Origin of the sequence: Sphingobium sp. TKS, from assembly GCF_001563265.1 — a bacterium.
Classification (GTDB): domain Bacteria; phylum Pseudomonadota; class Alphaproteobacteria; order Sphingomonadales; family Sphingomonadaceae; genus Sphingobium.
Window position 1 is genome coordinate 292,058 of sequence record NZ_CP005083.1, and the last position, 54,959, is coordinate 347,016.

Consider the following 54,959-nt stretch of genomic DNA (forward strand, 5'->3'; position numbering starts at 1 on the left):
ACGGCGTTCCTGAGGCACGCCGAGCACGAGCGCGGTGGTACGATCGGTACCCGCAACTGCCGGCTTGCTGCAATCCGCAGCTTCTTCAACTTCGTGGCTACCAGGGATCCCGCATCGATCGCGCAATGCGTCGAAATCCTCAACATCCCGATCAAGCGGGCGCCGGTATCGGAACCCTGCTATCTGGATCCGCCGGAAGTGGCGGCGATCCTTGCCCAGCCAGACCAATCGACCCTAAAAGGCATGCGCGACCATGCGTTGCTCTCGTTCCTCTACAACAGCGGCGCGCGAATACAGGAAGCGCTCGATGTGTGCCCCGAAGCGATCCGGTTCGATAGTCCCAGTTGCGTCCGACTTATGGGCAAGGGCCGAAAAGAGCGCATCTGCCCGCTTTGGCCGGAAACCGTACTGTTGCTGGAAAGGCTGCTTGACCGGCAGCCGCGAGCACCAGACCAGCGGCTGTTCGTTAACCGCTACGGCGAGCCGCTCAGCGCTTCGGGCGTCCGGTTCAAGCTTGCCGCCTATGTGAAGGCGGCGGCTGAAACCATGCCGTCGCTTCAAACAAAGCACGTAACGCCTCACAGCTTCCGCCACGCGACCGCCGTCCACCTTGTATCGGCGGGCGTGGACATCACGGTCATCCGCAGTTGGCTTGGACATGTGAGTCTCGACACCACCAATCACTATGCCAAGGCCAATCTGGAAACGAAGCGGAAGGCGCTGGAGCAGGTCGCCGTGCCGTCGGCGACGGGGCGTTCACCATCCTGGAAACGCGATACGAGCCTGCTCGCCTGGCTTGATACGCTGTAAAATAATGCGAAGGAGTGTTGGGCAGAAACGCCGATAATCGGCCGATCTGTCCACGTTCCTTCGCATTTTGAGAACCTGATGATTAGTGAAGTAATGCTCACCTATCCATTACTTGACGAATGGCTTGACGAAACGCGGATGGATCAGGCGAACGGCATAACTCAGCGCCTCGAAGACGCGGCCCCAGTGGTGTGAACTGGCGCAGGCTTCCATCGCGACCGACTGCGGTTGCAATCTGGTCACCGCATCGACCAGCTTTGCCCTGCTAACCTTCCGCGAGATTACCTCACCTTCGCAAGTGATCCCGTAGATGTGAAAAGACTGCTTGCCCAAATCGATCGCTAGCATTTGCATGTGATGAACTCCTCTTCCCGGTCGCTGTGGCAACATGCTCGGCCCGCTTGCGGGAGGCGTCCATCCCATAAGATGAAAATCCGAAAGGTGACTATTGGCGTCACGCTGTTGATGCATGACAGCGATGAGGATCGCCTCTCGACCATGAGCCTCGCCCGTATCGGCGAGGAAATGGACTTCGGTGACATGGTTGGCGCCTTCGCCATCACATCCGCCGACGATGTCCCACCCCATGCCCTGCAGGCTGAACTCACCGCGCTCGGCAACGACGGCACCTTCTTTGACGACAGGATGGAGCACGCAGATGACTGACGGATCGTCCATGACGAAAGCATGCACAGTCGCCGCAGTGCTGTGCGAGTTGCTCGAGACCCACATGCAGGCATGCGACGTGGGAGGGCGGCCGTCAGGGGATCACCACCATCATATCGTCTCGGCTGTGCATGGAACCCGTGCTGACGTGGAAATCCTCTCCAGCTGTGAAAATGAAGACGGTGTCGAGATCGGGTTGACGCTCAATGATGGCGCCACCTTCCGGATACAGGTTGAGAGCCTGTCCGCATCTCCTGGTCAGGAATAGCCCCATGACCGAGGACGAATTCGATCAACTCGTTGATGATGCGACGCATGCAGTCAACAATCTAATCCCGGATCTCTATCTCGACGGCATGGGCGACACTGCCCATAGCGGTGTGCTTTACGCGATCAATGATGCCCTCAGCACTATATTGCGGGACGTCATCGAACCCCGCTGATGACTTCGGCCTCGATCGGGGCTGACGATGTCGGCCGTGCGCCAAGGCATCTGGGCCTGTCACCCGCGATCATTCCAATGCCTCAAAGGGAGATCAGCATGTCTGCGCCAACCCATTTCGTTCACGTCTATGCCACCGTGCGCGTCAAACTGGGCGTGACCGCACATGACCAGTTTGCAGCAATGAAGGAGGCAGATCGCCTTCTCTTTGCCAACGGTTTCGGTGTTCGTCTGATTCCGAGTGCTACAGGAGTGCTTGAAGCGGACTACGCCGAAGAAGTGTCCGGCTATCTTGTCGACGAAGCGGGCGACCACGAATACGACCGGAGCCGGACCTATGCTGCCGATGGTGCACCCATTTCGTGAAATATGTCACGCTGCGAGGCCTGACACTATCGAATTTGGGTAATGCTCGTCAGGCTTTCGTCAGACTTGTCGGCGATGTTCGCATGCGCCGAGCAAGGGGTTCTGCCTTCTTGTCCGAAATCAATCCCACAGCTGGGCCGATCGCTACAGGGCGAAGGGAACAATTGACGCAAGGGCCGGACAAGGATCGAAATGCGCAACCTGCGACTGACATTCTGGGGCCTGGCCGCCTTGGTCACCATGTTGTGGCTTCTTGCGGACCTGTCCATATTCCGGTCGTCCGGCTTTTTCGCGATCCGCAGCGCGGCGGTGCAGTATAGCGGCGCGCTGGCGATCGCCTGCATGAGCGTCGCGATGATGCTCGCCATCCGCCCCCGCTGGCCCGAACATGGGCTGGGCGGACTGGACAAGATGTATCGTCTCCACAAATGGCTCGGCATCGCGGCACTGGTCACGGCCATCGCGCACTGGCTGTGGGCGAAGGGTCCGAAATGGGCCGTGGGGTGGGGCTGGCTCGAACGACCGTCGCGTGGCCCGCAACCGCCCGCAAGCAATCCTGTCGAGGCCCTGTTCGCCAGTCTCCGCCACACGGCGGAGGGTCTGGGCGAGTGGGCCTTTTATGCCGTGGTTGCGCTGATCGCCGTCGCGCTCATCCAGCGCATTCCCTACCGCTTCTTCTATCGAACGCATCGGCTTCTGGCGCTGGCCTATCTCGTGCTGGTCTTTCATGCCGTGATCCTGACGACGTTCAGCTACTGGCTGTCTCCGTACGGCCTCACGCTGGCGGCGCTGCTTGCTTGCGGCACCGGGGCGGCGATCCTCATTCTGTCGCGCCGCGCAGGCCGGGACCGGCAGGTGCCGGGCAGGATTGCCGCCATCCACCATTATCCGGGCGTGCGGGCGCTCGAGACCATCGTCGACATGGGGGAGGGGTGGCCCGGCCACCGACCCGGCCAGTTCGCCTTTGCCGTGTCGGACCCGGCCGAAGGGCCGCATCCCTATACCATCGCGTCCGCCTGGCGCGAGGATGAGCGGCGGATCACCTTCATCACCAAGGGACTGGGGGATCATACGCGGCGCCTGCCCGAAAAACTCCATGTCGGCCAGGAGATCAGGATCGAGGGGCCTTATGGATGCTTCACATTCGACGATGATAGCGCCCGTCAGATCTGGATCGGTGGCGGGATCGGTATCACGCCGTTCATCGCCCGCATGAAGTATCTGGCCCAGAGTCCCGAAGGCGCGCGCGCGGAGATTGATCTCTTCCACTGCACGGCCGAAGTCGACGAGGAGGCTCTGGGCAAGCTGCAAGCGGATGCGGCGGCTGCCCATATTCGCCTGCATGTTCTGGTCGATGCACGCGATGGCCGCCTCGATGGCGAGCGAATACGCGCCGCCGTGCCGGAATGGCGGGAGGCGAGCCTCTGGTTTTGCGGCCCCCTTGGATTTGGTGAAACGCTGCGCCGGGACTTTGCCGCGCTGGGCTTTCCGGTAGCGAAACGTTTCCATCAGGAGCTGTTCGCGATGCGCTAAGTCAAGGCGATGTATGCGAAAAAATCCGACTTGTCACCTCGACATCAGCAGGACCGATTTCTAAAGACCGCTCCCGTGACCATGATCCGCTCCTTCCTTGCCCGGCATCGCTGGCTGGCCATCTGGCTGGCCGGGGCCGCGCTCATGCTGAAGGTGCTGGTGCCGGCCGGGTTCATGCCGACCGTCTCTTCGGGTACGATATTGGTCCAGCTCTGCTCGGGCCAGGGTCCGCAAACGGTCATGATGGAGCTTCCGGGCAGGTCCGGCGATCATGATCCCGCGGATCACAAGCAGGCCGACATGCCTTGCGCTTTCTCGGGTCTGTCGTCGCCGGCGCTCGCCGCCGCCGACCCGATCCTGCTGGCGCTCGCCATTGCCTTCATCCTGGCGATGGGCTTTCTTGGCCTATCTTTCGCCCTGCCCGGTGCCTCGCCATTTCTGCGGCCTCCGCCAATAGGACCGCCAACAGCCGCCTGATCCCTTTCGCCGTTCGTTTTCAACGGCGCGCGGACCGCCGCGCGCCCGGATCAGGATCCATCCATGTCTGTCATTTCCAAAGCCGCGAGCGCGGCTGCAATATTCTATGGCCTGTCGGCCGCGAGTGCCTTTGCGCAGGATACACAGGTTCTTCCGTCCATCGGGATCGATTCCGAGGATCGCCCTGCCGGTCCCGTGTCGTCCGAGATCCTTTTGCGTGACAAGGTCGCACCCCTGCAATCGGGAACAAGCGATACGGCGGCGCTGATCGGCCGCCTGCCGGGGGGCAGCAGCTTCGGCGCCGGTGGCTTTTCCAGCCTGCCGGTGATCCGGGGCCTCGAAAGCCAGCGGCTGACCATATTGGTCGACGGCGTGCCGATCGACATCGCCTGCACGAATGCGATGAACCCGCCTTTGTCCTACACCGATCCGCAGACGATCGACGCGATCAGCGTCATCACGGGCGTGACGCCGGTCAGCATGGGCGGTGACAGCATCGGCGGCGCGATTTCGGTGGAAACCCTGACACCGCGCTTCGCCAAGGCGGGCAAACGATTGCTGACGGGCGAACTGTCCACCTTCTACCGCAGTAACGGCGACGGCTTCGGCGGCGCACTTTCGATCACGGCGGCAAGCGACCGGCTCAGCCTCAGCTATGCCGGTTCCTTCACCCAGTCCGACAATTACAAGGGCGGCGGCCGTGACGGCACCGTCCGTTCGACTGAATACAAGAAGACGGACCATGCGCTGAGCCTGGCCGCGCAGACCGATATCGGGCTGTTCGAACTGAAGGGCGGCTACCATTTCTCGCCGTACGAGGGCTTTCCCAACCAGTATATGGACATGACATCCAACAAGAGTTGGTATCTGAACGGTCACTGGAAGGGCGCCTTCGACTGGGGCGATCTGGACCTGCGCGCCTTCTATCGCGACACCGATCATCGGATGAACTTCCTGGCGGACAAGGGCGGCACCGCGACCGGCGGCATGCCCATGAACACCGAGGTTCATAGCGCCGGCTATACGCTCAAGGGCGACATTATGCTGTCCAATCGCGACACGCTGCGTCTCGGGAGCGAATTCCACCACCAATGGCTCAATGATTACTGGCCGGCGGTCGCGGGCCACATGATGATGGGGCCCAACACCTATATCAATGTGAACGGCGCGAAGCGCGACCGGCTTGGCACCTTTGCCGAATGGGAGGCGAAGTGGACGCCGCAGCTCACCACGCTGGTCGGCGTGCGCAACGATCAGGTCTGGATGAACACCGGCGAGGTCCAGCCCTATTCCACCTCGATGATGAATATGGCCGACGCGATGGCGGCCACCGCGTTCAACGCCGCGGATCGCAAACGGCATGACAGCAACTGGAGCGCCACGGCCCTTGTCCGCTATGCGCCGAGCGATCAGGCGACGCTCGAATTGGGCTATGCGCGCAAGAGCCGTTCACCGGGCGTCTATGAGCGCTACAGCTGGGGACGCGGTTCGATGTCGAGCCGGATGATCGGCTGGTTCGGTGATGGCAACGGCTATGTCGGCGATCCCACCCTGAAGCCCGAAAGGGCTGATACGATAAGTGCCGCGGTCAGTCTGAAAGGCGCCGGCGCCAATGGCTGGACGCTCAGGATCGCACCCTATTACACGCGCGTCCATGATTATATCGATGTCGTGAAGCTGGCCGATTTCACCAATATGATGGGCACGCCGACGGGGTTCGTGCAGCTTCGGTTCGCCAACCGCGAAGCCGAGCTATATGGCGTCGATGTCTCGGGTTCGCTTGCGCTGTGGCAGTCGTCATCGGCCGGCACGGCGAAACTGACCGCAACGGCAAGCTGGTTGCGCGGGCGCAATCTGGACGACGGCGGGTCGCTCTACCATCAGATGCCGTTCAACGCGACGTTTGCGCTGGAGCATCGGCTCGGGGGCTGGGAGAGCGCGGTCGAACTGACGGTCGTGGCGGACAAGAACCGGGTCGACGCCACGCGCAACGAACCCCGAACGGACGACTATGCGCTCGTCAATCTTCGGACCGGCTATGCCTGGGGCAATTACCGGCTGGGCCTGGATGTCCAGAACCTGTTCGACAAGGGCTATGATCTGCCGCTGGGCGGCATGTCGCTCGGCGATTACAAGGCGACCGGCGACTTGCGGCCGGTGCCTGGTCGTGGCCGCTCCTTCAACATCGGCCTGACTGCGAAATTCTGAGGCATGGCCGCCAGTCCAGCATACCGGCTGGCCCAGGCGAGCGATACGAGGGCTTTCGGGTTCCTCGTGTCGCTTGCCCTGCATGCGGGTGTTCTTGCGGCCTATGGCCTGTGGAGCCACAGTCCGCGTCTAATCCCCGAAAGGCGGGAGGAACCCCGCACGGTCACGATCATGACGCTGCCTTCGCTCGAAACCGAACAGCCGTCTGCCCGCCGGCCGAAAGCCGCCCCCAGACCGGCAAATCAGCTGACGCCCCCCAGTACAACGCCAGCGACACGCGCGCGGCAAGGGCCGCAGGCGTCGCCCGACCGGCCTGCCTCCGATCAGGCTGCCTTGACGCTACCTGTCGCACCGTCGCCCTTGCCTGCCCGCATGAACGTCGACATGCCGCATCCCCAACCTGCTTCGCCGCAGGCTGCGTCATCAACGCTCAGCACTGCGCGTGCGGCCTATCTTCGGCGGTTGTGGGAATGGATTGCCGCCAGACGCCCGGCGGGCCTTCATCTTGAGGGTGAGGCGCTGATTAATTTTTCCATCGGTGCTGACGGCGCCTTGCGCGAGATCTCGCTCGCGCAATCCAGCGGCAATGCGCAGCTTGACCGGCTCGCCCTTCGCACGGTTCGCCTGGCGGCGCCCTTTCCGCGCCCGCCTGAAAGTCTCGGCGTGGGAACGCTCGATTGCGTCCTGCCTTTCCATTTCAATTAGCGCCGGAAATCACATTGCGTCAGGAGCTGGTCAGCAAATGCGGTCATGGTCTTGTGCCGACCCTTGGCTGGAGGACCCATGACCCGCTTGCACGCTCACCCCGAACGACATGCGGTATCACGTATCGGCTGGCTCCGCGCGGCGGTCCTTGGCGCCAATGACGGTATCGTTTCCACAGGAAGCCTCATTGTCGGCGTCGCCGCTTCGGGAACGGACCGATCAGGCATCCTCGTTGCCGGCATCGCGGCGCTTGTCGCCGGCGCCATGTCGATGGCCGCCGGCGAATATGTCTCGGTCAGCTCGCAGGCCGATACCGAGAAGGCGGACCTCGCCCGCGAAACGGCGGAACTGACAACGCAGCCCGGGCTCGAGCGGCAGGAACTGGCGGACATCTATATGGCGCGCGGCCTGGACCCCGATCTTGCGCTCAAGGTTGCCGACCAGCTCATGGCGGACGATGCGCTTGGGGCGCATGCCCGCGATGAGCTGGGAATTTCCGACATATCCACGGCGCGGCCGTTGCAGGCGGCATTCACATCCGCCGCGACGTTCAGCGCCGGGGCGATCATGCCGCTGGCGGTGGTTGCCGCCGCGCCGGGACAGCAATTGATACCGCTCGTCGTCGCCGTTTCGCTTCTGTGCCTCGTGCTGCTCGGGGCGCTTGGCGCGAAGGCGGGCGGGGCCCCTGTCATGCGGTCGATCGTCCGCGTCACGTTCTGGGGCGCCCTGGCGATGGCGTTGACGGCAGGCGTGGGCAGCCTGTTCGGAGCGGCTGTCTGACGTGATCGCTGCCCCGCGTTCGTCAGCGCGCCGTCAGCAATCTCTCTTATGGCCAAAGGCCAAGGAGACAAATGATGCTCATGGCAAAAACGAGCTACAGTGATAGTTTCAGGGTTTGGGATGCCCCGCTCAGGCTTTTCCACTGGCTGCTGGTCGCGGCGATCACGATTGCCTTTTTGTCCTCGGAAGGAGACAGCGGAATCGCGGACTGGCACATGGCGGCAGGCTGGACCGCCGCTGTCCTGCTTGTCTTTCGTCTTGTCTGGGGGTTTATCGGCGGCGAGCATGCGCGTTTTGCCAATTTCGTGCGACCGTCACGCCTTCTGTCCCACGTCCGGGAACTTGTGACGGGTCATCCACAACGCACGATCGGGCACAATCCGCTGGGGGCGCTCGCTGTTCTGGCCATGCTCATTGCAACCGGCGCGGTGCTGTGGACCGGCATCCAGGTCGACGCGGGGCAGGCCGACGAGGATCTTCATGAGGCGATTGCCTATGGCCTGCTGGCGCTCATCGGCGTTCATGTCGCAGCGGTGGTCCTGATGTCCGTCTTCACCCGCGAAAATCTCGCGCGCGCCATGGTTACTGGCCGCAAGAGCGTCGCTCTGCACCCTGGCGCCCACGATGCCCGTCGGCCGGCCGTCGTCGCGGTGCTGCTGGCCGTCCTGGTGATCGGGATGACGGTGTTTGGCATCCTGCGCTACGATTCCGCGGCGTTCAGTGCGCAGTCGCACGGCGAGGCAAAGCAAGGGCATGAAATCGAAGGTGGAACAGCCGTTCAAGGCGAGGATAATGACCGGGATTGAGACGGCCTCTTTCGATCCCCGCGCGGGACTGGTCAGATTGCAGGGCGGGAATTGAGGCGGGATCGTGCTAGGAAAGCCGGCATAGATGCGCGTTCTTGTCATAGAGGATAATGACCGGCTGGCGAAGCTGGTTGCGGACGGCCTTCAGCGCCGGGGCTTTTCGTGCGACATCGCCACGACCCTGTCCGATGCGGACAGCGCACTGGGTGGCGCGGTCTATGACGCGATCATACTCGATCTCGGCCTGCCGGACGGCGATGGCGTCGCCTGGCTGGCGAACCGTCGCCAGTATCGGCAAATGCCGCCCGCGATCATCCAGACCGCGCGCGGCGCGCTGGAGGACCGGGTCACGGGGCTTGACGCCGGCGCCGACGATTATGTCGTCAAGCCTGTCGAGATCGATGAACTGGCCGCGCGCATTCGCGCGTTGCTCCGCCGCCCCGGCCCGCGCGCGCAACCTGTGCTGGAAGCGGGCTGCCTGCGGTTCGACACGGCGGCGCGCACGGCGCACTGCGGGGACTACGCCATCGATCTGTCCCGCAGGGAGGCCGACCTCCTGGAATTGCTGCTACGGCGGGCGGGAACCGTCGTCCGCCGCGAGACGATCGAGGATGCGCTCTACAATTTCAACGAGCCGGTGACGCCCAATGCCGTGGAAGCGGCGGTCTCCCGCTTGCGCCGGAAGCTGGACGAGGCTGGTGCCACTGGCGCGCTCCACACCATCCGCGGCGTCGGCTATATGCTGAAGGATGTCGCGGCGTGACCTATCGGCGCTCCGTGTCGCGCAAACTTGCGCGAGGGCTTGCTCTCGTCGGCCTTGTCGGCACCATCTTGTTGCTTGCAGCGGTCGTCTTTTTCTACAGCCTGACATTCGACGATCTGACGGCGCAGGACGCGCTGATCAAGGCCGTGCGCGAGATGCTGGAGCATGTCGCGCTTCCACTGGTCGTGCTGATGGTGCCCGTCGCCTTCGTCGTGCGGCGCGTGATCCGACAGGCTTTTGGCTCCCTTGAGGAAGCCGCAACCGCGATCGAGGCCGCGCGTGGGCACGAACGCGGCTTTCGCATAGACACGTCCCATCTGCCGGCCGAAGCCCTGCCGTTCACGGATGCCGTCAATGATCTGCTCGGCCGGCTTGACGACGCCGCCATGCGCCAGGAAGCCTTTGCCGCCGATGTCGCGCATGAACTGCGCACGCCGCTCGCGGTGCTGTCGCTCGAATTTGACCGGCTCGACCATGACGACTCCGCGCGCCTGAAGCATGACGTCGCCGCGATGCGTCGCCTGATCGACCAGCTCATGCTGCTGGCCCAAATTGACGCCGCATCCGCCGCGCAATTCCCGCTGGAATCCGTGTCCCTTGTCGAGATCGCCCGCGATGTCGTCAGCCTTCTGGCGCCAGGCATCATCGCGGAAGGGAAAGCCATCACGCTCGATGCAGGTAGCGGGCATCCCGTGGCGCGGGGCCGGCGCGAAGCGATCGCCGCCGCCTTGCGGAACCTCATCGAGAATGCTGTCCGGGTGACGCCAACCGGGAGCACGGTGACCATAAGGGTTGGCCCAGATCCGGTGATCGCGGTGGGTGACGGCGGAGAGGGCCTGTCGACCGATCGGCTTCGCGAACTTGTGCGGCGGCATAGCCGGGCGGACCATGCCAGCACCAACGGCGCCGGGCTTGGTCTGGCGATCGTTGACCGGATCATGGCGGCGCACGGTGGAGAGCTGACCACCGATCCTGTCGCGCGGGAATTGTCATTGCACTTCCCCGGCGCCTGATCGCATTTTGGCCTCGTCAGGGTCTCGTCAGTTTCGCGCACTAGGCGAAGCCCATGTCGAAGCGGAACTATCTCCTTGCCGGCGTTGCCGTCATTGTGCTGGTGCTTGGTGTCTGGTGGTTTGCCGGATCCGGCACGGCCCCTGAGCCCAGCCTCCAACCCGCTGAAGCCGGGAAAGCGGCGCCGGGCATATTGCCGGTTGATCGCAAACAGGCCGCGCAGCTCGGTATCCGCCTTGTGCCCGCCATCGCCGCGATTGAAGCGCCCATCGCCGTCATTCCGGCGGTGATCCAGCCGCCCGCCAACGCGCGCGTGGCGGTGGCCGCAACGTTTCCCGGCGTGGTCATGCGGACGCTGGTGGTCGAAGGTGATACGGTCCGGCAGGGCCAGCCGCTTGCGATCATTTCCAGCCGCGATGTGTTGACCATGGGGGCCGACCTCACCCGCGCCAATGCGCGGGCGGGCGTGGCGCGGTCGAACGCGGCCCGGCTCTCGCAGCTTGCCCGCGAAGGCATCATCGCTGGCGCGCGCGCCGATGAAGCCAATGCGCTGGCGGCCGAAGCGGGCGCGGATGTCGCCGAAAAGGCGCGCATCCTCAAAATGGTCAATGGCGTGGGCGCGAGCGGCACTTATACGCTGACCGCGCCGATCGCGGGGCGCGTCACGACCGCCAGCGTCCAGACGGGCAATCCGGTGGACGGAACCACCGCGCCTTACGTGATCGACGCCGCCAACCGCTATGAGGTTGTCGGCCAGTTGCCCGAACGGCTCGTCGGCACGGCCCGCCCGGGCATGACCGTATTGATCGAGCCCGACATCGCCGGCCGGGTCACGGCCGTGGGGTCGACGATAGACCCTGCCACCCGCTCGGTCGTTCTCAAGGCCGAGATTCCTGCCGGGCCGGGCATCATCGCCGGCCGCGCGACCAGCATGTCGCTGTCCGGCCCAGCCCCGGCCGGTGCCGTCAGCGTGCCTTCTGGTGCGATCGCCATGATCGGGGACAAGACTATCGTCTTCGTCGCCACTGGCGGCGGATATGCGATCCGCGACGTAACGCTGGGTGGATCTGGGGGCGGTTCCGTCGAGGGACAAACCGTGCTGCTTTCAGGCGTCAGGCCGGGCGAGCAGGTGGTCATTTCCGGCACGAGCGCACTCAAGGCGCTCGCCTTGTCGCGATAGGTCCGGGCCATGTTGCGTTCGCTAGTCGCCGCCTCGCTGTCCTGGCGTCTGCTCGTTCTCGCGCTCGCCCTCGCGGTTGCAGGGCTTGGCGCCTGGGCCTTCGTGACGCTGCCGGTCGATGCCTATCCGAACATCGCCCAGACGCAGGTGAAAGTCATCCTGAAGGCGCCGGGCATGACCCCCGAGGAGGTGGAGAGCCGCGTCATCACGCCGATCGAGATGGAAATGCTCGGTATTCCCGATCAGGCCATCCTGCGATCCACCGCCAAATATGCCATTGCCGACATCACCATAGATTTTGTCGACGGCACCGACATCTATTGGGCGCGTCAGCAGGTTGCCGAACGCCTGTCGAGCGTGTTGCCCGATCTGCCCGCGTCGGTCAGCGGCGGCCTTGCCCCGATTTCCACACCGCTTTCGGACATTTACATGTTCACAATCGAGGGACCGCTCTCGCTTCAGCAAAAGCGTGAACTGCTCGACTGGACCATCCGCCCCGCGCTTCGCACCGTGCCGGGCGTCGCCGATGTGAACGCGCTGGGCGGCTTTGTGCGAACCTTCGAAGTCCGCCCCGATCCCGTTGCGCTTGCGGCGGCAGGCCTCTCGATCGCGGACATCCAGACGGCGATTGAAAGCGGCAACCGTAACGATGGCGCGGGACGGCTGAAAAGCGGCGAGGAATCGCTGATCGTGCGCGCGGTCGGCGCAATCCGGTCGGTCGAGGATCTACAGCAACTGGTGGTTCAAAGCCGCAACGACCGCATCGTTCGGCTGGGCGATCTGGCGACGGTCGGAACCGGCAGCCTGACGCGCTATGGCGCGGTCAGCAAAAACGGTCAGGCCGAAGCGGTTCAGGGGCTGGTGATCGCCCTGCGCGGCGCCGATGCGCGGCAGGTGGTGGATGGTGTCCGCACCCGCCTTGCGGAAATCGAAAGCACATTGCCCACAGGCACCCATGTCGATGTTTTTTACGACCGCTCCGACCTGATCGCGCGCGCCGTCGGCACGGTCGAGAAAGCCTTGCTCGAAGCGGCCGTCCTTGTCGTCGTGCTGCTCATCCTGTTCCTTGGCGACTGGCGTGCGGCGGCGATTGTCGCCGCCACTCTGCCGCTGGCGGCGCTCATCACCTTCCTCTTCATGCAGGGCATGGGCCTTTCGGCCAATCTCATGAGCCTTGGCGGTCTTGCCATCGCCATCGGCCTGCTGGTCGACGGGTCGATCGTGGTGGTGGAAAATATCGTCGAACGGCTCGGCCGGGCACACGAGGAGGGAACCCCGCGCCTCAACCTCGTCTATCAGGCGGCAAGTGAAGTCATCGTGCCGGTCTCGGCCGGTATCGCCATCATCGCACTGGTGTTCCTGCCGCTGCTGTCGCTGCAGGGCCTTGAAGGCAAATTGTTCGCGCCGGTTGCGCTCACCATCGTCTTTGCGCTGGCCGGCTCGCTCCTGCTCGCGCTCACGCTCGTTCCGGTGCTTGCATCCTTCGGCCTGAAAAGCGGCCATCATGGTGAGCCGTGGCTGATGCGCCAGCTTGGTCCCCGCTACCGGGGTCTCCTCGATGGCGCCTTCGCGCGCAAGCGGCTGGTTTATGGACTATCGGCGGCAGGGCTGGTCATCGCCGGCATCGCCTATGGCGCGGTCGGCAAGACCTTCATGCCGACGATGGATGAAGGCTCTATCATCGTCCAGCTCACCAAGCTGCCCTCCATCGATCTTGACCAGTCGGTTCAGGGCGACATGGCCGCGCAGCGCGCATTGATGCGCGTGCCGGAAGTGCAGGACGTGATCGCGCGCGTCGGATCGGACGAAATCGGACTTGATCCGATGAGCCCCAATGAGACCGACAGCTTCGTCCGCCTGAAGCCGCGCTCCGAATGGCGCGGCGACAAGGATCTCATCGTCGAGGATATGCGCAAGGCGATGGCAGGCCTGCCCGGCATCGAGCCGAGTTTCACCCAGCCGATCGAGATGCGGGTTTCCGAAATGCTGACCGGTGCGCGCGGCGATCTTGCCGTCAAGATTTTCGGGCCGGATCTGGCGACGCTGGGCGATCTCGCGGGTCAGGTGCAGGAGATTCTGTCAAACGTCGATGGCGCATCCGAAGTGCTGACCGTCGCCAATGACAGCGTAGACTATCTCCAGCTCGACATCGACCGCGCCGCCGCCGGGCGCTTCGGCATGCCGGTCGACCAGATACAGGATGCGTTGCGCGCGCAGATCGAAGGCGTCCATGTCGGCGTCGTCGCCGATGGCCAGAAGCGCGTGCCGATCGTCATTCGCGGCGATGAGACGCTGCGCGCCGATCCCGCCCGCTTTACCGATCTGCAATTGCACACGCCCGCCGGAATTGTCGCCCGGGTCAGCGACATGGCGCGGATCGAGCGGACAGAGGGGCCGGTCAAGCTTGACCATGAGAACGGGTCGCGCTTCGCGCTGGTGCAGGCGTTCGTCTCCGGGCGCGATCTGGTCGGCTATGTCGATGAAGCGAAGGCCGAGGTCGGCGCGAAGGTCAAACTGCCCGCCGGCTACAGCATCGTCTGGGGCGGGCAGTTCGAAAACCAGCAGCGCGCCTCGGCCCGGCTGGCGGTCGTGATCCCGATCGCGCTGCTCCTGATCTTCTTCGTTCTGCTGGCGACGCTGCGCTCGATGCGCGCCTCGGTGCTCATCCTTGTCAACATCCCCTTCGCCATGGTCGGCGGGATCGTCTCGCTCTGGGCTTCGGGAGAATATCTGTCGGTTCCCGCCTCGGTGGGCTTTATCGCCCTGCTCGGCATCGCGGTGCTCAACGGACTGGTCATGGTCACCTATTTCCGCCAGCTCCGCGCCGATGGGCGGAGCATGACCGAGACGGTGCGCCTCGGCGCCGAACGGCGCCTGCGTCCCGTCCTGATGACCGCCAGCATCACGGCCTTCGGCCTTGTGCCGCTGCTGTTCGCGACCGGCCCGGGATCGGAGATCCAGCGCCCCCTCGCCATCGTCGTGATCGGCGGCCTCATCACCTCCACCCTGCTGACGCTCATTCTGCTGCCGATCCTGTTCGAGCGTTTCGGCGAAAGCGCGGGAGAAACCGACAATGGCTGACATCCTGCTGACCTTCCATTGCGCCTCGCATGACGCCGATAGCGTGACTGACGCACTCCGCGCCGCCTGCGACGCGCCGATCCATATCGCCGAGCAGGCGGTGCGCGGCTGGGACTTCGGCGACGCCAGCACGGCGGAACGGGTGTCGGGCCTTCTGCGCCGCAACGCGCTGGAACTGATTGTCGATGAGGACGCTCTGGGGACACTGGTTGACGCGGTCACCCAATCGAAGCGGTCGCTGCCAGTGCGCTGGCACGTAGTCCCGGTGTCAGCCCGGGGGAGGATCGCATGAGATCGCCGATCATCCTCGGGGCGCTTGTCGCATTGCTCACACCCGCTGGGGCGCTTGCCCAGCGCGCCGATTTGCCGCCGAGCGAAAAGGTTGCCGAAGCGCTGGACAATCATCCGGCCGTGGCGGCCGCGCGGGCACGGGTGGACGCCGCCCGTGCCGACCGCGACATGCTGGCGAAGGGGACCCATGAGATTGCCGTTACCGGCAGCTATGTTCGCCGCAGCGTGGACAGGGAAGGCGGCTATGACGAGTTCGACGCCACGATCGCCCGACCGTTCCGCCTGCCGGGCAAGGCGGCGCTCGATCGCGAGGCGGGCGCCCTGGGCATAGAGGTCGCGGAAAACCGGATGGAGGATGCCCGGCATCAGACGGCTTTGCTGCTCTCCGGCTATTGGAACGACTGGCTGGTCGCCGGCGCGCTGTATCGCAACGACCTCGATACGGTGCGCTGGCTGGAAAAGGAGCTGTCCGCGCTGCGCCGGCGCGTGGCGCTGCGCGATGCGGCGGCGCTCGATGTTGATCAGGCCATGGCGGCAATGGCTCAGGCCCAGGCCCAGGCCGCGAACTCGCTCGCGGCGCGCGAACAGGCGCGTGTGGCGCTTGCCGCGAATTTTCCAGAAATACCGCTGCCCATCGAGCCGCCGGAAACGTCCGTCGCGATGGTTCCGGCCCAGAGACTTGCGGCGATGCGGGATCTGGTGATCGAACGCAGCCATGAAATCCGCGCCGCCGAGCGCGAGGCGCAGCGGCTGGCGGTCGTTGCGCAGCGTGTTCGCGCGGACCGGATTGCCGATCCGTCCTTCGGCGTCCGGCTGTTCAGTGAGCGGAGCGGCATGGAGCAGGGCGCGGGGGTGGTCATGTCGATGCCGCTGGGCGGCGGTCACAGACGCGCGGCGGCGGACCGGGCTTCCGCGGAAGGCAATGCCGCGCAGCTTGAGCATATGTCCGTCCAGCGGACCGTGAGGGCCATCGCGGATGCCGATCTGTCCAGCGCCACATTGCGGCTGGAGGCGTGGAAAAACACGGATCTGTCAGCGCAAAGCGCCGCTAGTGCGCTGGCCCGAACCGAACGTGGCTACCAGCTCGGCCAGATCGACCTTGCCGACCTGCTCTATGCCCGCCGTCAGGCGGGTGAAGCGCGCCGGTCCGAGATCATGGCGCGATCGGAAGCGGCCCGCGCCCTGCTCAAGCTGGAAATCGATTCGCATAGCCTGTGGGTGGTTCACGATGAGGATGGCGGTTGACGCCAGGTCACGCGCGGGCGCTCACCAGCCAGGCTTTCGCGCCCATGCGAACACCTTCATTATCGCAATTGCGCTCGAACAGTTCGACCAGGCTGCGGTGAACGGCTGCGCGTGTGTCGTCCCCGCTCGCCCGGACGAGATCGCCGACCTGCATGCCGTCGAGCACGAAGCGGGTGGCGCTCTCGGGATCGCTGCCGGGTCCGCCGACGCGCTGCTCGCCCGTCCAGGCGTCGAACGATATGTCACAGAAGCCGGCGCTTTGCAGAAGATCGGTGACATAATCCTGCTCGCCCAGCGCGAAGGGGCCGGGCTCGCGCGGCTGCGGCGTGGGCAGGTCGATATGCCGGCGGATCGCGGCCATGACATTGCGCTGCCACGGATTGTCGGCGATCGGCGCCCACACCGCGATGTCGAGCCGTCCACCGGCACGCAGCATCCGGCGCAGATTGGCGAATGCGGCATAGGGTTCGGGAAAGAACATCGTGCCGAAGCGGGAATGCAGCCGGTCGAAGGGGGCTTCTTCGGGCATGGCCGTCGCGGCGTCGCCTTGTTCGAAGCGGATGTTGGCAAGACCGGCGCGCTGCGCCCGATCCGTTGCCGCCGCCACCAGTTCGGGCGATATGTCGAGGCCGAGCGCCAATCCCGTGTTGCCCGTCCTTTCGGCGATCCGCCTCGTCGTCCAGCCGCCGCCGCAGCCGATATCGACCACCTTCTCCCCGGCAACATAGGCTGCTCGCGCGAGCAGCGCTGCGCCGATCGGTTCGATCATGCTCTCGAAACGGTCGAGCTGGGCGAGCCAGCGTGTGCCCGCTTCCCCCGCCCAGTCGTGCGCGGCCGGTTCCTTGCTGTTCCCGTCAGCGTCATTCATTGCCCTTCTCCCACTGTGGCACCAATTGAAACGTGTTTGGAAGTCGGCGCATCGGGCAAGTCCCAGCCCCCACCGATCGCCTTGTACAACGCCACCAGTTGCACCGCCGTTGTGGCATGCGCGCGGGCACAGGCGGTTTCAGCTTCGTGCAGGAGGCGCTCGGCCGCAAGCAGTTCAATCCCCGCGATATCGCCGGCGGCAAAACGGGCCTCGGCGTGGCCGACACTTCGACGCGCAGCGTCCAGCGCCGTTTGACGCCGCGCGAGCGCATCGCGTCCGGCGTCATAGTCGCTCAAGGCGCGCTCCGCGTCGCCCAATGCGGCCAGGACGGCCTGTTCATAGCCCAGCGCGGCCTGCCGCTGAACGGCCTCCCGCGCGCGTATCTCCGCGCGCACGCGGCCGCCGTCGAACAAGCGCCAGGAAATGAGCGGCAGGATGGAGTAGCGGGTGCTGGAGGTGTCGAACCAGTCGCCCGTGCTAAGCGCCTGAAATCCGCCGCCCGCTGCGATAGAGAGCTTGGGAAACAGTTCGGTGGTCGCCACGCCGATATCGGCGGTGCTGGCGGCGAGGCGCCGTTCGGCAGCCAGAACATCGGGGCGACGCCGCAATATATCGGCCCGTTCCCCCACGGGCAGCGCCGGCAGTATGAGAGACGATGCAGTTGCATCGAGCAGCTTGAGTTCACGTTCCGGCGGTGAGCCGAGCAGGACACCAAGGCCGAGCACTGCCGCACGCTGCCGCGCCTCTATGCCCGGCAGCAGGGCGTTGGCGGCGGCCCAGCGTTCATGGGTTGCGTCCACGTCGGCACCGGCAACATCGCCGAGCGCCGCGCGACCGCGCATGAGTTCCAGCGTCTGGTGCAGCGTCGCCACCGTCGCCCGCTGCGCGCGTAATTCTTCTCTGGCGCCGGTCGCCTCGAACCATGCGCGTGCGACTTCGGCCGCGATCCGCATACGCACGCCCTGCGCCTCCGCTTCACTTGCCTGCAAGCGGGCGTTCGCGCCTTCCAGCGCCCGCCGGTTCGCGCCGAACAGGTCGAGTTCCCAGGCCGCGTCGAAGCCGGCATCGTAGATCGTCTGAGACGCATCGAGGCCGGGAATGGACCCAACGGGCAGCGGGCCGTTCTCGCTTTGCCGACGCTGGTTCACACTGGCGCCAGCAGAAACCGTGGGCAGTTGCCGGCCAGCGGCGCGGTCTCGCAGCGCGCGCGCCTCGTCGATCCGTGCGGTGGCTTGACGGATATCGAGATTTTGCGCCAGTGCGGTATCGACCAGCCTCTCCAGTTCGGGATCGCCCAGGGCCCTCCACCAGCGGTCCAGGTCCGTTGGCGCCGACGCTTCCCCAACCGGCCGGCTCCAGCCACTACCCGTGTCAACGGCAGGTGGCGCCCGGTAGTTGGGGCCGACCATACAGGCCGTCAACGAACTGCAGCCAGCTATCAATATTGCGTAGCGCGACCATCGCGGGGAACGTCCGCCCGTATCAGACAATGACGGCGCATGACTGTGGCGGGGCGATCTCATTGCAGGCGTCCTCGAACGAAGATGGTGGCCATGGTGAGCGACACCAGGGCGATCATCGCCAATGGCCAGAGGCTGGCAAATATGTCGCCCGGCGCCATGGCTTTGAGAAAGCTGCCCTCGACGATGACCAGGAAATGGGTGAGTGGAATCGCCTGCGCCAGCCATTGCAGCAGCATGGGCATGTTCTCGACCGGCGTGGCAAATCCCGACATCAGGACGGATGGCACGCCGATGGCGAAGGCGCCCAGGATGGCCTGTTGCTGGGTCGCGCTGATCGCCGAAATCATCAGACCGATGCCCACCACCGACAGGATGAACAGGACCAGGCTGACAAACAGCAGCGCGAACGACCCGTTGAACGGAATCCGGAACGGTCCCGCGGCCGCGGCCATCATCAGAAGTCCGAGCATGGTGCCGATGACCAGCGCCGGCAAGGATTTGGACAGGATGATTTCCGGCGTGGAGGTTGGTGAGACCAGCAACTGGTCGAAGGTTCCCAGTTCGCGTTCACGGGCGATCGACAGCGAGGTTATGAGCAGTGCGCTGAAGAACGCCAGGATGCCGGAGAGGCCCGGGACGATGAACCAGCGATACGTCAGATTGGGATTGAACCAGTTGCGTACCGCCACTGGCGTCGCAGGACCTGTGCCGGGGTTGGCCTCCGCGCCGACTTCGGCGGCGATGGCGGAGAGATAACTGGCGGTGATCTGTCCCGAATTGCTGCGCCGGCCGTCGATCAACAGCTGGATACGGCCGCTGTCTCCGGCAGCGATTGCGCGCGAAAAGTCCGGCTGGATGTCGAGCGCCGCGATCACCTTGCCCTGGTCGATCAGGCGTCCCAGTTCCTGACCGTCGGTCACGCGATAGACCTGGGTAATGAAGTCGGCCCGATCGAGCCGCGCGATCAGTTCATGCGACCAGCGGCCCGCATCCTGATTATGCACGGCAATATCGACGTTGCGCACTTCGAGCGTCGCGGCGAAGGCGAACACCAGCAGTTGCAGCAGCGGCGGCATGAACACCACCATGCGGCTGCGCGGATCGCGCAGGATGCTCAGCACTTCCTTGACGAACTGGGCTCGCAGCCGGGTGAAAGAGAGATAGCCATTGTGCCGCGTCATGGCTCGTCACTCCAGATTCTTGCGCGTGGCGCGCTTGGCCAGGAGGAAAAACAGGACGCCGATGGCGCCCATCGCCAGCAGGTTCGGCACGAAGACGGCCCAGATGTCGCCGGCCAGAAAGACGGTTTTTAGCGAAGAGACGAAATAGCGCGCCGGTATCGCCCAGGTGATGGCCCGGATCGGCGCGGGCATCGCGTCGATCTCATAGAGAAAGCCCGACAGCATGAAGGCCGGCAGAAAACCGGAGAACAAGGCGATCTGCGCGGCCAGGAACTGGTTGCGGGTGACAGACGAAATCAGCAGCCCTTGGCCCAGCGCCGGCACCATGAAGGTGGCCGAAAGCAGCAGGAGCGCCGCCAGCGATCCGCGCAGCGGCACGCCGAACACGAAGACCGCCAGCGCGGTCGCACCGAGCGTGGCCAGCATGCCGAGCGCAAAATAGGGCAGGAGCTTGCCGATCAGGATCTCCGCGACCGATGCGGGCGTGGAGAGCACCGCTTCCATCGTGCCGCGCTCCCATTCGCGCGCCACCACCAGCGCGGTCAGCATGGTGCCGATGATGGTCATGACGATGGCGATCGCGCCGGGCACCAGCGCGCGGCGGCTTTCCAGTTCGGCGTTGAACCAGTAGCGCGGCTCCATCGTGACGGCTGCGCGTGGCGTCTCGCCATCAAGCCCGCCCCGCCAGGTCTGCACCACGCCCTGCGCATAGTTGGTGACATAGTTGGCGGTATTGGGCTGCGAACCGTCGGCGATGATCTGCACCAGAGGCCGCGTGCCGCGATCGGCCAGGCGCTGCTCGAAATCCTGCGGGATCACCACAAATCCGCGCAAATCGCCCGAGACGACCTGGTCGGCGACTTCGCGCCGGTCATGGGCGAAGGTGACGTCCAGATAACGGGTGCCGGCGAAGGCGGCGGCCAGCGATTGCGCCGAAGCAGATTCGGATTCCTGCACGACGCCGATGCGCACCGCGCGCACATCGAGTGATACCGCATAGGAAAACAGCAGCAGCAGCACGACCGGAAGGGCGAAGGCGATCAGCAGCGTGGACGGGTCGCGCATCGCCTGCAGGCTTTCCTTGAACACCAGCGCCCAAAGGCGCTTCGGATCGAAGCGGCGCATGGCTTGAAGGTCCGTTCGCGATCCGCCCGCGCCGTTCATGCGGCAACTCCGCTGCGGGCTTCGTCAGCGCGGTCCTCGGCTTCGACCAGATGAATGAAGGCGTCTTCCATGGTCGGGTCCGGACGGAGATCGCTTACCGCGCTGCGTTTGAGGGCGTCCGGCGTGTCGAGCGCGATCAGCCGGGCGCGATAGAGCATCGCCACCCGGTCGCAATATTCCGCCTCGTCCATGAAATGGGTGGTGACCATCACCGTCACCCCCTTGCGGGCAAGGCCGTTGATATGGGTCCAGAATTCGCGGCGCGTGATGGGATCGACGCCCGAAGTCGGTTCATCCAGGAACAGCACGGGCGGGCGGTGCATCACCGCGCAGGCCAGCGCCAGACGTTGCCTGACCCCGAGCGGCAGGGACTCCGGCGCCGCCGACAGCCAGGGTTGCAGCCCGAAGATGTCGATCATCTCGTCGATCCGCGCCTGCCGCGCGGCGCCTTTCAGGCCATAGACGCCCGCGGAGAACTCCAGGTTCTGCCGCACGGACAGCAAACCATAGAGCGAGAATTTCTGCGCCATATAGCCAAGCTGGCCTTTGGCAGCACCGGTCGCCCGGCGCAGGTCCAGCCCCACCACCTGCGCTTCGCCGCTGGTGGGTTTGAGCAGGCCGCACAGCATCTTGAAGGTGGTCGATTTGCCGGCGCCGTTCGGCCCGAGCAGACCGAATATCTCGCCCTTGCGGACCTCGAAGCTCACCATGTCGGTGGCGGTGAAATCGCCGAAACGCTTGGTCAGATCGCGGCAGGAGACGGCAACGTCTGAAGCCAGTTCGACCGGCGGCATCCCTTCGGCAAGCGCCGATGTGCCGCCCGGACCGCCGCCCAGAAGATCAATGAAAGCATCCTCGAAGCGGGCAGGCACCGCTTTCAGTTGTGCGCCGACCCGATCGGCGAGCGCGCTAATTTGCTCGGTTCCCGCATCGGCGCGCAGCACCACGCGGACGCCGGCGCCCTGGATCACCCCGTCGCCGACACTGTCCAGGCTGAGCACTTCGGCTAGCACGGCCCGCCGCCGCTCGCCGACCTGTTCCAGCCGAAAGCTCCGGCTTGTAAGGCGCGCGGTCAGCTCTCCGGGCGGTCCGTCATAGGCGAGCCGCCCTTCGTTGAGCAGCAGCACGCTGTCGCAGCGTTCGGCTTCGTCGAGATAGGCGGTCGACCAGACTACGGCCATCCCTTCGTCGGTCAGCGCCTGCACCATGCGCCACAGATCCTGACGGCTGACCGGATCGACACCGACACCCGGTTCATCGAGCAGCAGGACAGCAGGCCGGGCCATCAATGCGCAGGCGAGACCCAGCTTCTGCTTCATGCCGCCGGAGAGCTTGCCCGCCAGGCGTCCGGTAAAGGGGGCAAGACGTGTGAAGTCGAGCAGTTGGGCGAACAGGTCGGCGTGTCCATCGGCGGCCATACCGCGCAACTGCGCATAGAGCCGCATATTCTCCATGACCGACAGGTCTTCGTAGAGGCCAAAGCGTTGCGGCATGTAGCCGGTCGCGACATGGATGGCGTCATTGTCGTCCACCACATCGAAGCCCGCTACCCTGGCGTGGCCGCTGTTCGGCACCAGCAGTCCTGTCAGGATACGCATCAAGGTGGTCTTGCCCGCGCCGTCCGGCCCGACCAGCCCGGTCAGTCGGCCATAGCTTATCTGCGCGCTGAGATCCTGTAACGCAGGCGCACTGCCGAAATGCTTGCTCAACCTGTCGATGACGACCGCGACATCGCCATTTTGCTCCTGTGGCGCGGTGGCGGGCGGCACGTCAGCGGCCTTTGGCGCGCGCGCCGGAGGTTTGTCCGACTACGACCTCGATCGTTACCGGCATGCCCTGACGCAGCGCGGCATCGGCATTGGTGACCACGATCCGCAGACGATAGACCAGATCCGTGCGCAGATCGGTCGTTTCTACCGTTTTGGGCGTGAACTCGGCGCGAGGCGAAATGAACCCGATCTGGCCTTGATAGAGTTTGTCGGAGGAATCGCTGCGAACGCGCACCCGCATTCCGGGCGCGATACGCCCCAGATCCGGTTCGCCGACATAAGCCCGCACATAAACCGGAGCATCAAGGCTGAGGCTATAGACCGGGCTTTGGCTGACAGCCATGCTGCCGGGTTCGCGCACCCGTGCGATGATCGTGCCGGTGCCGGGTGCAAGCAGAACCGTGTCGGCGAGCGCGGTGGCGGCTTGAGCCCGTGCTGCCTGTGCGGCGGCGAGGCGCGCTTGCCCCGCCGCGATGTCTTCCTTGCGGAAGCCTTCGGCGGCTTGCGAATGCGCGGCCCGGGCCGCCTTGACACTGGCGGCGGCCTGATCGCGCGCAGTGCGCGCGGCATCGACCGTCTTTTGACTGGCGGCTCCCGACGCGAGCAACTGGCTCTGCCGATCAAAATTACGCTCCGTGTCCCTGGCGACGGCCAGGGCCTGATTGAGGGCCTCCTGCGCCTGCGCAATCTCCTGCGGCCGCAGCCCGCGGCGCAGTTTGTCGAGGTCTGCCTGTGCGGCCGCTACGGCGGCGTCGGCGGCCGCGAGCGCTTCCTCGAACGGCTGCGCGTCGAGAGTCGCCATATGTGCGCCCGGCTCGACATGATCGCCTTCATCGAACAGCATCTGCGCGACGCGGCCGGACTGGCGGAAGGCCAATTGCACCTCCCGGATGTCGACATTGCCGTACAGATTGAGGGCGTCGCCGTCGCGGCTGCCCCGCTGCATCCACAGCCATCCAGCACCGATGATCACGATGACGGCCGCAATGATCAGGATCCGCTTTGTCGTGCCGGACAGGCGAATGTTCTTCATGATGATGCTCCGACGCCGCGCAGATAGATGGCGAACACGCCGGGCGCATCGCTGCGGATGCGGGTCACATCGTCCGCCAGCATGGATTGCATGACCAGGCCCTGGACCGTGCCGATGAACAGGGTGGCCGCGGCTTCCGGATCGAGGTCCGCATGCAGTTCGCCCCGTGCCTTTCCGGCGTCGAGCAGGGTATGCAGCCGTTCGCCATAATGGCGGATCAGGGTCTGGGCCATGCGCTTGGGAAGCGTCTCGCCCGGTCGCTGCAACTCCCCGAACAGCATTCGCGGTACACCCGGGTGATCAGACACGAAATCGATATGCGTCATGAAAACCGCTTCAAGCGCGGCAGCCGGAGAGGCGGCTTCCTCGACCGCCTTGTCCACGCGGCCGAGCAAGCGCTCGGTCACCCAGGACATCACCGCCTGCAGGATGGCGTCCTTGGTCGGGAAGTGGCGGAAGAGCGCGCCCTGGGTCAGACCCATCCGCTGGGCGATGGCCGTCGTGGTGATGTCGCTCGGGTTCTGTTCCGCGGCCAGGCCGACCACCGCCTCCACGGTCGCCGCCCGTCGCTCGTCAGCGGGAAGATGTCTGGACCGCCCGTTCATAGCTTGCGCCTTCAAAAGATAGTAATCTATTACTATCTATCTGTCATGAGCGTCTGGCGCAAGATGGTTCCGCCTGGATCGAGGCTGTCGGCCCATCCGCATGAGTGCATCATGGTCACTCAGACCATCGGCCATCTCCATAGTGGTATATGATTCTATACTTCTCGAAATGTAGATTGACCGCGCAGGCGCCTACTATTATTCGATGAGTTTGGAAGGATGGAATCGACCATGAAGGAGTTCAATCCGCAGGACTCGGCCGTCGAGGCGCTTGGCGCGCTGGCGCATGACACGCGCCTGTCTGTCTTTCGTATGTTGGTGAAGGCAGGGCCCGATGGACTGATCGCCGGCGCCATCGCGCAGGCCGCCAATGTGCCTCCGTCCACCATGTCGCATCATCTGGGTATTCTTGAACGGGCGGGACTCGTGGAGTCCGAGCGGGAAAGCCGGCTCATCCACTATCGCGCCGATTATGAGGGGATGCGCCGGCTGCTGGCCTTCCTGATGGAGGACTGCTGCCAGGGCGTCCCTGAAATGTGCGCCGATCTGTTCGGCGAGCTCGACTGCAAGGCCTGAGGTTACTCCCATGTCCGACACGATCGGCCCCGGCAAGACCTACAACGTGCTCTTCCTGTGCACCGGTAACAGCGCCCGCTCGATCTTGGGCGAAGCCATCATGAACAAGCTGGGGGAAGGGCGTTTCCGCGCCTGGAGCGCCGGCAGCCAGCCCAGGGGCGAAGTCCATCCGATGGCGCTCTCGGTTTTGAACGGGCTTGGGTTCGACACAGCGGGCATGCGTTCGAAAAGCTGGGACGAGTTCGCCGTGCCGGACGCGCCGCAATTCGATTTCATCTTCACCGTCTGCGATAACGCCGCAGGCGAAACATGTCCCGTGTGGATCGGCCATCCGATGACGGCGCACTGGGGCATCGAGGATCCGGCCGCCGTCGAAGGCGATGATCAGCGCGAGGCCTTCATGCAGGCCCTGCGCTACTTGCAGAACCGTATTTCGCTGTTCCTCGCGCTCCCGCTCGCCAGCCTCGACGAGATGGCGATGCGGCGCAAACTCAGGGAAATCGGCCAGAGCGAGGGCGCCAGCGTCAGGGCAGGAGCATGCGAATGACCCACCCGGAGACGCCTGTCGACATCGTCATCTACCACAATCCTGAATGCGGAACCTCGCGCAATGCGCTGGCCATGATCCGCAATGCCGGCATCGAACCGCATGTCATCGAGTACCTCAAGACTCCGCCTTCGCGTGCCTTGCTGGCAAGCCTCATCGTCCGCGCCAGCGTCACCCCGCGCGCCCTGCTGCGCGAGAAGGGCACGCCCTTTGCCGAACTGGGACTCGACAATCCGGATCTCACTGATGCGCAGTTGATCGATGCGATGATGGAACATCCGATCCTCATCAATCGGCCGCTGGTCGTCTCGCCGCTGGGCGTGAAGCTTTGCCGTCCGTCCGAGGAGGTCCTCGACCTCCTACCGGCTGACCAGCGCAGCGCCTTCGCCAAGGAAGACGGCGAACAGGTGATCGATGCCGCCGGCAGGCGTGTCACCGGTTGAACGAGGGATCAAGATGACCGCACAGCCCAGGCGTGAACGCCTGTCGTTTCTCGATCGGTATCTCACCTTGTGGATTTTCCTCGCCATGGCGCTCGGCGTGGGTCTGGGATCGACCTTCGAAGGATTGCCAAGGGCGATCGACAGCCTGTCCTGGGGGACCACCAACCTGCCCATCGCCATCGGCCTGATCCTGATGATGTATCCGCCGCTCGCGCGGGTGCGCTATGAGGAACTGCCGCGCGTGTTCGAAGACAAGCGGGTGCTGGCGATCTCGTTGATCCAGAACTGGATCATCGGCCCGGTGCTGATGTTTGCGCTCGCCGTCATCTTCCTCAGCGACAAGCCGGAATATATGACAGGCCTGATCCTTATCGGCCTCGCCCGTTGCATTGCCATGGTCATCGTCTGGAACCATCTCGCCAAGGGCGACAACCAGTATGTGGCTGCGCTGGTCGCGTTCAATTCAATCTTCCAGATCCTGTTCTTCAGCGTTTACGCCTGGTTCTTCCTCGCCTTTTTGCCGCCGCTGCTCGGGCTGGAGGGCAGCGTTATCAATGTCAGCTTCTGGACCATCGCCGAGGCGGTGCTGATCTATCTCGGCATTCCCTTTCTGGCTGGATTTCTCTCCCGCAAATGGCTGGTCAAGGCTAGGGGGAATGAATGGTATGAAACCTGCTTTCTGCCCAGGATCGGCCCGATCACGCTCGTCGCGCTGCTGTTCACCATCGTCGCCATGTTCAGCCTCAAGGGCAATGAGATCGTGACACTGCCGGGTGACATACTGCGGATCGCCATCCCGCTCACCATCTACTTCGTGGTTCAATTCAGCATCAGCTTCTTCATGGGCAAGCTGATCGAGAGCGACTATCCGCGCACGACGGCGGTGGCGTTCACGGCCGCGGGCAACAATTTCGAACTGGCGATTGCGGTCGCCATCGCCGCCTTTGGACTGGCTTCCCCGGTCGCCTTCGCTGCGGTGATCGGGCCGCTGGTCGAGGTTCCGGTGCTGATCCTGCTGGTCAACGCCGCCTTCTGGTTCGGGCGGCGCTGGTTCCCCGACAGCGTGCCGGCGGAGGTCCGGGCATGAACGAGACGAACCACAGCCGATTGCGGACGCTTGCCGATCCCGACCGTCTTCCAGCGCTCAAGCCTGACTATGTTCATCGGCGTCCAGCCCTGGGCCTGGGGGATCTCAATCCGCCGCCGCGCATCCTGCTGCTCTACGGATCCTTGCGCGAACGGTCCTATTCGCGGCTTGTGGTGGAAGAGGCGGCGCGTCTGCTCCAGTTCTTCGGCTGCGAAACGCGGATTTTCGATCCCTCCGATTTGCCGATGCCCGATCAGGTCCAGGATGACGATCATCCGGCGGTTCACGAACTGCGGGCGCATGCGCTCTGGTCCGAGGGCCAGGTCTGGTGCAGCCCGGAACGGCACGGCCAGATCACCGGGATCATGAAATCGCAGATCGATCACCTGCCGCTGGCTTTGAAGGGCATGCGCCCGACGCAGGGTCGCGCCCTTGCCGTCATGCAGGTCTCCGCAGGTTCACAATCGTTCAACAGCGTGAACAGCTTGCGCGTCCTCGGCCGCTGGATGCGGATGTTCACCATCCCCAACCAGTCGAGCGTCGCCAAAGCCTTCACCGAGTTCGACGAGGCCGGGCGGATGAAGCCGTCGAGCTATTACGACCGGATCGTCGACGTGATGGAGGAACTGGTGCGTTTCACTGTCCTGCTCCGCCCGCATGTCGATCAACTGGTCGATCGCTATTCGGAGCGGGTCGAAACGGATCGACCGGTCATTGCTCCGGCGGAAATCCTCGCCTCGATCGATGGGACTCTGGTTCCGCCACGACAGAAGGCATGATGCCCAATGGCCCCGCGCGTCTCGGTATCCAGAACGAACTGGCAGACATTTATGGCCGTTTGAGTGCCTTCGACTGACCGGGTCTGGACGAGGGCGTGACGGCTTGCTGCTATGCCGAGTCCGAAAGGAGCTGGATCGCCGGTGCCCAGGATGGGGCGTGGGCGGCTTTCTACATCAGCGGCGATGCGACGGATTATGGGAATGGTTCGAGGCTGAGCGCACTTTTCCGCAAAACGCCGCCGATGACGCCTGTTGTGCGCCGGCGGTGCCAATAGCGAAATCAGGCTGCCGCGGCCAACGGCGCGCAACAATATCTCATGGACGTGGATCGATGCCGGAGCCGTCCAGATGAGAGGGGAGTGGGAAGGAGTGATCGAGCCAAAGCTCTGCTCAAGCCCATTTGGATATCCCCATGTGCGATCTCACCTCAATCCCGGCCGAGGCCGGCTCCGCTCCCGCGCGCCTGCTCGATTATATTCGCGTCGATGCGCCGCAGCCCGTCGTCCTGGCCTATGGCATCGGTGTCGACAGCACCGCGCTTCTTCTCGAACTTGAAAGCCGGGGCACGCCGCCTGACCTCGTGATCACCGGGGATCCTGGCGTCGAGAAGCCGGAAACTTATGCCTATCAGAAGATGATCGCCGCCTGGATGGCGGCGCGAGGAATTCCCTATGTGACGGTGCGCTACACACCGCGCCGTTTCAAGCATTGGCCGCCCTATTTCGATCTGCTGTCCAACGTTCTGACGAACGCCACCTTGCCGAGCATTTCGCTGGGGCGCCATTCGTGCTCGTTAGGTCCGGCTTCGGCGACTGTCTCTTTTGCTCGCGATGAGTGACGGGCCGACCGCCGCGCTAACCCAAAGAGCTGGCGGTGGTCGGCCCGTCACTCGCGTCGCGCAGCGACGCCTGATTGCCGGATGAACCCGCTGGGCCTCAACTACCGTACTCCATCCTCGAGCAGATCGCTTCAGAATCGATTTCTCTGGCGAAACGAAGGCTGGGCTTGTAGAAGGCCGGAGAACAAAAGGGGGCCTTATGGCGCGGCGCGTTTTCTTCAGTTTCCACTTCGCGAACGATTTTTGGCGCACCCAGCAAGTGCGCAACATCGGTGCTCTTGAAGGGCAGTCTCTTTGCACCGCGAATGCGTGGGAAGAGGTCAAGCGGAAGGGCAAGGCCTCGATCGAAAAATGGATCGATGACAACATGTACGGCAAGAGCTGTGTGGTGGTGCTTGTCGGCTCTGAAACAGCGAACCGGCCTTGGGTAATCCGCGAGATCGTTAAAGGCTGGGATGCCGGCAAAGGAGTGGTCGGTATTCGGATAAACAAACTTCTCGGCCACGACGGGAATTCGTGCACGGCTGGTAGCAATCCGTTTGACGAAGTGGGCTATGGAAATACCGGGAAAAAGCTATCATCTATAGCGAAGCTGGTCACCCCTTCCGGCTCAGATAGCAAGGCAGTCTATGATTCGATCAAGAACGGAATCGAGAGTTGGATTGAGGACGCGATAGCGATCCGCTCAAATAACTGAGGTAGCTCCGTGAGTTCGGTCTATATCCGATAATAGAGTTTCGATTATGATCGAATACATTACAAAATCCGAGCTTCGGAATTTCGCTGATAAGTTAAATGTTAGCGAACAGGCAAGCCTCAGAAAGTCTGCTGCTTCCCGTAGCCTCTCAGGCACCACATTTCTTTCACACTCGAGCAAAGATGATGATCTGGTCGTTGGCGCTATTCGTGTGTTGGAAGGGCACGGAGCTAGGGTCTATGTCGATGAAATCGACCCGGAAATGCCCCCATACACGACGGAGGAAACGGCGGGGCTGCTAAAGAGCCGTATTCGCCAGACCAAGCGCTTTGTCCTTCTTGCAAGCAAGAATAGCAAGGACAGCCGTTGGGTGCCCTGGGAGTTGGGCGTGGCCGATGGTTATAAAGGGTTGACGAAGATCGCGCTGTTCCCGGCATCCGACAGCGCGCATGAGCAGGCATGGGCGTCGTGGGAGTATCTGGGATTATACCGCCGCATCGTCTGGGGGGATCTACAGGGTCATCAAAAGCGCGTCTGGATGGTCCTTGACGAGAAAAGGAACACAGCTACGGAGCTTAGCGAATGGCTTGCTGGCGACTGATGAGTTCCCACCCCGTTTAAGCAGTGGCAGGGGGCTGCCAAAATCGCTCCTCAACGACAGCTGGTTGGAGGGCCGGGCTTTCGAAGCGCTCCTCTCGGACGGAAACGTCAAGGTGGCGGTGAAATAACGCAACATAGTCCCGGTCTTCCGTTAGGTCGGGCGCTAAAGACTCAACTTGCGCTCCTACGTCAAGCGTCGCGCCGCCCGTGGAGATTACCGGTATCACTGCAGCCTCGGGTTGCAGGCGTCGAAACATCTCATATTCTTGTATAATTCCTCCCATGCCTCCAATAAAAACTGCTGCTTTGAACTTGTGTTCGGAAAACATGCGTTCACGCATGTTCAGCAAGCTCTTCTCCCGATCCCTTTCGATCTCTTCCGTATAAACCACGTTGTTGAACCGCTCATTATCCTCGGGATACTCATCCTTGAAATGGCGAGACTGGTAGAGCCGGACCCAGTGTCCGTAATTTATTCCGATGTCTTGCGAGACCACCCAGATCATCGGTGTGATTGCGGGTTGACCACCCCAGACAAGCAGCCTGCGCCCTAGTGTAACGTGCACCAAAGCGGAGACTGCGGCTGTAATCGCGACGGTGTCAGCAGTCGCTGCATATTGTGGGCCTCGCTTTGGATCTGGCACGCCCGCCGAAAGAAAAATGGCCTCAGTCATGGTCAATTCTCCCATGCCGCAAGAGCCCATCCGGCTTCGGAAACTTTAATCGTACGGACCGCGCGAATATGATCCCCAAGCCATCGGAGATGAGCATTCCATGCATCACGGATGCCGATATGATCGTAGACCAGTACCGGTATCTCCTGCTGTTCCGCTCGTCGCGCCTTATCGGCCACGTCGTTCAAAATTTCAGCCGTGGGGATTCCGACGATCGGATATGCCCAGATCTTTTCGCCGTCCAGCAACCGCACGGCGACGGCCCGATGTGCACCGACGCCTTCCACTGACGCACCAATTTTTTCGACGTCAGCGCGAAGCTTGCCGGTAATCGACATATATCGAGATGCGATGCTGCGGCTTCTTAGCCGCTCGACCTCCAGGACGATTGTATCTGCCGTTTGGGCTACTATTGGGCCATCCGGCCCTTCGAGTTCCTTTGGGTCAAGATATATAGTCTCTGCAAGATCGGTCAGCTTGTTTGGCGTATGCTCAGGCCAAATTACACGAAGGACCTGGATCTCTTTCGCGCGTGCTCTTCCTATTTCCTGTCGCGTCCAGCGGCTATCGAAATAGGTAGGCGTGTCGAGCATAACCATAACATCAGAATCAACGAGCCTATGCCAAAGCACATCTTGGAACGGATCGCCGGGCCTAATGTCGTGCGTGTCCAAGAATACGTCGAATCCGCGGGACGCAAGGAGATCGTGAAGTTGCAACGCAGCTGCTCGGGATTCCACCCGCCGATAGCTCACAAAAACCCGTCGCTGTCGACGAAGTAAACCCACACATTCCAGCATTGTCGACGCGAGTTCAGTCATATTTGGATCGTCAGCGCGCCGCGTTAGCCCATTGATGGGCTGGAGACACTGGGGGATCTGAGCATTGAAGTCTGCGCCAGCGGCAATCGTGGGAATGATGGGCGCGCTCGCTCGGATCAGGTCCTGGGCCGCTTCGAGATCTTGTTGGGCATTTCCTCCAAAATATGCACCTGCGAATGCTGCTGGCTTGTGCCGCCCACCCAGCGTTTCCGCATTATGCACAACTATATCGTCCCCCAACGTCAATCCAAAGTCGGAAACGATATCGGTGAGCGTCGCTGTCAGTGTCGCGCGCTCCTCTGGCGTTGCGGCGCCAAGTATGGCGAGTTCATAAATACTCATTGATGTCAGCGACCGGCCGCTTTTGCTGCAGTTTCGATCCAAGCCGGCATGTTGGCATAGCCGTTATCCCGAACCCAATCATACGTCCCGTATAGGTTTGACAGCGGAATATCTCGACCATTCTGCTTTATTGTAAAATAGCTGAGAGGGTTGGTCCCCTGTCGATCAGTCCCGAGTTGCGGATCTTTTACGCTATGGATGTCGATGGCCAATAGGCCTTTCCCAAGCTCGTAGCTTCTCTTGATCTCGTGCCGGACCCATTCGCGGTCATACGTCTCCGCGCCAAAAAGCACCACCGTCACGGACGTGCCTTTGAGCTGCTCCTCGATCCATTTTTCTATGCCGCCCGCGCGTCTTTTTGCCTCTTCGAACTCTGCCTTGTCATAGAAAGGCTGCGCTTCGCCACCTGGACGAACCACCCAGGAATTGCGGACTTGCACGACCCGTCGAACGTCACGGTCATAGTGAAAGCTAAAGAATACCCGACGCGCCACCGCTTCCCCCCCTTGATCCTCGTTCACTCATATCAAGGCGGGCGCCAGGTGTCAGCAGGCACGGTGAGTGCTTGGGGTAGCTGGTCGCAGCGACACCCTTCGGCATGGCGAGGAAAGCGCCCATTCCATCGAAATGCTTCGGCCAAATCGAGCATGTTGCTCTACTTTCGAAATTGCACCTGTGCGGGCGAGGGAGATGGCCCGTGGTATCAGTGATTCGGGCTGCCTCTGGCGTGCCCAATGTCCCCGCCGGCTTCCCGATTCTGTTCGACGCCGACATGGCGATCATCGAGCCGGCCTTCGTCTGGCTCATGGAGCATGCAGAGCTAAGCGGCCGCGCCCACGCTACGGAAACTGTGCGGACCTACGGCGAGCATCTCCACGATTGGTTCGACTCGCTCGAACAATCGGGGATCGAATGGCGCGAAGCCGACGAACGCGTCATCGCTGCCTATCGCAACCGGATGCTGGAGAACCCCAGCGCACACACCGGGAAGCCCTATGCCCGGACCACGATCAACGCGCGCGTCTCGACCGTCTGCCGGTTCTATGGCTGGGCGCTCGATAAGGGCCTGATCGACCACTGCCCGTTCCGGTTGACCGAAAAGATGACGCTGATGCTCGACGGCGCTTATCGCCCAGGCTTGCAGCGGCGCCAGGTCAACGAGCTGATCGTCTCACGCCCGGAAAAACTGCCGCGACCTCTGCGCGCCGACGAACTGGCACGGCTGTTCGCGCATCTGAGGCCTACCGCCCGACTTGCCGCGCAATGGGCGCTTGGGGCGGGACTGCGCCGCAAGGAGCTTTGCGCGCTCGCCATCGACCAAATCCCGGATAGCTGGCCACTCGACCTCGACAGCGATCCACTTGTCGGCGTGCCGATCCATATCACCAAGGGAGACCGGCCAAGGACAGTCTATCCGCCGATTCGGCTGCTCGATCATACGGACTGGTATGTGGGAGAGGATCGCGCCCGGATCGTCCGCCGTGTCCGCCGTTCCGACCGGGGCTATCGCGCGCCGCCCAATCTCCTGCTGAACGAGCATGGCCGGGCTATGACGCGAAAACTCCTGACGGCGCAGCTCGCGGAAGCTTTCGCGGCTGCGAGACTTCTGGGTACATTGCACTGCCTGCGGCACACCTTCGCGATGGCGATGCTGGCCCGCCTTCAGATCCAGGCCCGCACCAATCCCGATCTCAACCCGCTCAAGGTCGTGCAGGTGCTGCTGGGCCATGCTTCGATCACGACCACCGCGATTTATCTGCGCTGCGTCGAACTGCACGAGCGCGATCTGAGCGAAAGCCTCGCCTATCTTTATGGCGAGCTGATCCCCGCCGATGGCTAGGGGCCGCCTCGATCGGACGCTGAGACTCGATCCGGCACCGGCGAACCATCCGGCGCAGGTCGCCGAAATCCAGTTCCGCGACGAATGGGGCAAGATCGTCCAAAGCTTCAGCCCGGCGCTGTTCGGAATGCCGGACGATATCAGCGCCGCCATCGCCCGGGCTTTCCGCGATCATGATGTAGCATCCAGCGCCGCGACCCGCACCGCGCACTGGTTCGCGCTGCGCGTGTTCGGGAGGTTCCTGCGCGAAGACGCGCGTGTCAGGCGCGCGGCAGACCTCGACACGGCAACGATCCGCCGGTTCATCACCTGGCTGGCGATGCCCACCAACGGGCGCAGGCGCGGCGTCCGCTCACAATCCGGTCAGCTCGGTATGATCCGGCCGGTCCTCAAGCGCGCGATCGCGGACAATCCAGGCTTGTTCGCACCGGGCTTCGCCGTTCCCAACAATGCGATCCCGCTGGCCGGCGTCCAGCGGCTACCGCAAGACCGGCTGACACCTGCCGCAATGCGCGCCCTGCTGGCAGTCTGCTATGCCGAGATCGACACTGCGTGGGACAAGTTCCAGCACGGGCAAGCCATCGTTGGTCTTCCGAATGTGCCGCTCCATGGTGGGCGGACCGTCGAACGGGATCGCTGGATCTGGAAGCTCCATCGCCGCGGCCACGGCATCATGCCGACCGACCGAGGCTTGGACCTTAATAAGCCCGATCGGCAGAGGATCGCCGAGGTAGGCGGGTTCCGCGAGCTCGAGGGTTATCTCCACCTCACGACCGACACGCTGGTTGCGTTCTATATCGTGCTGCTGATCCAGACGGCGGCCAACGCCGGTCCGCTGCGCCAGATCAAGCGGGACTGCCTCGTGCCGCATCCGCTCGAGCGGCATCGCGTCATGGTCGAGTGGGTGAAACCCCGCGCCGGCGGTAAGGTGAAACGCATGCAACGGCGCTCGTTCGACAATCGCCGACCCTATGCGGCGCCGCGCCTGATCGAAAAACTGCTTGCGATGACGGCACCCCTATTGCCGCATGTGGAGCCGTCCAAACGCGACCGACTGTTCCTCCACCGCTTCCTCATGACGACAGGACGCCTCGAGCGTGAGCATCGCGCCGGTCATATCGTGCAGGCCACGTTGCGATCGGCAATGTTGCGCTTCTACGAGCGGCACAATGGCGCGATCGCTTCCTGGAACGAAGCGCATCCCGGCAAGTCCCGTTCCCTGCTTCCCGACTTCTCGCCCAAGCTGTTCCGCAGCAGCATGGCAAGCGCCCATTACACAGCGTCGCAGGGCGATATCATGGCGGCCAAAGCGGTCCTCAATCATGCGAATGTCGCCACCACCGACATCTATGTCGATGGCGAGGCCGTCCGCCGCCTCGAACGCGATACGATCGCTCGGCTCCAGTCGCTGATGATCACATGGGTCACCGGCGAGACGCCCGCCCATGACTCGCAACATCAAGGGCCAGATACCAGCGCGCGGGTGACGGCGCTGTTCGGCCACGACTGCCTTCGACCGGTCGACGGCGGGCAGGCACAGCCTGGCCGCGTGTGCCCGAAACTGGGAGGCTGCCTTGCCTGTCCAGGCCTGATCGTCCCGATCGACCCGGATCATCTGGCGCGCATTGTCCAGGCCACCATGCATCTTGAAGCGGCGCGGGAACGCATCGACCCGATCCGGTTCAGCCTCTTCTATGCCCCCAGCCTTCGGGTGCTGACACAAGACCTGCTGCCGGCGTTCCCGCCCGAAATGATGCCGGACGCGGAACGGCACATACCCGCCTTGCCGCCGCTGCCGGACCTGGAATAGCCTCATGGCCTCCGTCCCGACATCCACGCCTACCCAACTTCCGGCGCCATTGCTCGGAAACGAAGGCATCCCCGCCGCCACGACGTTCAACTGGGGCTTCGAAATGCCGGACGGGAGCCGGTTCCGGGACGATCGGTGGACGCCGCTCCGGCACGCCGCCGAACTGTTCCTGCTCTCGCTGCGGGCCGATCCGCCCGAAGGGCGGAGGCCACTTCGCAAGGAAGCGATCGATGGTCACTTCAGCCACATCCGCTTCCTCGTTCGATGGATGGCAGCCGAGAACGTCCGATGCTTCAAGGATCTCGATCAAGACGCCGTCGACCGGTTCGTGGCCATGTTGCGCGCTCGTCCCGGCAGGAACGCTTCACGGCTCTCCCTCAGCACCGCCGAAGGCTATCTCGGCACGATCCGCACGTTCCACATGCAGCGCGACAAGCTGGACGACGCGCCGCTGATGGCGCCGCCTCGCGCCGGTTCGGTTGGGAAGCGGCACTGGAAACCTTATGGCGGCCATCCCTATACGCCCGACGAGATCGCCGTGCCTCTCATCAGCGGCGCTATGGAACTGCTCGGTGACCCAGCGGACCAGATACTCGCGCTGCGCGACCGTCTCGAAGATCTGTATGAGCAGTTCCGACCACAGCATCAGGGGCGAAGGCTCCACTGGCATATCAGACGCGCCATGTTGGCTGAGCCATGCCCCTACGCGGATCTGTATCCGAATCCGGAATGGCCGCTGCGCCGCCTGACGTTCATGCTGGATCGGCTTGGCGACGCCTGCTTCGTCGTCATCGCCTATCTCGTTGGCGCGAGAGCCTCCGAAATACTCAGGCTTGAGGAGGGTTGCCTCGAACGGCGCGCGGCCGATGGAGACGGTGAGGAACACGTCTATCTGGTCGGCACGATCACGAAGACGTCGCTGACGGAACATGGGGACATCCATCGATGGCTTGCGCCCGAGCCGGTCCGGCGGGCGATCCACATCCTCGAACGTCTCTCCGCACCGCTTCGCGAACTTAGCGGGAAGAGGAACCTCTGGCTCCACCAGCTCGGCCGGGGACGCTCGCCGCTTCCGACGATGATGCCCGTCGCCCTACTGCGATCACCCATGGTCAATATCCGCTTGAACGAACGACTTGCGCCGTTCCTTGCCTTGCCGGAACACCAAGGCGGCACCTGGCACCTGACCACCTATCAGGGTCGCAAGACGTTCTCGCGGTTCATCGGGCGGCGCGACCGCACCGGCCTGACGGCGCTGCAACGCCATCTCGGCCATGTCCACCGCGCGATGACCGACCGGGCCTATGTGGGCACCGACTTCGAGCTTGCCCAGCTGATCGACGACCAAGCCGCCGAAGAAACCCGCAAGGCGCTGGAAGACCTGCTCCTGGCGCCGAACGTCGCCGGGAAGGCGGGCGTCATGCTCTCCGAGCGATCGCCGTTCCGCGGGCGCACGCTATCGGGCGACGTCGATGGCTATATCACCGATATCCTCGCCGAAACGGATATGCGCCTCGGCGTGTGCGACTGGGGCTACTGCCTCTACCGCCGGGAAACCTCGGCATGCCTCGGCGGCGAGCGCGAGCCGAACCCGGTGCTCCGCACGCAAAGCACTTGCTCGACTTGCGCCAACTTCGCCGTGACCGGCAAGCATAAGCCGGTCTGGGAAGCGCGCCTTGAGCGCAACAGCGCTTTGCTCCAGCGCGATGACCTCGACTCCGAGAGCCGTGCGCTTGCAGAAGCCCGCATCCAGGAATCTCGCCGTATCCTGGACCAGTTAGACGAAGGAAATACCGATGGCGACCGAAATTGACCTGTCCAGCCCGCAAGCTCGACGGCGGGCAAAGACGGATGCGCGCCTGCGTGAAGCCCTTGCAGGCCTCGCCGGCAATCCCTCCGCAGAACCCACAGTCGCTGCGCTCGCACGGGCAGCCGGGGTCGGCCGCAACATCATATATACCCATCATGCCGGCGTTCTCGACGGCCTCCGCGCGCTTCAGTCGCAGCGTGCCGGCGCGAACGAGACGACCGCCAGAGAGGCCGATCGCACACGCTCGGCTCTTCGGGATGCCGAAGCTCGAAGCGCCGCCCTCGCGACACATAACGCTAGCCTGTTGAAACGCGCCGTCGACGCCGAGCAACGTGCCGAGAGGCTTGAGCGGCGCAATGCCCAACTCGTGCAGGAACTCGATCGGATACGTAGACCAATCCCGATCCGCCCCAGCGCTGAAGCGCACGATCCTTCCGCTGTCTGACGTCGGTCACGCCCTAATCGGGCGTCCCGAAAGGAAAGGGGGATGAGGAACGCTGGAAATGCGGGCTTTGTGAGGCAAAGGAGACAGGCCCGTCCAGACCTAATGCTCGCTCAAATGGAAGGTCGCCCCGCAGGACGCCTTTCTCAAGCAGTGGGAACCGGCCAAGGACGCCTGGGCGCGCGGCCAGAAGGTCGTTCGCCTTATCGGCTACGACGCATCGCCGGCTGACACGCGGCGCTATACCCATGCCTCGACCATCACGAGCGATCTTTTCGAATGCCGCTACCCACTGCGCGAATGGGGCTGGGATCGCGCGGCCTGCATCGCCCGGATCGAAGCCGCTCAGCTTCCCGTCCCGCCAAAATCGAGCTGCTTCATCTGCGGGGCGATGAAGCCGGACGAAGTTCGCGCCCTTCCGTCCTGGTGTCTGCGCCTCATCGTGCTGGTCGAGGCGAGAGCGGCCCCGCGTCTCAGGACCGTCGAAGGCCTGTGGCGCCGCTCGACGCGCACGCGGCCCGGGCGCATGACCGATTTCATCCGCGCCGAAGAGTTGCTGCCGGCCGCCGACATCGACGCGATCATCCACGACGCGCCTGCCGACCTCATCCGGTTCCAGGATGTGGCGGCCCATGTCCCGCTCCCCGACCGTCCGGCCATGGCGGAGTGGCTCGAGCAGTTCAACGCCGGCCTGAAGGAGGCAGCATGACCATCTCCGTTACAGAACAGATCGCCCGTTTGAACGACCGTTGCCGCCAGGGTTTCGATCCGACCGCTCGCCTTGTCGTGACCCGCGCCTGCCTCGCTCGTCTCGCAGGCGAAGAAGACGCGGTTCGTGAAATCATTGCCCAGGCTGAACTCCTCGCCGCCGTCCGCCGGTATGACTTTGGCCCCGGCGACGGCCCGGAACGAGACTTCGGCGCCTTCGATCTTCGGGGCGAACGCATCTTCTTCAAGATCGACTATTATGATCCCGCCCTCGAATTCGGATCGGAAGATCCAGCGGACGCATCGCTCACGCGGCGCGTGCTCACGATCATGCTCGCCGAGGATTATTGAGGGCTTCGATCGCGCCCTTCGGCGGTCCGGGAAAAGGGGAGGGGGACTGCAGGCGGAGAATTTCCACTTGTCGAGGAGCCCCAGATGTCCCTTCCCGCCACGATCAACAGCCAGGTCGATCCTGCCGCCGTCACCAGAGTCACCCGCCTCTTCAATAACACGCTCGGCGATATTCTCTCCGAGCTTATCCAGAACGCACGCCGGGCGGGTGCGAGCGCGGTCGACCTCAAGGTCATCGACGCCGATGGGACTGCGTTTCTCGCCATTGCCGACGATGGCGCCGGGATCGAGGATCCATCGGTCATTCTCGCCCTCGGTCGGTCGGGTTGGGGTGACGAGATCGCGCGGCGGGAGGATCCTGCCGGCATGGGCGTGTTCAGCCTTGCCGGTCGCGATGTCGAGATTCGCTCCTGCCCGCGCTCGACTGGCGAGGGCTGGTCGATCCGCATCGCTTCAGGCGATTGGGAGTCCGGCGCGCCCATCGCCGTTGCGCCCTGCACCCACCCGTTCGGAACCGAGATCCGGGTGCCGATTGACGCGCAATGGCTCAAGTCACTCGAGACTATTGCACAAAGCGCCGCGCGTTATTGCCCGCTTCCGGTTCGGCTCGACGGCCAGGATCTACTCCGCGAGGACTGGCTGAAGGGCGCAGAGACGATCATCGAGCAGGACGGCGTCCGCATCGGCATCTATCGCAACTATCTTCACCGGCATTTCAGCCCGAGCATCAACTTCCATGGCGTGACTGTCGCGTCGCTCCTTCCAACGGTCGCGGAAAAGGATCGCCACTGGGCGGCCAAGATCGACATCGTCGATGCTCCGGTGTCAATCGGCGTTCAATCGGGCCCCCCTATCGGCGCGCAAAAGGGACCCCGTTAGCGTTGCATAGATCGATCGATGTTGGGCGCGGGTTTCGCGCTGCTGGCGGCGTAGGGAGGGCGTAGCCCGACCGGAGGCGTCAGCAGCGCGAAGGCGTTTTTCTGATTGGGTCAGCTGCGGTTTTTGAAGCGCCAGCTGTCGTTGCCGGTCTCGACGATGTCGCAATGGTGGGTGATGCGGTCGAGCAGCGCGGTGGTCATCTTCGGGTCGCCGAACACGGTGGGCCACTCGCCGAAGGCGAGGTTGGTGGTGATGATGACCGAGGTCTGCTCGTAGAGCTTGCTGATCAGGTGGAACAAGAGCTGCCCGCCGGATCGGGCGAACGGCAGATAACCCAGTTCATCGAGCACCACGAGATCAAGCCGGCTGAGCTGGGCGGCGATGGATCCGGCTTTGCCGATGCGCGCCTCTTCCTCGAGCCGGGTGACGAGATCGACCGTGTTGAAGTAGCGCCCACGGGCACCGGCACGCACGACGCTGGCGGTGACTGCGGTGGCCAGATGGGTCTTGCCCGTCCCTGTGCCGCCGATGAGCACGATGTTGCGGCGACCGGGCAGGAACGAACCTGCGTGCAGGGAACGCACCAGCCCTTCGTTGATAGGGGTGCCCTCGAACACGAAGGCATCGAGGTCCTTGATTACAGGCAGCTTGGCCGCGGTCATGCGATAGCGGATCGAGGCGGCATGACGATGCGCCGCTTCTGCCCGCAGCAGGTCGGTCAGGATCTCGTTGGTCGTGCGCTTGCGCTGCAACCCGGTGGTGACCGCCTCGTCGAAGGCCCCTGCCATGCCCTTGAGCCCGAGCGCTCGCATCGCCTCGATCATCTCATGCCGTTGCATGGAGGCCTCGCACTGTGTCATAGCGCGCACAGTCCGCAACCGGCGGGTGGCTGAGCTTGAGATCAACGACCACGTCCAAAGGGCGCTCGGATGGCGGGTCCCGGTATCGGGCCAGGATGTTGAGGATCACCTCGTCGCTGACGGCCCCGTTATCGAGCGCCTCCCGGATCGCGGCCTCGACCGCTTCCAGACCATCGGTCATTACGGCTGCCAGCACGCGCACAAAGCGGCGGTCGGCTTCATCACCGCCGCCCAGCTTGCGCCGCAACCGCGTTAGTGCCGGTGGCAGGTCCCACCCCTGGAAGGGCGCGCCGTTCCGCAAAGCGCCGGGCTTGTTCGCCAGAACGGGCAGGTAATGCCAGGGATCATAGATCGTCCGGTCACGGCCGAAGTGCCGGGCATGTTCGGCGATGACCTCGTCGCCGAGGCGCACGACAATGCGGTCGGCATAGGCGCGGACCTGGACGGCCCGCCGCGCAGCCTTGGCCATGACCGAGTAGCGGTTGCGGTCGAAGCTGATCAGGCACGTGCCGGTCACGGCATGGGCGGTCTCGTGGAAGCCGTCGAAGGGCGCCAGCATCGGCTGCAGGGCTGGCCGTTCGAGAGCCAGCGCCTCGGCAACGGTCAGCTCCTTCTGCTCGGGATGCGCGTGCGTTGCGGCCCAGCGCAGGCACTCGGCCTCCAGCCACCCGTTGAGCTCCTCGATGCTGGCAAAGCGCAGGCGAGGCTGGAAGAACCGGCCCCGGATCGTCTGGACTTGGTGTTCGACCTGACCCTTCTCCCATCCCGCCGCCGGCGAGCAAGCGGTCGGCTCGACCATGTAATGATCGGCCATGACCAGAAAGCGGCGGTTGAACACGCGCTCCTTGCCGACGAACACGGTGGTGACCGCGGTCTTCATGTTATCGTAGATGCCGCGCAGGGGAACGCCGCCAAAAAAGGCAAAGCCCCGGGCATGGGCGTCGAACACCATCTCCTGCGTCTCGCGCGGATAGGCCCGGACGTAGACAGCCCGCGACGCACACAGCCGCATCTGCGCCACCTTCACTCGCATCGGCTTGCCCGCGATCTCCACATCCTCGTGGCTCCAGTCGAACTGGTAGGCCTCGCCGGGCTTGAACATGAGCGGGATGAACGCGGGCGCCCCATCACCCGCATCCTTGCGCCTCGCTTCCGTCCAGCGCCGGGCGTAGCGCCGGACCGCGTCGTAGGATCCCTCGAACCCCTCACGGCACAGCAGATCATGGATCCGGGTCATGCGCAGCCGATCACGCCGGTGCCGGACCTCGTTCTCCGCCAGCAGCGTATCAAGCCGCTCCTGGAACGGACCAAGCCGGGGCAGCGGCTGAACCGTGCGGCGATAATCGAACGCGCCTTCCGGCGCCCGGATCGCCTTGCGCACTACCTTGCGAGACAGCCGCAGATCCCGCGCAATCGCCTTGATCGCCTTCCCGCTCGCGTGCTCCCGCCGAATCCGAACAACCGTCTCCACCACCAACATCCCGATCTCACCACCTGGAAAACCAGGCAGTCAACTACACCACCAGAATGAGGGGTCCCATTTAGACGCCGATCACCCCGCTAACGGGGTCCCTTTTGCACGCCGGTCCACAGGCACAAGCGAAATCGCGCCCATTTTGAACGACCTTTCCAAAGCTCACCCAGACCTGACAATCGATCTTGGCGTGAACGATCGTCTTGTCGATCTCGTGGAGGAAGGATGGGATCTCGCCATACGTATCGGACGACTACAGGACTCGCCCATGATTGCGCGCCGTCTCGCGCCTTGTCACATGGCGGTCTGCGCATCGCCGGCATATCTCAGAAAACACGGACGCCCCAAGACGGTAATCGATCTCGGCGATCATCGCTGCCTTGGCTACACCCTGTCCCACGCTGTCGGACCCAGTTCGTGGAGTTTTGGAAGCAACGGCGATATCAAGGTGCCTGTCTCGGGGCCGCTTCGCGCCGGCAACGGCGACGCACTTGTCGCAGCGGCCATTGCCGGTATGGGGATCGTCTACCAGCCCACATTCATCGTTGCCGATGCCGTTGCAGATGGTCGGCTCGAAATTCTCGAACTCGACCATCCTCCGTTCGATCTCGGCAACATCTACGCAGTGTACCCTCCGAACGAGCATCTCCCCGCGAAGGTGCGCGTCTTCATTGATTTCCTTATCAAGCGTTTTGCTGGCACCCCACCGTGGCAGCGACGCATCGATCAGACAACCGACAGGAACTGATCGCTCGCTTCGGTTCACACTGGCGGTGTGATAACGCCGCACATTTTTGCAGATTATCGCGAGGTGGGAAGCAGATTACCTGTCACGGCATCGGCGGAGACGGCTCCGCCCGCCGCTAAGAGCTAGCCGAGCAAATCCAGTTCGGAACTCCACGGCGACAGACATCGCAACCGACGGCAATGCCTTTGTCATCGGTCGCGTCGATGGAGCGATGCTATGAAAGTCCACACCGGAATGATCGGTGCCACGGTGCTGCGTGCCGCCCTTGGCGGCCTCTTCCTCGCACATGCAGGCATGAAGATCTTCGTGTTCACGCCGGCCGGAACGGCGCAATTCTTCGAGTCGGTCGGCGTACCAGGGTTCATCGCTTATCTGGTGATGACAGCGGAAACGCTTGGCGGAATTGCACTGCTCCTCGGCATCTATCCGCGCATCGTGGCGCTGGGCCTTATCCCAATCCTGCTCGGCGCGATTGCAACGGTGCATGCCGGCGCCGGCTTCTTCTTCAACAATCCCAATGGGGGTTGGGAATTTCCTGCCTTCTGGGCGCTCACCCTCATAGTCCAGGCTCTGATCGGCGATGGGCTCTACGCATTGAAGCCGACACCGCTTCCTGGGACCGTTATCAACCCTGCGATCACCTGAAGCTGCTCTCCGCCCGCAGCCCGTAATGCCATCCCCGTATAAACTCTCTTCTGGCGGTTCAATCGATGCTCCCAAGCATATTCATTAGCCACGGTGCTCCAAGCCTTGCGCTTGGCGACAGTCCGGCGCGGTCGTTCCTCGAATCTCTGCCCGCGCTTCTCCCCTTTCGACCGACCGCGATCCTGATCATATCGGCGCACTGGGAAGAGAGTGTTGTGACCCTCAACGGCCTCGACCGACACACTACAATTCATGATTTCGGTGGCTTTCCTGACGCACTTTACGAGATGCGTTACCCGGCTCCGGGATCTGCCCATCTGGTCGAGCGCGTACGCTCCCTTCTGCACGAACAAAGCATACCGAGTGCGGCAAACGAGTTTCGCGGCTGTAGCGCGACGATTACGGAGTCCGGTCGGCGTCAATTTTGATGGCCGATAGGTGGCCGCGCCGGTTGGTGAATTCTGGCTACCATTTGCTGTTGCGAGGAGCAACCGTCGAGCGACAATTACGACGCTGGGTAATTGTCGCTGGCGCTGGCCGGAAGCGAGGGTTTGAAGCGCATGGGATGGTTGGCATGTAATTGCCGCTGGCGACAATTACCCGTTGCCTCAGCAAGGGTGCTCCCGAGCGCGAAGCCAGCGACAATTATGATGGCCGGTCCGGGGCGCCATTGGGCGGGTCGTAATCGCCGGCGTTGATGCGGGCGACGGCGGAACGCTTGCGGTAGCTTTCGCCGTTCATCTCGATGATGGTCGAGTGGTGCACGAGGCGGTCGATCGCGGCGACAGCCATGGCGGGATCAGGGAAGACGTTGTCCCATGCCGAAAATGGCTGGTTGGCGGTAATGGCGAGCGAGTGGCGTTCGTAGCGGTGGGCGATGAGCTCGAACAAGGCGCTGGTTTCGACCTGGTCCTTGCGGACGTAGGACAGATCGTCGAGCACGATGAGATCGAACTTGTCGAGCTTGTCGAGCATGGCGGGCAAGCTGAGGTCGCGGCGCGCGGACTGGAGCTTCTGGACCATGTCGGTGGTGGAGCAGAACAGGACGCGCCGCCCCGTGTCGATGAGGGCATGGCCAATGGCGGCAACTGCGTGCGTCTTGCCGGTCCCGCTCTGGCCGAACAGCAGCAGGTTGCCGCCGTTCTCGATCCAGTCGTCACCGGCGGCGAGGGACAAGAGGTGCGGTTTGCGGATGCCGGGGGCGGCGTCGAAATCGAAGGTGGCGAAGGTCTTGCCTGCGGGCAAGCCGGACTGGTCGCGATGGCGCTGGATGCGCCGGGAGGAGCGATCAGCCATCTCGATCTCGAGAAGCGAGGCCAGCAGGTTGGCGGCCGGCCAGCCATCGCGATCGGCGGTGTCGGTGAGGTGCTTCCAGTTGCGGTTGATGCTCGGCAGGCGCAAGGCCTTGAGCAGGGTAGGCAGTACGGCGGCGGCCTGATCCTTGGTGCGGGTCATCAGTGCACCTCCCCGCTGGCGATCAGGCTGTTGTAGCTGTGCAGATCGGGTGGCGGGATAGCGACATCGCGCTGCGATCTTGCGGTTGGCAGGAACTCGTCCCTGAGCGCATCGACATCGGGCAAGCGCCCGCTGTCGAGAGCCTCATCGATCCGCCGGGCCAGCACGTCGACACAGTCGCCCCTGGCGGCGATATCGAGCAGCGCGACGGCATCGCGGCAGGCCTGCCGTCCATCGAGTTGGGCATCGAAGGCTTGCCAGGCCCGCCGGTAGGCGTGATCGGGGAAGAGGGCTTCGCGGTAGACGAGGTTGCGCAGTGCACCGGGCTTGCGGCGCAGGTTACCGATCATGTGCCGGAAATCGATGCTATGCCCCCGGTGGGGATGACTGATCCGCACACGCGGCGTGGACATTACCCTGTCTGGACCGAGGAAGAGCTCGATGCGATCGTCAAAGAGATGCGCGTTGAGGCGCCGTCCGACGAGGCGGGAAGGCACCGAATAGGTAACCCGATCGATGGCGACGGTGCCGTTGCGGGTGACATCGACGGTGACCATGGCGAAATCGGTGGTTCGCCTTGCGGGCAGCGCCTTGAGTACCCTGCGTTCTGCATCGATGCGCGCAGCATGTCGCCGGTTCTGTCTGGCGACCTGCGCCTCAACGAACTCGCGCCAGGCCTCGATGCTAACGAAATCGCGGCTGCCCCGCCGGCGTAAGGCCTGATCGAGCCGTCGCTTGAGATGGGCATGGGGACCTTCGATCGATCCGTTCTCGTGCGCCTCGCCGCGGTTGTTGCGGGTAGCAAGCATGCCGTAATGACGACACAGCTCGTCATAGCTTCGGGTGAAATCCCGCTGCGCATCGGCGTTGAGGTTTTTGTAGGCGGCTGACAGGGAATCGCTGCGGTGTTCGGCCGGCGCACCGCCCAGCTTCCACAACGCATCCTGCAGGTGCTCCGAAAGGGCGGCAAAGCTCTCCCCGCCCAGCACGACAGCCGCATGCTCCCAGCCACTCGCCGCCAAGCGGAAGTGGTAGAGGCGATAGGCCAGGGTCTCGCCGGCAACAGTGACCTTGAGACTGTCGCATACCGTGAAATCCGACAGGCCCTGCCGACCGGGCTCATGATGCTGCGGGAAGAAGATCTCCTTCTCGCCGCCGTGCAGTGCCCGCCAGCGGGCGATCCGGCGTTCCAGTGTTCGTCGTATCGCATCGGGAACAGCATCCTCGCCGAACTCGTCCTGGAGCGTCTCGAAGACCGTGACGGCAATGATACCGTCGATCTGGAGCAACTCCTCTATACGTGGCCAGAATGGCTCGAGCGGATCGGCGCGGGTGCGCCAGTGGCGCTCCTTCTTCTTCTGGGACGGAAGCTGCGGATCGTTCTCGATCCGGCGTGCGCTGCGTTCGCTGATACCGGCCTTGGCAGCCGCGACGGCCTGGGTGTGTTGGCGACGATGGGTCATGAAGAGAAATACCTGCTGATCGGAAATGTGGTGGCCCGGCATCGCAAACCCATCGCTCGTTGTTCGATGAGTGTTCCGATACCACCGCCCGCCACAGCCCCGATCTGCCCCCCGAAAGAAGGGGAAAAAGATCGCCACCGGTTGTCTGGTCCGCTCTCCGGTCGGGGCTGCGCCCCTCCCTACGATCAGACCAGACAACCGATCCTACCGGCCATCATAGTCGCCGCTCAACCGGCCATCGTAGTTGTCGCCGCGCAGGTACGGCAACACCCGGCATGGGCTACAATCTTGACATTTCCCCAGTACAATGCATATGTTCATGCATATGCAAAGGAGGTCGATATGGCCCGGAAAAAAGCAGTTTCCGTCCCTCCACGAGAAGCCAAACTGTTCCGGAACAACAAGAGTCAGGCTCTGCGCATCCCTGCCGATTTCGAACTTCCGGGTGACCGCGTGATGATCCATCGCGATGGCGACCGCCTCATTATCGAACCGGTACGCCGCAAGAATCTTCTGGAAGTCCTCGCATCCCTGCAGCCGCTCGGGCCCGATGATCAGTTTCCCGATGTCGAGGACACATTGCTCCCGATAAAGGCCATCGACCTGTGAGCGGGCTCTATATGCTCGACACCAATACCGTCTCCGAGCTTGCCCGCAATCCGCAAGGATCGGTTGCCGCACGCATCGCCGAAGTGGGCCCGGATGCGATCTGTGTCAGCATCATCACCGCGGCGGAACTCCGCTACGGCTGCGCCAGAGCGGGTTCGCCGCGGCTGCTGGCGCAGATCGAGGCCATTCTGGACAGCCTCCAGATCCTTGCCCTCGATGTCCCCGCCGACACTGAATATGCCGGTATTCGCGCAGAGCTGGAAGCAGCCGGCAAGCCTATCGGGCCAAATGACTGGTTCATCGCTGCCCATGCCTATGCCCTGGAAGCGGTGCTGGTGACCGCGAATATCACAGACTTCTCGCGGATACGCGCACTCAAAGTCGAGAACTGGATCGCCGACCTTCATTGACCGGATGCCGGGCAATCACCGCATGGCTTTCGTCTAGCGCATCGGCTCGCTCCAGCGGCGGGCCGCCGCCACACGCTTCGCGATCGACCCTAACCCTTGAGATGACCTTCAGCTCCATAGCGGATCGGGGGGCCTTTGCCGTCCATTGACCTCATGGCCGGAGAGAGGAGGGGGGTGTGCCTTTGTGTTCACGCAACAGGAGAAGGCCATGTCCGACATCATCGACCTCGGCGGCGCGCCCGGACACGAGGATTGCGCGCAGCTCGGCCACACCCCCGACTTCGAGCGCCTCAACCGGCTTGAGGTCGCCGCCTATCGGGCCGCCGTCATCGCCCGCTTCGGCCCGCCCCCGGACGGGTGTGCCCTCGTCTTTATCACCAACCGGCACGACTTCGGCATCTATCGCACGCTCGGTCTCAAGGTCGATGCGGGCGCTTATCGTCGCGATCCCTCGGTCGCGGCCTATGTCGAGGCCGCCCAGGACGGTCTCGCCAGCTGGGTCGAAGCCGGTTTCGCGCCGCCGGTCCGCTACGACGACGGCCGTGCCCCCGCGGTCGACCGGGACCGTATCGACGACATCGTCATGGGTGCGTTGCTCGCGACGCGGCCCGACCCGTTGGGACGGTTCCCCATTCCCGACTTCGAGATCCTTCATCGCAATCTCGCCGCCGCCTACCCTCGCTGCGCCGAGGCCGCGAACCGCTCGCTTGAGGAGACACCAGTATGATACCGACGCAACTTACCTCCGACCAGGCCGCCATTCAGGCTCGTATCGAGGCCGAGATCGCAGAGCATGCCGCCGCCGTCCGGCGTGTCGAAGCGCGCTGCAAGAGCGCGTTCCTGCCTATCCTGCGGGAGCATGGTATCACACGCGTCGACATCAGCTATGATGGTGGCGGTGATGAAGGCATGATGGGCGATGTCACCGCCTATGGCGGCCAGTCTGTCCGGGAATTGCCTTCGGTGCTGTGCGACCATTACGCCGTCGACTATGGTGGAAACGTTCGCAGTTCCGCATTGCAACTGGAGGACGCCCTGTCGTCTTTTGCTGAAAATGCCGTCTGCGACCATCATGGTGGCTGGGAAAATGGCGAGGGCGCCTACGGAGAGATCGTCATCGATGTCGCCTCGGGAGGCGTGACCATCACGCATAATGCCCGGTTCATCGACTACGACACCACCGAGACGGAGCTGTGATCCATGTCTCACTGCTATTTTCATGCGCTCAGCTCGGCGCGCCGCTGGGGCGGCGTGCCGGGCGACTATATCGCCCTTCATCAATGGTTCGATGAATCCAAGAAGATCATCGCTGATCCGCGCCACCGGGCGCTCAGGCACCATGCCGAGGGGATTTTCCTGCTCGAGACGATTTTTGGCGTGACCGTTCGCAACAGCGACGGACGTCAGGTGCCGGTGCGTCTGATCGGGGAGGCGCACGTCACCGAAGATCTGGGGCGCATTCCGTCTTTCGCCGACTGGGCACGGCTCATCCAGCCGATGCCCTGGATGTTGCGCGGCAATCCCGCCGGCTCGCCGGGGCTGGATCCTGCTATTTCCGGTTCACCCGCACCCAACGCTGCTGTAGCCTGATCTCATGGATCAGGGACCCTTCAGCAAGGCCGCCGCAGACAACGCCCTCGATCGTCTCATCGCAATTGCCCGATCCGACACCGGCCAATCACGCCGGGTCGCAAACTTCCTTCTGGCCTGGTGGAACGGCGAGGATTGCGGGCACTTTCCTATCGCCGATCTGTTCGGCGTCGACGCGACGATCGCGACCCACATCACGACGATCGTCGGTTTCCTCGGTCAACATGAAGGCGCGATCTATCCGGATGCCTTCGGCTGCAAGGCCGAGATGATCGAACTGGTCGGCCGCTGGCGGGATTTCGGCGACTAGAAGTTTTCCAACGTGCAGAGCAACCCGCTCGTTATCGATCTCCTACTGTTGCTCGGGCAGGAGATGACCCGAGTTGCCATCGCGCACGGTTCCATAGGTCTTGAGTCAGGCGTCGAGCGCTTGCCCTGGCGACGGGCAATCATGCATTCGCATTCTGTCCGGGGGGCGGAACCAGCCGGTCCAGCTTCGCCATGAAGAAGCGCTCGCTCCACAGGTCGATCGATTTGAGTTCAGCCGGACGCAGGAAGCGGCGCACATCTTCGGCCGCCGCTTTCCAGTCGAGACCGGCGATCGTGCTGCCCAGCGCGTCCTTCAGCCAGGGCATATTGACGGCAATGCTCTCGTCACCAGCCCACGGTCCGGCTTGAATCAGCGCCGCGCGCAGGAGCGGCAGATTGGGGGCAGTTCCCTTTGCGACATACCAGGAGAAATCGTACCAGTCCCTACCTTTGAGGAAGCCCCGGCAGAGCAGCGCATGGATCTTGAGCGCGAAGTTGGACGGCAGATCCTGATGTCGCACTTCATAGTCGGCCGGAAAATCGAGATAGGTGGCATCTTCGCCGGAGCCGGCGGGGGGATTGACATCGATTTCCAACTTGATGCGGATCGTCCGGGGCTTGCCTGTCCCGGCAAAGATAAGGTCGAGCTGGCTGGCGATCGAATCATTCTTGAGGAGCGCCTGGCGGATCGCGCTGTCCATTTTCGCCTTGGGCCGCGCGTCGAGCTTCAGGCCGAACTGGCCGAACACGTCGACCAGAACCGTGAGATAAGGCGACCAATCGAAATCCGGATCGGGCGCGCGGAGGAGGAAATCGAGGTCTTCTGAAAAACGCGGCAGGCCATGAAGGATACGCAGCGAGGTGCCTCCCTGAAACAGGGCGACATCGAAGAAATCGCCGCGCCACAGGGCGTAAAGCGCGATCTCCTGGAGGATTTCCTTGACGGCATTTTCCTCTTCGAGGGCGTTGGCCGCATCGTAGCTGCGCAGCTTTTCCTGGATGATGTCAATCATGATTGGAAGCCTTTCGGGCCATGACGGCGTATTCGAGCGCGGCGAGAAAGGCGTTCTCGGCCTTGTGCTTGTAGGTGGATCTGAGCTTGGCGAAATCCTTTCGTCGAAGCGAGACGAGCCTGTCCGGGTCGATCCGCATGCCATGGGTCAGCCATTCGACCCCGCTCCATTGTTCCTTGCGCAGGGCAACCAAGTCCATCAGCGCCCGCAAAGGCTGGGCGACGAAGGCGGTGAGTTTGCCCATCTGGACCCGATCAACGCCGATCAGGAACCGATAATCGGCAATGGCGAGAGGGTGGAAGCTGAACGCCCCGAAGTCCGGCGTGTCGAAGTGCAGCGTTTTGCGTCCCGGTGTCACGCTGGCGGTGGTGAAAACCGCTTCGGGAATCCAGCCATGCCAGGTCAGCGCGCTTTCGAGCGAGATATAGCTGCCTGGTACGAGACTCTGGGCAATGGCGAAGGGATGTACGGTTTGGCTGCGATAGTCTCGCCCCAGAAGATATGTGCCGCGCTTCACCCGAAGCAGGGAGCCATCCTTGAGGGCACGGTTTACGAGGCCGTAGCGCCGCGCATCCCCGCCGCCCAGCAACCGCCCAAGCTGGCGTTCGCTCAGGATATGGTCGGCCAGCCCTGCTGCCGTGATCTGCTGTGCCAAGGATGACATGAATTTCCTCATACTTCCAAATTGTGAAAGTTTCCAGAAATTATCGGATGAGCGGCCAGAATGAGCAAAACCTTCCCCGGCGCGCCGCAGGCCTTGTCTCCCGACGTGCTGGTGTCGGCGATACGCTTGGACTCGCTGACGGTGCCCACGCCTTCTGTAAGCCACTGACCGAGACCGAGGCTCTCCTCCGCGCGCCTCGCCGCATCTGCGCTTCGCGCACGCAAAGAGGAGCAGGGAAGGGGGAAGGGGCAGGACATGTCTCCGAGGCCGGAGACCTGACTGTCCCGAACCTATTTTTCGCGAGGAGCGAACATGGCCAACCATTTCGTCAAAGCGAGCTTTGTGCTCACCGTTACCGAGGCCGAGGCCGAAGTCCTGCGCCAGATCGAAGATGCTACAGGAATTCTCGATGATTCTGGTTTCGAGCAGGATGAACTTGCCGCAGCTTATGCCGCGCTCGGCGAATCCTTCACGTCGTGCTTCCCGTCGATCGAGGCCGATCCCTTCGGTGGATTTCGCGCGATCTTCAGCGATCTCGATTATCCACGCCTCAGCTTCTCGCTGCAGGTCGATCCGTCCGATGGGTCAGGCCGTTGCAAGGTCTGGTTCTACGGCGACCAGGTCGATGTCGAAACCGCCGCGCTGCTGATCCAGGCGACCGCGAAATCGGCTCTGCCGTTTGGCTTCGAATATGCGCTCGATTGCGATCGCCTGCGCCCCGGTGAGTTCGGCGGCGGCTATGTCGTCATCCGCGAAGACGGGCTCGAGTTCGCAGGTTCGTCCCGGCTCCTCGATCGCGCTATCGCGCGCGGTCACCACGAAGGTGTCGACGGATACGTCCTTGTCACGCGCGACGCAGAGGCCGGCCTGCTCTTCTGGAACAGCCATTCGGGCTTCGGCTCGCTTGCTGGCGCCACGGTGTTTTCCGAGGCCGAGGCCGCGAACTTCGATCCGCCCATTGCCGACGACCAGCCCGAATGGCTGGCGCTCCCGGCCCCACTCAACTGAAGGAGCCGCACATGCGCTACATCATCGCCCTTTATGAGATTGACCGCGCCTATGGTGGAGCAGAAGAGGGTGGCTGGTGGTACGACACCGGCGAGTTGGCCCGCCTTCTCGCGCTGGCGCCGACCGAAGCGCGGGCCATCCAGTTGGCTGACCGCGCCAACCGCCTGCTCGAACGGCTACAGCGTCATCGTCGCCGCGTCGATTCCGTCCTTTATGATGGCGGCCGTTATACTGCCATCGTCTTCGAATGGACGGCGCCCCCGGCCTTTCCCGAGGTCCGGCCGCACTACGCCTGAACGCGACTGTCCGCCGTTGACGGGCCACCATCCCAGATTGCGGTCCTGCGGAATAGCTGCGCACGGAAGAAGCCCAGTCGAATTCCGGCATCCTGGAGCCAACTCGCCAAAGCCAGCGGCCTGACGCGCGAGCGTTTCGCGATGGCCGATCATCTCCTGCGTCTGATCTGCTGCCCGACGATTGGCGTCGGGGGTGGGGTTGATCAGGCCGGGACCAGGCGGGGGCTGTTCGGATCGATCCATGGATCGACCGGATCGTCCCGAGGCCGCGGACGCGGGCCTCGGCTATGGCGCTTGCGCGCTGGCTCGGCCGAACGGCCGAGGAGAGGAGGGGGAGGAAGGACGGTGTCCCGGACACAGTGTTCGAGACCATCATCCAGGAGACTTTCCATGAACATTGGTTCGATCAAGCAGAATGAAGGCGGTATTTTCGTCGGCAAGATCGAGACGCTGACGATTGCGATGACGATTGCGCTGCGCGAGGTGCACTCGGCCAATCCGAAGGCGCCGAAGTTCGAGGTGCTGGCGCTGTCGGCATCGCGGGCGTGGGTGCAGGTTGGGGCGCTGTTCGAGCTGTTCTCGAACGGCACGGGCGAGGCGTTCCTCAACGGGAAGATCGAGGATCCGAGCCTGGCGGCGCCGCTTTACATTTCCGCGTTCCGCCAGGAGGACGGCAGCTACAACGTGGTCTGGTCGCGTCCGACGCGGCGGCGCGACCTCGCCTCGGAGATGGCGCGCAAGGCCGATGACGCGCTGCCGCCGCTGCCCGGCGAAGGCGAAACCGCCGGCGCGCCGGCCCAGGGCGCCGAGGCCGGCCTCGGCCAGTCGTCGGCAGAGCACGCCTTTGGTGGCGAACAGCCCGAAGGCGGCCGGCGTCAGCGTCGTCAGCGTACGGCCGAACAGGTGGAGGAACCCGAAACCGTCAGCTGAAATCCCCCCGTCGTGCCCGGTCCCGCGCCTCCAGGCCGGGCACGATTCCCGCAGGGTCCGCTTCGTTTCACGCGAAGCGGACCCTGTTCTTGTTTGGCGGCGGTATTTCTCGAACTTACTAAAATTGCCATATTTGGTATATGCCGATTATTCCGCCTGGACCGTGCCATGAATGCGGAAACCTTGCGGTCGACAACGAAGAAGAAAGTTCCGCGGACGGCCTTCCACAATCATACCGGTCAATATCCGGATATCAGCCAGCGAGAACCAATCACCGTCACAAAACATGGGCGTCCAGACATCACTATTGTCGAGGCCGCCTATTTCGAACGGCTCGCCGCTGGACAGATTCTTGCGGTGTTCGATCTTAACGCCGCCGATGCCGATCAAATGCCCGACGCGCATCGGGATCTTTTCGAGGCCGCGAAGCCCTCCGCCGAAGAAATAGGACAGGACGTTTGGAACGATGACGCCGCTCCTTAAGGTCGGCGACATCCTCCACTGTGTCTATCTCTTCACCCGTGACCAGTAGGCCGGTCGGGACGAGGGCATCAAGACACGTCCAGTCATTGTGATCGCTGTGCAGAGTCAGCGCGCTTTCACGGCCGCGATCGCCACGAAGAGCGACAAGGCGGGCCAGGAGCTGGCCATTCCCGACGCCGTTGGCGATCCCGCCGGCTCGCGCACGGCACGTCAGTGGTCATCGACCAGTATAATCATTTCACCTGGCTCGGCTTCGATATCCGCCCCGTTACAGCCGAACCTTCCCGGTTCCCATCCGGCGGCCGTGACAGTCCCCACCGCAGCACCGGTGATCACCTGCCGCCGTGACGGCTGCGATCAGCGGCGCCCTTCCTGCCGAAGCGCGGGATCCGGCGCGCTCGCCCGGGACGGACCCGCCGGCCAATCTCATCGTCTCTGGAATGTGGCCCGGCCTCCGGCTGCAGGCGGCCCGCGGGATCATCGAGGCGGTCGGCGCACACCGCGCCCACTGGCGGCCGCCTTGACCGGAGCCCGCGACCGGGCAAAGCAGGAGGCCCATCGCCCGGCCATCGGCCGCGCTGGTTGAGGGCAAGCGGCCGGGATCGAGCCTTCCACAGTCGGTGCGTCCCCGTCTCCTGTCCGCCATCCGGCCACCCGCTTGTCGGGATGAACGCTACGCCCGTGCGGGACCGTCGCAACCCCCGATTTTGCGGCCGTGTTGAGGCCTGGCGGCCTCTGCCCGCACCACCCGAAAAATCGCAGGTTCCCCGTCGCTGGCGCTCCGGTGCGGCGCTCCCTCGTTCACGGGCTTTCGCGACTGTTCATCCCAGCGGGGTCGGCCCGCTGACGGACACGCGAAAGGTACACGACCATGAACAAGGTTTTTCTCTCAGGCCGCATCACCTCTGACATCAGCCGCTTCGGCACCGACAGCAAGGGCGGCGTCAGCTTCAGCCTCGTCACCTCCAAGCCGGTGATCAAGGACGGCCAGGTCCAGAAGGACGACAACGGCTACACCGAGACCTACGACGAGTTCCACACGGTGAAGGCCTTCAACGGCCTCGGCAAGTCGGTCGCCAACCACAAGAAGAAAGGCGACAAGCTGATGGTCGTCGGCGAGATCCGCTACAGCCGCAACGAGCGCGATGGGCGCACCTACTACAACACCGACATCGTCGCCGAGGAAATCGAGTTCCTCTGATCCCTGACGGGCGGCCGTCAGCGGCCGCCCTCCTCATTTCCACGGAGAGCACAATGTTCCATCTCGCCACCTTCGATGAGATCGCCGGCATTGCCCACGGCATCGAGACC

The 54,959-nt window shown here is 63.4% G+C and carries 60 protein-coding genes and 3 pseudogenes (2 of these 63 running past the window's edge); 46 read left to right on the forward strand and 17 right to left on the reverse strand.

From position 1 onward, the window contains the following. Positions 1 to 810, forward strand: the 3' portion of a protein-coding gene (locus K426_RS01390) for a site-specific integrase (RefSeq protein ID WP_048574814.1). Its footprint begins 195 nt before the window's first position; only the last 810 of its 1,005 coding nucleotides appear in the window; its start codon lies beyond the left edge, outside the window; the stop codon is at positions 808 to 810. A 111-nt stretch (positions 811 to 921) separates the two neighbouring features. Here K426_RS01390 and K426_RS01395 read toward each other — a convergent pair. Continuing rightward, positions 922 to 1,164: pseudogene (locus K426_RS01395) on the reverse strand (IS110 family transposase); the annotation flags it as partial. Between the two features lie 322 nt (positions 1,165 to 1,486). On the opposite strand from K426_RS01395, the gene K426_RS31100 reads away from it, so the two are divergent. The 15 genes from K426_RS31100 to K426_RS01470 all read left to right on the forward strand — a co-directional run bounded on the left by K426_RS31100 (position 1,487) and on the right by K426_RS01470 (position 16,364). Beyond that, positions 1,487 to 1,744: a hypothetical protein gene (locus K426_RS31100; protein ID WP_145907140.1), complete on the forward strand. Its 258-nt coding sequence runs from the start codon at positions 1,487 to 1,489 to the stop codon at positions 1,742 to 1,744. Between the two features lie 4 nt (positions 1,745 to 1,748). Beyond that, positions 1,749 to 1,919, forward strand: coding sequence for a hypothetical protein (locus tag K426_RS31760; RefSeq protein ID WP_020819421.1), 171 nt, complete (start codon positions 1,749 to 1,751; stop codon positions 1,917 to 1,919). Between the two features lie 98 nt (positions 1,920 to 2,017). Beyond that, a complete protein-coding gene (locus tag K426_RS01410) occupies positions 2,018 to 2,284 on the forward strand; it encodes a hypothetical protein (RefSeq protein ID WP_025160949.1) in 267 nt (88 codons plus the stop codon). A 192-nt stretch (positions 2,285 to 2,476) separates the two neighbouring features. Then, positions 2,477 to 3,817 (forward strand): ferredoxin reductase family protein, encoded by a 1,341-nt coding sequence (locus K426_RS01415; protein ID WP_020819423.1) that lies wholly within the window; start codon positions 2,477 to 2,479, stop codon positions 3,815 to 3,817. Positions 3,818 to 3,898: 81 nt separating this feature from the next. Then, complete coding sequence (locus tag K426_RS01420) at positions 3,899 to 4,294, forward strand: hypothetical protein (protein ID WP_020819424.1); 396 nt, start codon at positions 3,899 to 3,901, stop codon at positions 4,292 to 4,294. A 63-nt stretch (positions 4,295 to 4,357) separates the two neighbouring features. Continuing rightward, positions 4,358 to 6,502, forward strand: a complete 2,145-nt coding sequence (locus K426_RS01425; RefSeq protein ID WP_020819425.1) for a TonB-dependent receptor — start codon at positions 4,358 to 4,360, stop codon at positions 6,500 to 6,502. Positions 6,503 to 6,505: 3 nt separating this feature from the next. Further along, complete coding sequence (locus K426_RS32295) at positions 6,506 to 7,207, forward strand: energy transducer TonB family protein (protein WP_021224255.1); 702 nt, start codon at positions 6,506 to 6,508, stop codon at positions 7,205 to 7,207. Between the two features lie 78 nt (positions 7,208 to 7,285). After that, a complete protein-coding gene (locus K426_RS01435) occupies positions 7,286 to 7,987 on the forward strand; it encodes a VIT1/CCC1 transporter family protein (RefSeq protein WP_020819427.1) in 702 nt (233 codons plus the stop codon). Positions 7,988 to 8,067: 80 nt separating this feature from the next. Then, on the forward strand, positions 8,068 to 8,793 hold the full coding sequence (locus K426_RS01440; RefSeq protein ID WP_025160951.1) for a cytochrome b/b6 domain-containing protein: 726 nt from the start codon (positions 8,068 to 8,070) through the stop codon (positions 8,791 to 8,793). An 85-nt stretch (positions 8,794 to 8,878) separates the two neighbouring features. Then, positions 8,879 to 9,556, forward strand: coding sequence for a winged helix-turn-helix domain-containing protein (locus K426_RS01445; protein WP_020819429.1), 678 nt, complete (start codon positions 8,879 to 8,881; stop codon positions 9,554 to 9,556). Then, positions 9,553 to 10,569: a sensor histidine kinase gene (locus tag K426_RS01450; RefSeq protein ID WP_020819430.1), complete on the forward strand. Its 1,017-nt coding sequence runs from the start codon at positions 9,553 to 9,555 to the stop codon at positions 10,567 to 10,569. The genes K426_RS01445 and K426_RS01450 overlap by 4 nt, the downstream gene beginning before the upstream one ends. Positions 10,570 to 10,622: 53 nt before the next feature. Further along, on the forward strand, positions 10,623 to 11,747 hold the full coding sequence (locus K426_RS01455) for an efflux RND transporter periplasmic adaptor subunit (protein WP_020819431.1): 1,125 nt from the start codon (positions 10,623 to 10,625) through the stop codon (positions 11,745 to 11,747). Between the two features lie 9 nt (positions 11,748 to 11,756). Continuing rightward, complete coding sequence (locus tag K426_RS01460; protein ID WP_021224265.1) at positions 11,757 to 14,828, forward strand: efflux RND transporter permease subunit; 3,072 nt, start codon at positions 11,757 to 11,759, stop codon at positions 14,826 to 14,828. Then, on the forward strand, positions 14,821 to 15,120 hold the full coding sequence (locus K426_RS01465; RefSeq protein WP_020819433.1) for a DUF3240 family protein: 300 nt from the start codon (positions 14,821 to 14,823) through the stop codon (positions 15,118 to 15,120). The genes K426_RS01460 and K426_RS01465 overlap by 8 nt, the downstream gene beginning before the upstream one ends. Further along, positions 15,117 to 16,364 carry a TolC family protein gene (locus tag K426_RS01470; protein ID WP_020819434.1) on the forward strand — a complete coding sequence of 416 codons (1,248 nt, stop codon included), beginning with the start codon at positions 15,117 to 15,119 and terminating at the stop codon, positions 16,362 to 16,364. The genes K426_RS01465 and K426_RS01470 overlap by 4 nt, the downstream gene beginning before the upstream one ends. Before the next feature lie 7 nt (positions 16,365 to 16,371). Here K426_RS01470 and K426_RS01475 read toward each other — a convergent pair whose 3' ends face one another. From K426_RS01475 to K426_RS01505, 7 genes are all read right to left on the reverse strand, one after another. Continuing rightward, complete coding sequence (locus K426_RS01475; protein ID WP_020819435.1) at positions 16,372 to 17,232, reverse strand: class I SAM-dependent methyltransferase; 861 nt, start codon at positions 17,230 to 17,232, stop codon at positions 16,372 to 16,374. Then, on the reverse strand, positions 17,229 to 18,653 hold the full coding sequence (locus K426_RS01480) for an efflux transporter outer membrane subunit (protein ID WP_237229880.1): 1,425 nt from the start codon (positions 18,651 to 18,653) through the stop codon (positions 17,229 to 17,231). Before K426_RS01480 ends, K426_RS01475 begins: the two co-directional genes overlap by 4 nt. A gap of 98 nt (positions 18,654 to 18,751) precedes the next feature. After that, positions 18,752 to 19,876, reverse strand: a complete 1,125-nt coding sequence (locus K426_RS01485; protein WP_020819437.1) for an ABC transporter permease — start codon at positions 19,874 to 19,876, stop codon at positions 18,752 to 18,754. 6 nt (positions 19,877 to 19,882) lie between these two features. Continuing rightward, entirely contained in the window at positions 19,883 to 21,040 is a 1,158-nt protein-coding gene (locus tag K426_RS01490; RefSeq protein WP_021223102.1) for an ABC transporter permease, read from the reverse strand. After that, complete coding sequence (locus tag K426_RS01495) at positions 21,037 to 22,809, reverse strand: ATP-binding cassette domain-containing protein (protein ID WP_020819439.1); 1,773 nt, start codon at positions 22,807 to 22,809, stop codon at positions 21,037 to 21,039. Before K426_RS01495 ends, K426_RS01490 begins: the two co-directional genes overlap by 4 nt. Position 22,810: 1 nt before the next feature. Beyond that, entirely contained in the window at positions 22,811 to 23,842 is a 1,032-nt protein-coding gene (hlyD, locus tag K426_RS01500; protein ID WP_020819440.1) for a secretion protein HlyD, read from the reverse strand. Continuing rightward, positions 23,839 to 24,447 carry a TetR/AcrR family transcriptional regulator gene (locus tag K426_RS01505; RefSeq protein ID WP_020819441.1) on the reverse strand — a complete coding sequence of 203 codons (609 nt, stop codon included), beginning with the start codon at positions 24,445 to 24,447 and terminating at the stop codon, positions 23,839 to 23,841. The genes hlyD and K426_RS01505 overlap by 4 nt, the downstream gene beginning before the upstream one ends. A gap of 231 nt (positions 24,448 to 24,678) precedes the next feature. On the opposite strand from K426_RS01505, the gene K426_RS01510 reads away from it, so the two are divergent. The 8 genes and pseudogenes from K426_RS01510 (at position 24,679) to K426_RS01550 (ending at position 30,015) form a co-directional block, all read left to right on the forward strand. Continuing rightward, complete coding sequence (locus tag K426_RS01510) at positions 24,679 to 25,023, forward strand: ArsR/SmtB family transcription factor (RefSeq protein WP_025160953.1); 345 nt, start codon at positions 24,679 to 24,681, stop codon at positions 25,021 to 25,023. Positions 25,024 to 25,033: 10 nt separating this feature from the next. Next, entirely contained in the window at positions 25,034 to 25,570 is a 537-nt protein-coding gene (locus K426_RS01515; protein ID WP_020819443.1) for an arsenate reductase ArsC, read from the forward strand. Continuing rightward, positions 25,567 to 26,013 (forward strand): arsenate reductase (glutaredoxin), encoded by a 447-nt coding sequence (gene arsC / locus K426_RS01520; RefSeq protein ID WP_020819444.1) that lies wholly within the window; start codon positions 25,567 to 25,569, stop codon positions 26,011 to 26,013. Before K426_RS01515 ends, arsC begins: the two co-directional genes overlap by 4 nt. Before the next feature lie 13 nt (positions 26,014 to 26,026). Beyond that, positions 26,027 to 27,100 carry an ACR3 family arsenite efflux transporter gene (arsB, locus tag K426_RS01525; protein ID WP_025160954.1) on the forward strand — a complete coding sequence of 358 codons (1,074 nt, stop codon included), beginning with the start codon at positions 26,027 to 26,029 and terminating at the stop codon, positions 27,098 to 27,100. After that, positions 27,097 to 27,879, forward strand: a complete 783-nt coding sequence (arsH, locus tag K426_RS01530; protein WP_021223100.1) for an arsenical resistance protein ArsH — start codon at positions 27,097 to 27,099, stop codon at positions 27,877 to 27,879. Before arsB ends, arsH begins: the two co-directional genes overlap by 4 nt. A 412-nt stretch (positions 27,880 to 28,291) precedes the next feature. Next, a pseudogene (locus K426_RS01540) lies at positions 28,292 to 28,675 on the forward strand (hypothetical protein); the annotation flags it as partial. Between the two features lie 241 nt (positions 28,676 to 28,916). Beyond that, on the forward strand, positions 28,917 to 29,414 hold the full coding sequence (locus K426_RS01545) for a TIR domain-containing protein (protein WP_020819448.1): 498 nt from the start codon (positions 28,917 to 28,919) through the stop codon (positions 29,412 to 29,414). Positions 29,415 to 29,460: 46 nt separating this feature from the next. Further along, positions 29,461 to 30,015, forward strand: a complete 555-nt coding sequence (locus K426_RS01550; RefSeq protein ID WP_021224402.1) for a toll/interleukin-1 receptor domain-containing protein — start codon at positions 29,461 to 29,463, stop codon at positions 30,013 to 30,015. Between the two features lie 16 nt (positions 30,016 to 30,031). Here K426_RS01550 and K426_RS01555 read toward each other — a convergent pair whose 3' ends face one another. From K426_RS01555 to K426_RS01565, 3 genes are read right to left on the reverse strand one after another with little or no spacing between them, the layout of a single operon-like run. After that, positions 30,032 to 30,688 (reverse strand): SLOG domain-containing protein, encoded by a 657-nt coding sequence (locus tag K426_RS01555; RefSeq protein ID WP_025160956.1) that lies wholly within the window; start codon positions 30,686 to 30,688, stop codon positions 30,032 to 30,034. Positions 30,689 to 30,690: 2 nt separating this feature from the next. Next, positions 30,691 to 31,851, reverse strand: a complete 1,161-nt coding sequence (locus tag K426_RS01560; RefSeq protein WP_020819451.1) for a toll/interleukin-1 receptor domain-containing protein — start codon at positions 31,849 to 31,851, stop codon at positions 30,691 to 30,693. Between the two features lie 5 nt (positions 31,852 to 31,856). Next, positions 31,857 to 32,372, reverse strand: a complete 516-nt coding sequence (locus K426_RS01565; RefSeq protein ID WP_021224400.1) for a TIR domain-containing protein — start codon at positions 32,370 to 32,372, stop codon at positions 31,857 to 31,859. Positions 32,373 to 32,548: 176 nt separating this feature from the next. Here K426_RS01565 and K426_RS01570 point away from each other — a divergent pair, with 176 nt between their 5' ends. The 7 genes and pseudogenes from K426_RS01570 (at position 32,549) to K426_RS01600 (ending at position 39,691) form a co-directional block, all read left to right on the forward strand. After that, positions 32,549 to 33,691 carry a tyrosine-type recombinase/integrase gene (locus tag K426_RS01570; protein WP_025160957.1) on the forward strand — a complete coding sequence of 381 codons (1,143 nt, stop codon included), beginning with the start codon at positions 32,549 to 32,551 and terminating at the stop codon, positions 33,689 to 33,691. Then, entirely contained in the window at positions 33,684 to 35,501 is a 1,818-nt protein-coding gene (locus tag K426_RS01575) for a site-specific integrase (protein WP_020819454.1), read from the forward strand. Before K426_RS01570 ends, K426_RS01575 begins: the two co-directional genes overlap by 8 nt. Positions 35,502 to 35,505: 4 nt before the next feature. Then, a complete protein-coding gene (locus K426_RS01580; protein ID WP_025160958.1) occupies positions 35,506 to 37,314 on the forward strand; it encodes an integrase in 1,809 nt (602 codons plus the stop codon). Next, positions 37,298 to 37,756, forward strand: a complete 459-nt coding sequence (locus K426_RS01585) for a hypothetical protein (RefSeq protein WP_020819456.1) — start codon at positions 37,298 to 37,300, stop codon at positions 37,754 to 37,756. Before K426_RS01580 ends, K426_RS01585 begins: the two co-directional genes overlap by 17 nt. A 103-nt stretch (positions 37,757 to 37,859) precedes the next feature. After that, positions 37,860 to 38,462 (forward strand): annotated as a pseudogene (locus tag K426_RS32300) (hypothetical protein); the annotation flags it as partial. Next, positions 38,459 to 38,812 carry a DUF3768 domain-containing protein gene (locus K426_RS01595; RefSeq protein WP_020818778.1) on the forward strand — a complete coding sequence of 118 codons (354 nt, stop codon included), beginning with the start codon at positions 38,459 to 38,461 and terminating at the stop codon, positions 38,810 to 38,812. The pseudogene K426_RS32300 and the gene K426_RS01595, both read left to right, overlap by 4 nt. Positions 38,813 to 38,896: 84 nt before the next feature. Further along, positions 38,897 to 39,691, forward strand: coding sequence for an ATP-binding protein (locus K426_RS01600; protein WP_066553265.1), 795 nt, complete (start codon positions 38,897 to 38,899; stop codon positions 39,689 to 39,691). A 110-nt stretch (positions 39,692 to 39,801) separates the two neighbouring features. Here the strand turns inward: K426_RS01600 and istB (K426_RS01605) are convergent, their stop codons facing one another. Then, positions 39,802 to 40,530: an IS21-like element helper ATPase IstB gene (gene istB / locus K426_RS01605; protein WP_061939590.1), complete on the reverse strand. Its 729-nt coding sequence runs from the start codon at positions 40,528 to 40,530 to the stop codon at positions 39,802 to 39,804. Beyond that, entirely contained in the window at positions 40,517 to 42,031 is a 1,515-nt protein-coding gene (gene istA, locus K426_RS01610; protein WP_061939592.1) for an IS21 family transposase, read from the reverse strand. Before istA (K426_RS01610) ends, istB (K426_RS01605) begins: the two co-directional genes overlap by 14 nt. Between istA (K426_RS01610) and K426_RS01615 the strand changes: the two genes are divergently transcribed. The 3 genes from K426_RS01615 to K426_RS32990 all read left to right on the forward strand — a co-directional run bounded on the left by K426_RS01615 (position 41,970) and on the right by K426_RS32990 (position 43,846). Further along, positions 41,970 to 42,773 (forward strand): substrate binding domain-containing protein, encoded by an 804-nt coding sequence (locus K426_RS01615; protein ID WP_257721805.1) that lies wholly within the window; start codon positions 41,970 to 41,972, stop codon positions 42,771 to 42,773. The two genes, istA (K426_RS01610) and K426_RS01615, sit on opposite strands and share 62 nt — an antisense overlap. A 216-nt stretch (positions 42,774 to 42,989) precedes the next feature. Next, positions 42,990 to 43,418: a DoxX family protein gene (locus K426_RS01620; protein WP_021222964.1), complete on the forward strand. Its 429-nt coding sequence runs from the start codon at positions 42,990 to 42,992 to the stop codon at positions 43,416 to 43,418. 65 nt (positions 43,419 to 43,483) lie between these two features. After that, entirely contained in the window at positions 43,484 to 43,846 is a 363-nt protein-coding gene (locus K426_RS32990; RefSeq protein ID WP_062121841.1) for a dioxygenase family protein, read from the forward strand. A 217-nt stretch (positions 43,847 to 44,063) separates the two neighbouring features. Here K426_RS32990 and istB (K426_RS01625) read toward each other — a convergent pair whose 3' ends face one another. Next, a complete protein-coding gene (gene istB / locus K426_RS01625) occupies positions 44,064 to 44,873 on the reverse strand; it encodes an IS21-like element helper ATPase IstB (RefSeq protein WP_020818758.1) in 810 nt (269 codons plus the stop codon). Beyond that, on the reverse strand, positions 44,873 to 46,378 hold the full coding sequence (gene istA / locus K426_RS01630) for an IS21 family transposase (protein WP_020818759.1): 1,506 nt from the start codon (positions 46,376 to 46,378) through the stop codon (positions 44,873 to 44,875). The genes istB (K426_RS01625) and istA (K426_RS01630) overlap by 1 nt, the downstream gene beginning before the upstream one ends. A gap of 300 nt (positions 46,379 to 46,678) precedes the next feature. Between istA (K426_RS01630) and K426_RS01635 the strand changes: the two genes are divergently transcribed. From K426_RS01635 to K426_RS01660, 6 genes are all read left to right on the forward strand, one after another. Beyond that, positions 46,679 to 46,945 carry an antitoxin gene (locus K426_RS01635; RefSeq protein ID WP_020818770.1) on the forward strand — a complete coding sequence of 89 codons (267 nt, stop codon included), beginning with the start codon at positions 46,679 to 46,681 and terminating at the stop codon, positions 46,943 to 46,945. 11 nt (positions 46,946 to 46,956) lie between these two features. Beyond that, entirely contained in the window at positions 46,957 to 47,355 is a 399-nt protein-coding gene (locus K426_RS01640) for a type II toxin-antitoxin system VapC family toxin (protein WP_197672744.1), read from the forward strand. Positions 47,356 to 47,563: 208 nt separating this feature from the next. Continuing rightward, positions 47,564 to 48,082: a hypothetical protein gene (locus K426_RS01645; RefSeq protein ID WP_020818772.1), complete on the forward strand. Its 519-nt coding sequence runs from the start codon at positions 47,564 to 47,566 to the stop codon at positions 48,080 to 48,082. Continuing rightward, positions 48,079 to 48,552, forward strand: a complete 474-nt coding sequence (locus tag K426_RS01650) for a DUF6878 family protein (protein ID WP_015460584.1) — start codon at positions 48,079 to 48,081, stop codon at positions 48,550 to 48,552. The genes K426_RS01645 and K426_RS01650 overlap by 4 nt, the downstream gene beginning before the upstream one ends. A gap of 3 nt (positions 48,553 to 48,555) precedes the next feature. After that, a complete protein-coding gene (locus K426_RS01655) occupies positions 48,556 to 48,945 on the forward strand; it encodes a DUF6915 family protein (protein WP_015460585.1) in 390 nt (129 codons plus the stop codon). A 4-nt stretch (positions 48,946 to 48,949) separates the two neighbouring features. Beyond that, a complete protein-coding gene (locus K426_RS01660; protein ID WP_015460586.1) occupies positions 48,950 to 49,255 on the forward strand; it encodes a DUF7673 family protein in 306 nt (101 codons plus the stop codon). A gap of 139 nt (positions 49,256 to 49,394) precedes the next feature. On the opposite strand, the gene K426_RS01665 is transcribed toward K426_RS01660, so the two are convergent. Both K426_RS01665 and K426_RS01670 read right to left on the reverse strand, forming a co-directional pair. Next, positions 49,395 to 50,267 (reverse strand): nucleotidyl transferase AbiEii/AbiGii toxin family protein, encoded by an 873-nt coding sequence (locus tag K426_RS01665; protein ID WP_015460587.1) that lies wholly within the window; start codon positions 50,265 to 50,267, stop codon positions 49,395 to 49,397. Further along, on the reverse strand, positions 50,260 to 50,931 hold the full coding sequence (locus K426_RS01670) for a type IV toxin-antitoxin system AbiEi family antitoxin domain-containing protein (protein ID WP_020818773.1): 672 nt from the start codon (positions 50,929 to 50,931) through the stop codon (positions 50,260 to 50,262). The genes K426_RS01665 and K426_RS01670 overlap by 8 nt, the downstream gene beginning before the upstream one ends. Positions 50,932 to 51,243: 312 nt before the next feature. On the opposite strand from K426_RS01670, the gene K426_RS01680 reads away from it, so the two are divergent. The 6 genes from K426_RS01680 to K426_RS01710 form a co-directional block, all read left to right on the forward strand. Continuing rightward, on the forward strand, positions 51,244 to 51,939 hold the full coding sequence (locus K426_RS01680; RefSeq protein WP_015460589.1) for a hypothetical protein: 696 nt from the start codon (positions 51,244 to 51,246) through the stop codon (positions 51,937 to 51,939). An 11-nt stretch (positions 51,940 to 51,950) separates the two neighbouring features. Beyond that, the gene (locus K426_RS01685) at positions 51,951 to 52,235 is read left to right on the forward strand and encodes a hypothetical protein (RefSeq protein ID WP_015460590.1); all 285 of its coding nucleotides are present in this window, start codon (positions 51,951 to 51,953) and stop codon (positions 52,233 to 52,235) included. 390 nt (positions 52,236 to 52,625) lie between these two features. Beyond that, positions 52,626 to 53,165, forward strand: coding sequence for a DUF736 domain-containing protein (locus K426_RS01690; RefSeq protein ID WP_015460591.1), 540 nt, complete (start codon positions 52,626 to 52,628; stop codon positions 53,163 to 53,165). Between the two features lie 168 nt (positions 53,166 to 53,333). After that, entirely contained in the window at positions 53,334 to 53,648 is a 315-nt protein-coding gene (locus tag K426_RS01695; RefSeq protein ID WP_031297199.1) for a type II toxin-antitoxin system prevent-host-death family antitoxin, read from the forward strand. A gap of 871 nt (positions 53,649 to 54,519) precedes the next feature. After that, complete coding sequence (locus K426_RS01705; protein ID WP_007015553.1) at positions 54,520 to 54,849, forward strand: single-stranded DNA-binding protein; 330 nt, start codon at positions 54,520 to 54,522, stop codon at positions 54,847 to 54,849. Positions 54,850 to 54,902: 53 nt separating this feature from the next. Further along, on the forward strand, positions 54,903 to 54,959 hold the 5' portion of the coding sequence (locus K426_RS01710; RefSeq protein WP_020818465.1) for a hypothetical protein. It continues 273 nt past the right edge of the window; the window shows 57 of its 330 coding nt (coding positions 1-57); the start codon lies at positions 54,903 to 54,905; the stop codon falls past the right edge of the window.

Coding starts and splice junctions, on each gene's coding strand:
- K426_RS31100 (WP_145907140.1), top strand. CDS start 1,487: ATGACGAAAGCATGCACAGTCGCCGCAGTGCTGTGCGAGTTGCTCGAG.
- K426_RS31760 (WP_020819421.1), top strand. CDS start 1,749: ATGACCGAGGACGAATTCGATCAACTCGTTGATGATGCGACGCATGCA.
- K426_RS01410 (WP_025160949.1), top strand. CDS start 2,018: ATGTCTGCGCCAACCCATTTCGTTCACGTCTATGCCACCGTGCGCGTC.
- K426_RS01415 (WP_020819423.1), top strand. CDS start 2,477: ATGCGCAACCTGCGACTGACATTCTGGGGCCTGGCCGCCTTGGTCACC.
- K426_RS01420 (WP_020819424.1), top strand. CDS start 3,899: ATGATCCGCTCCTTCCTTGCCCGGCATCGCTGGCTGGCCATCTGGCTG.
- K426_RS01425 (WP_020819425.1), top strand. CDS start 4,358: ATGTCTGTCATTTCCAAAGCCGCGAGCGCGGCTGCAATATTCTATGGC.
- K426_RS32295 (WP_021224255.1), top strand. CDS start 6,506: ATGGCCGCCAGTCCAGCATACCGGCTGGCCCAGGCGAGCGATACGAGG.
- K426_RS01435 (WP_020819427.1), top strand. CDS start 7,286: ATGACCCGCTTGCACGCTCACCCCGAACGACATGCGGTATCACGTATC.
- K426_RS01440 (WP_025160951.1), top strand. CDS start 8,068: ATGGCAAAAACGAGCTACAGTGATAGTTTCAGGGTTTGGGATGCCCCG.
- K426_RS01445 (WP_020819429.1), top strand. CDS start 8,879: ATGCGCGTTCTTGTCATAGAGGATAATGACCGGCTGGCGAAGCTGGTT.
- K426_RS01455 (WP_020819431.1), top strand. CDS start 10,623: ATGTCGAAGCGGAACTATCTCCTTGCCGGCGTTGCCGTCATTGTGCTG.
- K426_RS01460 (WP_021224265.1), top strand. CDS start 11,757: ATGTTGCGTTCGCTAGTCGCCGCCTCGCTGTCCTGGCGTCTGCTCGTT.
- K426_RS01465 (WP_020819433.1), top strand. CDS start 14,821: ATGGCTGACATCCTGCTGACCTTCCATTGCGCCTCGCATGACGCCGAT.
- K426_RS01470 (WP_020819434.1), top strand. CDS start 15,117: ATGAGATCGCCGATCATCCTCGGGGCGCTTGTCGCATTGCTCACACCC.
- K426_RS01475 (WP_020819435.1), bottom strand. CDS start 17,232: ATGAATGACGCTGACGGGAACAGCAAGGAACCGGCCGCGCACGACTGG.
- K426_RS01485 (WP_020819437.1), bottom strand. CDS start 19,876: ATGACGCGGCACAATGGCTATCTCTCTTTCACCCGGCTGCGAGCCCAG.
- K426_RS01490 (WP_021223102.1), bottom strand. CDS start 21,040: ATGAACGGCGCGGGCGGATCGCGAACGGACCTTCAAGCCATGCGCCGC.
- hlyD (WP_020819440.1), bottom strand. CDS start 23,842: ATGAAGAACATTCGCCTGTCCGGCACGACAAAGCGGATCCTGATCATT.
- K426_RS01505 (WP_020819441.1), bottom strand. CDS start 24,447: ATGAACGGGCGGTCCAGACATCTTCCCGCTGACGAGCGACGGGCGGCG.
- K426_RS01510 (WP_025160953.1), top strand. CDS start 24,679: ATGAAGGAGTTCAATCCGCAGGACTCGGCCGTCGAGGCGCTTGGCGCG.
- K426_RS01515 (WP_020819443.1), top strand. CDS start 25,034: ATGTCCGACACGATCGGCCCCGGCAAGACCTACAACGTGCTCTTCCTG.
- arsC (WP_020819444.1), top strand. CDS start 25,567: ATGACCCACCCGGAGACGCCTGTCGACATCGTCATCTACCACAATCCT.
- arsB (WP_025160954.1), top strand. CDS start 26,027: ATGACCGCACAGCCCAGGCGTGAACGCCTGTCGTTTCTCGATCGGTAT.
- arsH (WP_021223100.1), top strand. CDS start 27,097: ATGAACGAGACGAACCACAGCCGATTGCGGACGCTTGCCGATCCCGAC.
- K426_RS01545 (WP_020819448.1), top strand. CDS start 28,917: ATGGCGCGGCGCGTTTTCTTCAGTTTCCACTTCGCGAACGATTTTTGG.
- K426_RS01550 (WP_021224402.1), top strand. CDS start 29,461: ATGATCGAATACATTACAAAATCCGAGCTTCGGAATTTCGCTGATAAG.
- K426_RS01555 (WP_025160956.1), bottom strand. CDS start 30,688: ATGACTGAGGCCATTTTTCTTTCGGCGGGCGTGCCAGATCCAAAGCGA.
- K426_RS01560 (WP_020819451.1), bottom strand. CDS start 31,851: ATGAGTATTTATGAACTCGCCATACTTGGCGCCGCAACGCCAGAGGAG.
- K426_RS01575 (WP_020819454.1), top strand. CDS start 33,684: ATGGCTAGGGGCCGCCTCGATCGGACGCTGAGACTCGATCCGGCACCG.
- K426_RS01580 (WP_025160958.1), top strand. CDS start 35,506: ATGGCCTCCGTCCCGACATCCACGCCTACCCAACTTCCGGCGCCATTG.
- K426_RS01585 (WP_020819456.1), top strand. CDS start 37,298: ATGGCGACCGAAATTGACCTGTCCAGCCCGCAAGCTCGACGGCGGGCA.
- K426_RS01595 (WP_020818778.1), top strand. CDS start 38,459: ATGACCATCTCCGTTACAGAACAGATCGCCCGTTTGAACGACCGTTGC.
- K426_RS01600 (WP_066553265.1), top strand. CDS start 38,897: ATGTCCCTTCCCGCCACGATCAACAGCCAGGTCGATCCTGCCGCCGTC.
- istB (WP_061939590.1), bottom strand. CDS start 40,530: ATGCAACGGCATGAGATGATCGAGGCGATGCGAGCGCTCGGGCTCAAG.
- istA (WP_061939592.1), bottom strand. CDS start 42,031: ATGTTGGTGGTGGAGACGGTTGTTCGGATTCGGCGGGAGCACGCGAGC.
- K426_RS01620 (WP_021222964.1), top strand. CDS start 42,990: ATGAAAGTCCACACCGGAATGATCGGTGCCACGGTGCTGCGTGCCGCC.
- K426_RS32990 (WP_062121841.1), top strand. CDS start 43,484: ATGCTCCCAAGCATATTCATTAGCCACGGTGCTCCAAGCCTTGCGCTT.
- istB (WP_020818758.1), bottom strand. CDS start 44,873: ATGACCCGCACCAAGGATCAGGCCGCCGCCGTACTGCCTACCCTGCTC.
- istA (WP_020818759.1), bottom strand. CDS start 46,378: ATGCCGGGCCACCACATTTCCGATCAGCAGGTATTTCTCTTCATGACC.
- K426_RS01635 (WP_020818770.1), top strand. CDS start 46,679: ATGGCCCGGAAAAAAGCAGTTTCCGTCCCTCCACGAGAAGCCAAACTG.
- K426_RS01640 (WP_197672744.1), top strand. CDS start 46,957: ATGCTCGACACCAATACCGTCTCCGAGCTTGCCCGCAATCCGCAAGGA.
- K426_RS01645 (WP_020818772.1), top strand. CDS start 47,564: ATGTCCGACATCATCGACCTCGGCGGCGCGCCCGGACACGAGGATTGC.
- K426_RS01650 (WP_015460584.1), top strand. CDS start 48,079: ATGATACCGACGCAACTTACCTCCGACCAGGCCGCCATTCAGGCTCGT.
- K426_RS01655 (WP_015460585.1), top strand. CDS start 48,556: ATGTCTCACTGCTATTTTCATGCGCTCAGCTCGGCGCGCCGCTGGGGC.
- K426_RS01660 (WP_015460586.1), top strand. CDS start 48,950: ATGGATCAGGGACCCTTCAGCAAGGCCGCCGCAGACAACGCCCTCGAT.
- K426_RS01665 (WP_015460587.1), bottom strand. CDS start 50,267: ATGATTGACATCATCCAGGAAAAGCTGCGCAGCTACGATGCGGCCAAC.
- K426_RS01670 (WP_020818773.1), bottom strand. CDS start 50,931: ATGTCATCCTTGGCACAGCAGATCACGGCAGCAGGGCTGGCCGACCAT.
- K426_RS01680 (WP_015460589.1), top strand. CDS start 51,244: ATGGCCAACCATTTCGTCAAAGCGAGCTTTGTGCTCACCGTTACCGAG.
- K426_RS01685 (WP_015460590.1), top strand. CDS start 51,951: ATGCGCTACATCATCGCCCTTTATGAGATTGACCGCGCCTATGGTGGA.
- K426_RS01690 (WP_015460591.1), top strand. CDS start 52,626: ATGAACATTGGTTCGATCAAGCAGAATGAAGGCGGTATTTTCGTCGGC.
- K426_RS01695 (WP_031297199.1), top strand. CDS start 53,334: ATGAATGCGGAAACCTTGCGGTCGACAACGAAGAAGAAAGTTCCGCGG.
- K426_RS01705 (WP_007015553.1), top strand. CDS start 54,520: ATGAACAAGGTTTTTCTCTCAGGCCGCATCACCTCTGACATCAGCCGC.